Raw genomic sequence first — 51819 nt, 5'->3', positions numbered from 1 at the left:
CGAACACGGAAGTTAAGCTCTTTAGCGCCGATGGTAGTTGGGGGCTTCCCCCTGTGAGAGTAGGACGTCGCTAGGCACTAGAAAGACCAGAGAATCTTTTCTCTGGTCTTTTTTCGTTTTCAACAGAAAAAATTAAAGCTGTCTCTGGAGTAAGACAGCTAATATATTTAAAACTTAAGCGCACTTCTCAAGTTATTGATATATGATTGACTCACTGGTAATTCACTACCATCCATTAATGTAATAATAAAGTTTGATGTCAAATCACGCGCCATTTTTTTTATAAAATAAATATTTACGATATAGGATCTATGAATACGAATAAAGTATGATGGTAATCTTATTTCAAGTTCTTTAAGGGTGATGCTCGTTTTAAATTGTTCGCGCTCTACATAAAACCATGTCTTTTTTTGAAGACTTTCAATATGCGATACTTTATTAATGGCTACAGGATTCCATTCTTCATCTTGTTTTCCTGTTATAAACTCAAATGGTTCTGTCTTTTTAGTAGTGAAAGTAGATGGCAGTATGACTACTAGAGCTGCTGGTTCATCCTGAATGAGTATCGGATAGCCGATACCGTAAAAGGGTGTATCGCATGACAAATTATCTAAAATTGTTTCTGTTTTTTTCTGTGTGCGCAATACTTGATCGGCAATACTTCCAGGTAACACTTGTTGACCCATTTCTAAATGGATACTCGGATGCCCTGGTTGAATAAAGATATAAGAATTATTAACGGCAATTGCAATGGATGAATCAGTAGGAATCCAATCGCTCAACATTGAAATATATTGTTCTGAAATATCTTTTGCACATGATTTTAATTCATTGTTCATTGTGAATATCCCCCTTGTTTGTAAATAACCATCCAAATTTCGTCGCAAAAAAGGATAGCTTTGTCATAAAAATTTGGTCTTTTATCAAAAAATAATGAAAATTCAAATACTCTGTTATATATTAATTTACAACAAATAAACCTGTTATGGAACAGTGGTTTAAAAGTTTTTTAACAGAGTATATTGTACACAAAGGGGAAGGTGGAATTTCAATATGTCAACTCGTCAAGAAAGAATCGGAGCTTTAGAGAAACAATGGGCTGAAAACCCTCGCTGGGCTGGTATTGAACGCACATATTCGGCTGAAGAGGTTATTAAACTACAAGGTACTGTAGTAATTGAACAAACTTTGGCAAAAAAAGGTGCTACTCGACTATGGAATTCATTACATGAGGAGCCGTTTATTAATGCATTGGGGGCATTAACGGGGAATCAGGCGGTACAGCAAGTTAAAGCTGGACTCAAAGCTATCTATCTATCAGGCTGGCAAGTAGCTGCGGATGCAAACCTTTCGGGTCAAATGTATCCAGATCAATCACTATACCCAGCCAATTCTGTACCAGCAGTAGTTAAACGAATTAATCAAGCACTTCAACGTGCAGATCAAATTGATCATGCTGAAGGACGTGTCGACCAATTTGACTGGTTTGCTCCAATTGTAGCAGATGCAGAGGCAGGTTTTGGAGGACCTCTTAATGTATTTGAGCTTGTTAAAGGCATGGTGGAAGCAGGGGCAGCTGGTGTTCACCTTGAAGATCAGTTAGCTTCAGAGAAGAAATGTGGTCATCTAGGCGGTAAAGTTTTACTTCCAACACAAAACGCTGTACGTAATTTAGTAGCTGCGAGATTAGCGGCTGACGTTATGGGTGTTGATACAATTCTTATCGCTCGTACAGATGCTGATGCTGCGGATATGGTTACTTCAGATATCGACCCACGTGATGCAGAGTTTATTACTGGTGAACGTACTCCTGAAGGTTTCTTCCGTACAAAGGCAGGCATCAAACAAGCAATTGCTCGTGGCTTAGCTTACGCACCATACGCTGATTTAATTTGGTGTGAAACTTCTAAACCATCTCTTGATGAAGCTCGTGAATTTGCAGAAGCTATTCATGCGGAATTCCCAGGTAAAATGCTTGCATACAACTGCTCACCTTCATTTAACTGGAAAGCAAATCTTTCAGAAGAGGAAATTGCAGAGTATCAGCGTGAGCTTGGTAAGCTAGGTTATAAATTCCAGTTTGTTACTTTAGCAGGATTCCATGCATTAAACCACTCTATGTTTGAGTTGGCACATGATTATAAAGATAATGGTATGGCTGCATATTCTAAGCTACAGCAAGCTGAGTTTGCTTCCGAATCTAAGGGTTATACAGCGACACGCCATCAACGCGAGGTAGGTACTGGATACTTTGATGAAATTTCCCAAGTTATTTCAGGTGGTACTTCTTCAACAACGGCAATGGCTGGATCGACAGAAACTGAACAGTTCGTATAAAAAATGCGTGTTTTCCTAAATTCATAATCATAGAGTAGTCTCCTCCGCTCCTCCTAAAGCGGAGGAAGACAAAACTAAAATCGCAAAGGTGGGTAAACAACTAATGAAACAAGCAACGACAGGTAAGCTTAAAATTGTTGGAGAACAAAATGAGCATACAAATGAAATTTTAACGCCTGAAGCTCTTGAGTTTGTTCTTGCCCTGCACGAGAAATTTGATGCTCGCCGTAAAGAGTTATTGAATGCTCGTCAGAAACGCCAAAAGCGTCTAGATGCGGGAGAGAAACTAGATTTCTTACCTGGAACAAAGCATATTCGTGAAGGTGATTGGTCAATTGCACCTCTTCCACAAGATTTGCAGGATCGGCGTGTTGAAATTACAGGGCCGGTTGACCGTAAAATGGTTATTAATGCTTTAAACTCTGGAGCAAAGATGTTTATGGCTTGCTTTGAGGATGCTTCTTCTCCAACATGGGAAAATATGATTGGTGGTCAAATTAATATGCGTGATGCTATTAATAAGACGATTGAGTTTACACAAGCATCTAATGGAAAAACGTATAAACTAAATGCTGAAACAGCCGTGTTACTAGTTCGTCCTAGAGGCTTACACCTGCTTGAAAAGCATGTACTTGTTCATGATGAACCGATTTCTGGAAGTTTCTTCGACTTTGGTTTGTATCTATTCCATAATGCAAAAAATGCACTGGCAAAAGGAACGGGGCCGTACTTTTATCTTCCGAAGCTTGAAAGCCATTTAGAGGCTCGTCTATGGAATGATATCTTTGTATTTGCCCAAGATTATATTGGCATTCCACAGGGCACTATAAAAGCTACTGTATTGATCGAAACCATTTTGGCGGCATTTGAAATGGATGAAATTTTATATGAGCTACGTGAACATTCAGCTGGTCTGAATTGTGGACGTTGGGACTATATTTTTAGTTATATTAAACGCCTTCGTAATCAAGCGGATGTTATTTTACCAGACCGAGGTCAAGTTACAATGACCGTCCCATTCATGAAGGCTTATACATCTTTATGTATTCAAACTTGTCATAAGCGGAACGCACCTGCAATGGGCGGGATGGCTGCACAAATTCCTGTTAAAAATGATGATGAAGCGAATGCGGTGGCATTTGCAAAGGTTGCTGAAGATAAGCGACGTGAAGCAACAGAGGGGCATGATGGTACTTGGGTAGCGCACCCAGGTATGGTGGCAACAGCAATGGAGCAATTTGATGCCATTATGACGACCCCCAACCAAATTCATAAAAAGCGTGAGGATGTACAAGTTACTGCAGATGATTTAGTAGCTGTACCTGAGGGCACAATTACCCTTGAGGGACTTCGTGTTAACTGTAGTGTTGGTGTACAATATATTGCTTCATGGCTTAGTGGTAATGGAGCTGCACCAATTAACAATTTAATGGAGGATGCTGCGACAGCAGAAATCTCTCGTACACAAGTGTGGCAGTGGGTTCGACATCCAAAAGGTATTTTAGATGATGGGCGCGGCATTACTTTAGCGTTTGTCCTTGAAATTCTGGAAGAAGAGCTTGTCAAAATTAAAGAGGCTGTTGGGGAACAAGCCTATAACAGTGGTCGCTTTGAAGAAGCCGCTGAACTGTTTAAATCCTTAATTGAGCAAGATGAATTCGCGGAATTCTTGACACTTCCAGGCTATGAAAAATTAGCGTAAATGAAAATCCACTAAAAACATATTCAGCTTTCCTACAAAGTAAAATATGACGGGGTCTGTTCCCCCGTTACTAGTGAGATGAGCACAATTGTATTAAAGGGGTCTAATTATAAAAGTAATTTAGAGGAAAAAGATGTCCTACGAGCTTAGATGGGGAGCTTATAAGACATCTTTTTTAATTAATCCGCGTAACTGTTTTTCCAGGCTACGCGGATTTTTTCTATATTAATTGACTATGGCCAGGACAAAGCCATCATAGCCTTTGACGCCAACCGTTTGTATTGCTGTTGCTTCAATACGGGGCTCCTCTTTTAGCAGATCTATAAATTGCTGTACGCCGCTAACACGTTCGTCCATACTATTTATATCTGTGATAGCACCATTCCGCACTACATTATCCGCAATAATAACAGCACCTGAATTCGCTAGCTTTACTGCCCACTTTAAATATTCAGGATTATTGGGCTTATCTGCATCAATAAAAATGACATCAAAAAAATGTCCCCTTTTTTTCAAGTCTGGCAATGTATCCAACGCTGGACCGACGATAATTTCAATCTTTTCCTCTAAGCCTGCATGTCGTATATTTTTACGAGCGACAGAGGCATAGTCTTCATTAATTTCTAAAGTCACCACTTTCCCTTCTTTTGAAAGAGCTTGAGCTAAGCATATACTGCTATACCCACCAAGTGTGCCAATCTCTAATACATTAACGGCTCCTTTCAATTTAGTTAGTAAATACAAAAATCTCCCTTGAGTTGGGGATACATCAATTTCAGGTATACCTGCAGCTTTATTTGCCAGTAGTGCAGCGGTAAGACAGCTGTTATCTGGTAGAAGTTTATCCGTAAAATAATTGTCTACATTATGCCAAACATTTAACTCTGTCATCGTACAGCCCTCATTTCTATGTCATTTAAAAAGTGCAAGCTTGCATTTAGAGTGTATGATAAAATGAATCATAAAAAAAATATATTATAATTATTCATATATAACTAAATGTTATGGATAGGAGAAAATGATGAATATTCATGGCTTAAAATTGTTTTATCACGTTGCTACTACTGGTAGTTTCACAAAAGCGGCAGAATTATTATGTATAAGCCAGCCTGCTGTTTCGAGCCAAATTAAACGATTTGAGCATGAATTAGGCGTACAACTTTTTAAGCAGCAGGGGCGAGGGGTCGTACTTACCGAGTTTGGCATAGCTCTAACGGAGAAGGCTCAACATTTGATGGCCCTTGAACAGCATATAGAAACATTTGTAGAAGAGTATCGCCTTGCCAAAGCAGGGGATTTACATATAGTATCTACTTATCTACCAGCCAATTTTTTAATTCCTAAATGGGCAGCTACTTTTAAGGCAGCCAATGAACATGTAAATTTAATGATTACAACTACCAATACAAAGGATGCCTTTGAGCAACTAATACACTATAAAGCCGACATTGCCATTTATGGCGGAGGAATTTCTGAGAGACCTAAAGAAATATGGTGGGAGGAATTATATGAGGATGAACTATGGTTTGTGGTGTCACCCCATCATAGGTATGCTCATCAAACTATTACATTAATTGAAATGTTTCAGGAGCCATTTATTATGAGAGAGAAAGGGAGCTCGATGAGAGAGCATCTATTTTCCTTATGTCAAACGTACCAAGTAGAGCCACCAAAAATTGCGTTACAATTTAATGGGATCAATGAAACCATACGTTCTGTTATAGCGGGATATGGAGCCAATTTTATTTCATCCCTGGCAGTTAGGGAATATGTCGAGAGTGGGCAATTGGCAAGGGTCTATATAAAAGATATACATCCCGTTAAACATAAAATTTCCATTTGTACGAGAAAAAAAGAAAAGCAAAATTTGCTGGTGCAAAATTTTATCGAGACGATTAAGCGCTCACTATAAATAGTTTGTCCTTCATGTACATTTGAAAAATATTTGTTATACTAAACATATAACAAATATGGAGCTGATAAACATGTTTATTCAAATAGAGCCGCAATCTGACGTTCCCATCTATGAGCAGGTGACACGTCAAATCATTGAAGGGATAGCAAGAGGAGATATGAAGCAAGGAGAGACCTTGCCATCTGTTCGGAGTTTAGCTGCTGATTTAGGCGTTAATATGCATACTGTAAATAAAAGCTATCATGAATTAGAGGCTAAAGGCATAATAGCTATACGCGCGAAATCGGGAGCCATTATATGTTCAACAGAGGAGAAGGCTTTGACGCCAGAACAATTACGACAAATTGAAAAGAATTTAAAGCCTGTTGTGGCAGAAGGTATGGTGCTCGGCGCAACAGTAGAACAAATTGAGCACATGATGAAAAAGGTGTTCGCAGACTTGCATATTCCAGCAGAGGGAGTGTAGCAATATGCTACTTGGTGTTTTTATATCTATTTACATCATGACATTAGTTTTACAAATAATCGTTCCTTTTATTGTACGTGAGACCATTGTTTTTGGGGTCACTGTGCCAGATCAAAATATTAAGCATACTGCCCTAGCTAATGTGAAAAAACGTTACGCCCAAATAGTCGGAGGCACTGGCGTGGTGTTTTTAATTGTTATGATTATTAGTTACAACTTGCTTACTTCTGAATCCATTCAAGGTATGTTTTTACTCGGTTGTTTATGGAGCATGCTTACAGTGAGTATGGGGCTATACTGGGTATATCACCAAAAGATATCAGCCTTAAAAAGGCAGGAGCAGTGGGGCGTAAATCTTAAACAGGTACGTGCAGTCGATCTCACAGCACGAAGCCGTGATGAGATGCTTCCTTGGTCATTCTTTGCTGTGCCCTTAGTGATATCAGGATTTTTAATTATTTATACAATCCTTCATTACGATCAAATGCCAGCTAATATAGCTGTACATTGGGGACCAAGTGGAGAGGCAGATGCTTGGAAAAGCAAGACGTATTTAACGGCCATTTCATTGCCTCTTGTTATGCTTATGATGCAATTCATGATGTGGGGCATTACTGATTCGATAAAGCGTTCTGCCATCAAAATAGCGGTAAATCGCAAGGAGGAATCACTAGAGGATCAGCTAAAAACTCGAAAATTTATGAGCTGGCAAATTTTATTAGTAAGCTATGCTATAACAGTGTTATTAACGGTGCTACAACTTAGTAATATTTATCCTTCCATGACTGTAGGCTATAAGCTATTACCGCTATTTGTTTTATTTTTAGCTGTTGTAGTCGGTTCTCTTTTAATTTATGTTGTGAAAAAGCGCAAATATAGAGTTCGCTATGAAAAAAATATTGATTCACAGGTCATGGATGTGGATGAAGATCGTTATTGGAAGGGCGGTTTAATTTATATGAATCGTCAGGATCCTTCTGTTTTTGTAGAGAAACGTTTTGGGGTAGGGTGGACGATGAACCTTGCCAATCCAAGAGGATATATTGTCATTGGGTTACCTTTTCTCTTATTGCTGTTGATTTCTATATTTTCGTTATAAAATAATAAGGATCTATGATGAAAAATTCGTTCCAAGTGAGCGAATTTTTTTCATATTGACTGGAGGTAAGCAGATGAAAATTCTTGTTGTCGATGACGATGTGCATATTTTACAGCTAGTAAATATTTATTTAACAAAAGAGGGCTATCAAGTGTTACGTGCGGAAAATGCTCAGCAGGCACTAGCATTACTTAACGGGAATCTACCCGATTTAGCAGTCGTAGATGTGATGATGCCAGGGATGGATGGATTCACACTGACCGAGACTTTAACACAAGATTACGATATTCCTGTTTTATTATTAACAGCAAAGGGTGAGCTTGAAGATAAAGAGCGAGGCTTTTTAGCCGGCTCAGATGATTATGTTGTGAAGCCCTTTGAGCCAAAGGAATTATTATTTCGTATAGCCGCTATCTTGCGTAGATTGGATAAGAAAAATCAAATAACCATCCAAGTGGGCCATCTAGTAATCGATCGTCGTAGCTTCGAGGTTATTATTGGAGAAGAGACACTTATCTTACCTTTAAAGGAATTTGAATTGCTGGCGTTATTGGCATCACGTCCTAACCAGGTATTTACAAGGAGCTATATAATGGAGCAAGTATGGGGCTATGACTATGATGGGGACGAGCAAACATTGAATACGCATGTGAAGCGGGTTCGAGAAAGATTAAATCGTTTTGATACGGCTGTTGAAATCATCACGGTACGAGGCGTTGGCTATAAGCTAGAGGCAACGTCATGAAGACTTTATATAGTAAATTTGTAATGACCACATTGCTAGTGATGATAGGGAGCTTGTGTATTGGTTTTTTAGCGACGAATACATATTATCATCAAGTCGTAAAAGAAAAAAACGATACAAAAAACGTTGTCATCGCACAGGGGATTGCGCAATATATTGAGACTGCTAAGCCCGAGGATTTAAATAATTATTTCATGACACTTGGCGAAATTGGCTATCAAATATATGTAACCACTGGCGAGGAAGGGCACTTTTTTGGTGGCGATTATCGGGATAAGACTTTGTCTGAATCCGTTGTAAAGCATGTTTTAAATGGTGAGGTCTATCATGGTATGCGAGATTTTCCAAAAGAAACGTTTGTAACAGGCTTTTTTGCTAATGAGTTAATTAATACAATTGGTGTGCCATTTACGTATGAAAATAAGTCCTATGCATTGTTCGTAAGACCGGATATTCGCTTATTGTTTTCGGAGGTACATACATTGCTTGGTGGATTAATGCTCGTCATGATAGTGCTCAGTTTACTGGCCATGCTACTATTTGCTAAGGCACTAATTCGTCCCATTACAAAGCTAACAGCGGCAACTCAACAGCTTGCACATGAAAAGTTTGATACCGTTTTGGACATTGACCGTAATGATGAATTAGGCCAATTAGCTACTAGTTTTAATATAATGACAGAAAAATTACAGGAGAATGATCGCGTGCGAAAGGAATTTATAAGTAATGTATCGCATGATTTTCAATCCCCTTTATTAAATATTCAAGGATATGTTGACTTACTAAAAAATCCTTTGCTGAAGGAGAAGGAAAGACGGGAGTACGCAGCCATTATCGAATTGGAAACAAAACGCTTATCAACTTTAACGAAGCAGTTATTGTTATTAACATCGCTTGATCAATCGACACGAATAATCAAACGTGAGCGTTACCGATTAGATGAACAGCTAAAGGAAAGCGTACGAAAATATCGCTGGCAAATGGAAGAGGCTCAGCTCCAAATCACTTACAAAATGGAGCAAGTTATTTTTAATGGAGATGCAGGGCTTCTACAAAATGTGTGGGACAACTTGCTGACAAATGCGATTAAGTACAATGTGGAGGGAGGTCAAATACATCTAGATTTACAGCAAAAACCTGCTTCGCTTGCAATCCTTGTTGAGGATAATGGAATAGGTATGACTGCAGATCAATTAGCAAAAGTTTATGACCGTTTTTATCGAGCAGACACTTCTAGAACGAAGCAAGGGACAGGATTGGGACTAGCAATTGTCAAGCAAATCGTAGAGCTACATGGAGGCACTGTCCATATAGAAAGCGCAGTCAATGCGGGGACAAAGGTATATATAGATCTCCCCATTTTGTCATGAGGAGTTCATGTAAAGTTCATGTTCTCCCGATAGACTGCTACTTAGTTGAAACAAACTAAGGGGGAGTTTTCGTATGGAACAGAAGTGGAGCATACGCCTTATTCGTTTGGCTGCCATTTTTGCTTTAATCGGAACCTATCTAGGTTCACATATGTCCGGTTCAGGTAGCTACGAATATAGACCGATACATGCACATATTTTACTTGTTGGTTGGCTGAGTATGTTTGCATGGGGTATTTTTTATAGAGCTTTTAAAGTCAAATCACAAAAAATAGTGAATATACATGGTTGGACAGCTATTCTTGGTGTTTTTGGCTTAACATTAGGGATGTGGTTTTACAATATCAATCCATTTAATTTTGGCAGCACATTTACTTTAGTGTTCTTTATTGTAGGTGGAACTACGTTATTAATTAGCTTTGCTTTATTCATTGTAGTAACATTTATGATTAAACAACAAGAAGATATGAAAAATTAGCAAAACCTACCGTGTTACATAAGCTCGTGACGCGGTAGGTTTTTCATGTTTATTGGATATCTTGAAGTGATTTTTTCAGCCATTTTGTGGCTTCTTGATAATCTTGGGCAACACCCTGCCCTTTTTTATAGATTAGACCGAGTTGGAATTGTGCCTTCTGATGGCCCTGATTCGCAGCCAATCTATAGAGCTGGGCTGCTTTAGCAAAATCCTTTGGAACGCCTTGCCCATGACTGTGCATTTGTGCTAATTGGAATTGTGCTTTTATATGCCCTTGTGCGGCAGCTTGCTCAATCCATTTGGCAGCTTCAGTGTAATCCTGGGTAACACCCTTACCTTTATCAAATAAATTTCCGAGCTGGTATTGAGCACCCGCATGCCCTTGAATGGCAGCTAAACGATAGCAGCGGCGTGCCTCTTCCAGATCTATAGAAACCCCTAATCCTTGCTCATATAATAGGCCTAATTGATACTCAGCCTGAATATGAGACTGATCAGTTGCAGCTCTCCACCATTGCACGGCTTCTGGATAATTAACAGGAACACCAGCTCCTACAGTTAATAAAAGTCCGAGCTCGTATTGAGCATCCACATAACCCTTTTCAGCTGCAGCCTTTAGATAAGGCAGAGCTTTATCTGGTTGTTGAAGTTGATAAACATATAGACGCCCAAGCTCGAAGCCAGCACTAATATGTCCTTCTTTAGCAGCTAGGAGTAGCCATTTCTCAGCTAATACGATATCCTGTTCTTTTTCATAGAGAAGACCAAGGTAATATTGTGCATGTAAATGTCCTTTATGTGCTGCTAGCTTAAACCACTTCAAAGCCTCAATATGGTCCTTGTCTATTCCTAGGCCAGTATTGTAGAGCATGGCAATTTGAAATTCTGCATTCATATGGTCTTGTAAAGCGGCCATGTGGAACCATTTGGCTGCCTCTGCAAAATTTTGTGGAATGCCACGACCTTTCAAATGCATATAGCCTAGATTATATTGCGCACTTGCATCTCCGGCTAAGGCAGCCATTTCAAAATAAGTGCTGGCCTTCACATAACTCTGCTCTACACCTGTCCCATTATGATAAAGAAATCCTAAATTGTTTTGTGCACTGGTATTCCCTTGATCCGCGGCTAAGGTGTACCATTTGGCTGCCTCATTGAAATCTTGCGATAGGCCCAGCCCTTGATTATAAAGCACACCCAGATTGTACTGAGCATCTGCATTTCCTAAATCAGCCGCTATTTGGTAGTGATGAGCGGCCTCCCCATAATTTTGTGCCGTACCTTGTCCTAGATGAAAGAGGACACCGAGACTATAGTGTGCATTGGGATCGTTTTGAGCTGCGGCTCGTTCATACCACATTTTCGCAAGTGTATAATCCTTTTTAACCCCCTGCCCATGGTTGTAAAGCGCTCCTAAATTATATTGAGCACTTGCGTCACCATTTTGTGCCGCAATTTCGAACCAATCAACTGCATGTTTATAAGCATCTGTTGAATGTTCCGGCTGATATAGGTTGTTATCCGACATCAAAATTTTCTCATCAGCGACATTCGATTTAAAGCTACGATCATAGCGCTTCATAAACCATTCAACAATATCAGTTATATAATCAAGAACAATTTTGGCCGCCTTTGCCTCCACAAGTTCATTACTAGTATGGCTCGTCATTTTATAGACGAGATTCATTAATAGGAAAATTCGACGAGGATGAATTTGGGCTGTAAAACTACGATTATTTAACAGCATGCGGACATTTTTTAATTTGGGTGTAGTATGCATTTCCAATTGATAAACCTCAAATAAAATCTCCTCTAATACTAGCAGTGATTTTTGTAAAGAAACTAGAGGGTTCGAAATGGCGAAAAAACTAGCTTCCTGTAAATTTTTAGCTAATGTTGCGAAGGAAAATTGCCTTAACTTATGACATTGTTCTTCAAGAATTTCATAATGTATGACGATCGTACTCACCCTCTTTCGTGGTATTCTCTTTTTTCATATATCGGAGAAATATCGATATTATTGATATGTTTTCATGGGATTCATCAGTTGAATTGTTGCTGTTACATGATACTATTTGATATAAGGGGAATTCATCAATATGAAGAGCCTGACAGCCTATAGGTGGAGGATAGACATGAAAAATATTGCAGCTATTATTCCAGCATATAATCCGCAACAATCACTCATTACCTATGTACATCAATTACTAGCAACGACCATTACACAAATTATTATTGTCAATGATGGAAGTGATCAGAAATATAAAGGGATTTTTGACGACCTAAAAAAAATAGAAGGCTGCCAAGTCCTTCAGCATCGAGACAATATTGGAAAAGGTGGTGCCCTAAAGACAGCCTTTACATATATACGAGAGCAAAAAAGAATATTTCATGGGGTACTCACAGTAGGGGCACATGGTCAGCATACATTACAAGATGTAAAGCTTGTTTTAACGATGACGAAGGTCTTTTCAGAAGGTATTGTGCTAGGCGTGCGAAACTTCCATTCGGTCGATAGTACCTTTCTTTCCTATTGGGGAAATCGTGCAACAAGTCTCTTTTTTGAACTGCTCTATCACCGGAAATTGATGGATACTCAAACGGGTTTACGCTATATTTCGATGAATGAATTACCATGGCTAATGAAGGTAAAAGGTGAACATTATGATTATGATACAAATATGCTAATCGCTGCACTTAAACGAAAGTGCTCTATTTTCGAGGTAGAGATTGGGCAATTACGAATAAAAAAGAACTCCATTATTCAGTATGATGAAATAACAAATGCAAGCTCCATTATAACGAGAATGCTTATGAATTATTTACGACCAAGAAAACAATGATAATTAAGGTTTAAAATTGAAATAAAGAGCTAGGATAACAATTACTCAATAGAACGTAGCGAGTATAGAAAAAAGGAGCATGTTTATGGAATATTCAGATCAAGTAAAAAATCGGGTGAAACGGATGGAAGGTCAGCTACGTGGTATTTTGAAGATGATGGAGGAGGAAAAAGACTGTAAGGCAGTGATTACGCAGCTATCAGCCGTCCGCTCGGCTGTAGACCGAACGGTTGGTGTGATTGTTAGTACAAATTTATTGGAATGTGTGCAAAATGCGGAAGGGGATGGCGAAAAGATGAATGAGGCCATTCAGGAAGCGGTTAACTTAGTAGTAAAAAGTCGTTAATTGTCAAAAAAACTCACTGGAATGTAGTGAGTTTTATTTTTTTACAATTTAGTAGTTATAATCGACGCTTATATTCAATTTTTAGGTAATTTATATTATAAGGATCATTTTATTTTTTTAGTTGAAAGTCTTAGTTGGGGCACTTGTCTCATAGCCTAGTAGTCACTTTCTTTGTTATGCTAACTAATAATGATAGCGTAAAAGGGAAGGTGATTGTGTTATGAAGAAATGGTTATTATGTGGCGCTACTTTACTTATGTTAAGCCCGACTGCGGCTTATGCACAACAAGAGGAGACTAAATCCGTAATAAATCCTGTTGTAGCAAATTCAACAGTCACAACTTGGGAGCAGTTTACAAAAGAACTAATAAAGAAAATTAATAGTTTTGAAACGGATATTAACATTACATATACTGGTCCGATGGGTGATTTCAAAAAAGAGATTATGGCTGCTTTTGATCAAGCTAAAAAGCAGGCTGTATACGCAAGCGGACATATGGAAAGCACAACAATTTCCGCAGATTCTTTAGGGAACGTATCCTATACAATAAAGTACCTGACAAATCAAACACAAGAAGCAGCTGTACAAAAAAAGATTGGTCAAGTATTGAAAAATATTATAAAGCCCACTATGACTGAATTCGATAAAGTAAAAGCTATTAATGATTATATTGTATCGAATACTAGTTATGGTACTAAAACAAAGGCAAGTCCCCATAGTGCCTATGCTTTGCTATTTGAAGGACAAGCTGTTTGCCAAGGTTATGCCTTAGCTGCACAGGCAATGCTGTCACAGAGTGGAATTGAAACAAAATATGTGGTGGGATTTGTGAATGAAAATGAGGCCCATGCTTGGAACTTGGTAAAGGTAGACGGCAAATGGTACCATTTGGATACAACATGGAATGATCCACTACCCAATCGCATTGGTGCTGCATCCTATGATTACTTTTTAGTGACGGATGAAGTGCTTAAGAAGGATCATTCTTGGATTCAGACAGATTATCCTGCGGCCTCAAGCACTAAATATAGCTTTATGCACAATGTTCATTTTGCGTATCCATTAAATAATGTCGTCTATTTTAGTAATACGGCTGATCACGATAAATTATATAAGCTAGAAATGGCAACTGGTAAAAAAACAAAAGTGTTGGATAAACGAGCGTTGTATATTACTGGAATGGGCCAAAATCTATATTATAGTGATTATAGCAACAGCGGTTATTTAACAAAACTAAATCTGAAAACATTAAAGGCTGAGGTGTTGGTCAAACAGCCAGTAACGAATCTAAAGATTAGTGACAATTATCTAATCTATAACATGAATGCCAAAGAGCATAAACTTCCATTAAGTCAATAAACAATTATTAACAGGCATAAAAGGACTCTGAACGGGTTCTTTGTGCTTGTTTTTGTATATAATGAATAGAAGAAGACGGTTGGAGGTGAGGAGTTTGTGGAAGAAATTAGCCATTATTATGATCATCATTGTTTTCATTGACCCCATTTATACGGCAGGTAAAGCAGTTGTCCGGCAGATAGCGGAATGGACAAATAATGATGAGATAGAAACAATGCTTCTTTCAACAAAGGAAAAAATCGTTGATGTAACCGCTAGACTTTCAGACAATGCCTCAATAGAAACGGCCATACCTATAGAAGACATGCATGATATGGAGGTAGCACCTACTGCTCAAGCAATTCAGAAGCCAGAGACAAAGTTAGTTGTGACAAACGTTAAGGAAATGACTGATGCAATGTATGCGTATTATAGTAGTTTCTCACCGAAATTTGAAATTCAGTATAAAGGGAATACACAACGAATTGAACAAATTGTAGAAGAGGCCTATAACAATGCCATCGAAAGAGACGATTATGTGTATGGCCATATTAGTAAACATTCAATTCGTTTTGAATATGGAAGAAACCAGGCAACAATATTTGGGGAGCAAAGCTATTTAATGACCCCAGAACAGGCTGCTTACGTGGAGATGAATGTCCAAGAAATCATTGCCAAAATTAGTAATACATCTATGTCAGACGTAGAAAAGGTACGAGCCGTTAATGATTATATTGTGGCGAATACGGCCTATACCGACCAAACAAATTCTAGTCCCCATAGCGCCTATACCGTTCTTGCAGAGCGCGGAGGGGTATGTCAGGGCTATGCTTTACTTGCTCACTCCATGTTACAAAAGCTAGGGATTGAAACGAAATATATTGTAGGATATGTAGGTCAAGAAGGACATGCGTGGAATTTAGTGAAGTTAGGTGGACAATGGTATCACCTTGACACAACGTGGAATGATCCAGTCCCAGATCGTAAGGGGGCCATTCGTTACCAATACTTTTTAGTTGACGACCGCACAATGGCAAAAGACCACTCATGGATTGCTGAAGATTATCCTAAAGCAACGAGTACACTCTATAGCTACTATCATGATATAGACTTCCCAGCACAGGTTGACAATCAATTATATTTTAGCAACATCTCTGATGACAATAAGCTGTATGTGCTTGATATGAAGACGGGTAAAACGAAACGAGTAACAAATTCCCGTGTACAATACGTCGTTTATGCAGATGGATGGCTCTATTATAGTAATTATTCCCGAGGCGCTTATTTAACAAAGATTCGTCCAGATGGTAGCGGGGAACAGTCCCTAAACCGAGAAGATACGAAGGATTTATTTGTGAAAGATGGCTATCTTTATTTCACAACGAATGAGTTGAAGAAAATGGCCCTATAAATGGGGACAACAAAAAGGGCATGACTTATCAACAGTCAAAGGCCCTTTTTGTTCGTTCAATTAAATAATCAATTGGTTGCTGCTCACAAAGAGAAATGGAGATCTGCGGATGCGTTACTGCTAATATATTTGTAAATGTTTTTAAAATAAGTGGATTATACTTGATGGCACCACCATTACAGTAAAGAGGAAACAGTCCATTCTGATAGCCTATCTTTGTTAACACGGCTTTTGCTAAAAGAGCCAATTCGTGAGCTGCCTGTTGTGATATTTGAATGGCACAAGCATCTTGTTGTTCAACTGCTTGAGCAACAAATGCCCCCATTTTGGCCAACTGTGCATTTGTATAGGATGGCTGAAATAACCATTCAGCGAGCTCGGTTACATTTTGTATAGCTAAGGAATGATAGACAGCCTCTTTTAAAATAGTGGTCTCACCTCGACCATCTTCCATTTTAAAGATGGCTCTTACCACTTCTTGCCCTAGCCAATAACCACTACCTTCATCTCCAGCTCGGTGTCCCCAGCCTCCAGCACGAACGATTTGCTGTCCATCATAGGCGTAAGCGATTGCTCCTGTTCCAGCAATGAGTAATGCACCTGCCTGTCCAGCAGTCACACCAAGTAGTGTGGCTTCAGCGTCATTTTCAATAATAAGAGTAGCAATAGAAAGCTGTGTGGCTGATAGGGCATTTTGAACAATAGCTGTAACTATTTCTTTGTCTTTTGGAGAATCAATCCCAGCTAAGGCAAAGGTAGCTACAGCAATTTGAGAGCAGGGATACTTTTGCAAAAAAATTTCTACCTTTGCTAAAAGCTCATGTAATATCACTGTAGCTGCTTCCATACCAATGGCTTGATAGTTGGAGCCCTTTGTTGAAGCTGAATATTCCATAACACCAGTTTCCGCGTGAACGACTGCGCATGCCGTTTTTGTCGCACCACCATCAATAACTAGAAGCCATTTCATCATTGGCTCCATTCCTCAAGAAAAATCGTTAATTCTTTCTCCGCTTCAATAATGGAACTTTCCTTTAATTGAATCCATTCATAAAGATTTTTCGTATTCATTTTGGCATGTTCAAGTGCTGCTTTCATTGTGGCGGGAGCTGGGCCACCTGGTAGTGTTCGAACACCAACAAAAGACTCTGGCTGTAAGGTTTTATAAAAATCCTCTTCTGAAATATTTAATTCTTTTCCCGTAATCAATTTAGATTGAGTATTCACGAGTCCCCATGTAAGGCTTGCTAGCGATTCCTCACTATGAGCAAGTAGTACTTTAATGCATTTACTAACAATGCTATGTGCTTGGCGGAAGGAAATATCCTCTGAACGTACTAATGTATCAGCCAGCTCAGTAACATTGGCAAAGCTGTTCTCTGCACGGTTTCTTAGTTTTTTCTTGTTCACATCCATTGTGACAACAAGTGAGCCAAATAATTTATAAATCCCAACTAAGCGGTCGATGGCACGCCATAAATAGGGTTGCATATCATCCTCAGTATCGACGATATCTCCAAATGGTGTATTATGTACCATCTGTAACACGGTGCTTGCATCTCCAACAACAGCCGATAGTAATGAACGCGTATGTTCAATTGAAACAGGGTTACGCTTTTGGGGCATAATAGAGCTTATTTGAACATATGGACTTGCGAGTGTGAAGGCATTGAACTCCTGTGTAGCCCATAATAAAAAATCTTGAGAGGTCCGGCCAAGATTGAGTGCAGCAAGCTGTACAATACTTGCTGCTTCAGCAATATAGTCAGCTCCAGCCACTGCATCCCACGCATTTTCGATAATATCATCGAATGCCAACAAATGACGCATCCGTTCTCGATTTATATTAAATCCTGTTGTAGTTAAGGCTGCAGCCCCCATACTGCTACGATTAACAGTTTTATAGACATGCTGCATGCGCTCAAAATCTCGTTCAAGCTGGTCAATGACAGCCTTTAAATAATGGGCAAAGGTTGTAGGCTGAGCCTGTTGCGTATGCGTGTAGCCAATCATAATAGTATCTACATGCTCCTCAGCAGCTGCGATTAAATCATCTCGCAATGTTAGTAGCTCTCGCATTAATAACAGTAATTTTTGCCTTAGTGTCATACGATAAATGGCGATGCCCATATCATTACGACTGCGTCCAATATGAAGATTTCCAGCAACGTCGCCAGCAAGCTCTATTAATTTATTTTCAATGCGGAAAAATAAATCTTCGTATTGGGGGCTATAATCTTCTAAACGATAATAATTTAAATCTATTTTCTTTAGTGCTGCCCCAATTTGTTTCGCTTCCTCTTTTTTTACAAGTCCTTGTTCTTCTAACATTTTTAAATGAGCTATATTAATTTGTAGCATAATAGTTAGAAAATTTTTCTTTGCCTCTTCATAGGCTGGCTGTAACACAATTTTCCGATAGATGTTAGAAGGGAAAATCATCCCATCTTCCTGCTGCGTTTTGTTGCGAAAATCTTCAAACATTATCATGGCCTCCTAATAGATTAGCAGTTAAATAGCTGTACCAGCACTGCCTTTTGATAGTTTTTCAGAAATAATAAGGACAACTAAAATTAAGCAAATTTGTAAGACACCGTAGGCACACGCAGTCCCAAATTTAAATGCATACAATTTTTGGAATATGGCAACAGACAATGGAATAGTAGATGTACTGTATATAAGTATGGATGCAACAAATTCACCAAAGCTTTGTACTAGGGCTAATAGTGTTCCCGCTAATATTCCGGTGAATGTTAAAGGTATGACGATGCGTCTAAATGTATACCACCAATTGGCGCCTAATCCACGTGATGCCTCTTCAATTGACGGATCTAGTTGTACGAGAGAGGCAGAGGTTGACCGGAAAACAAGTGGCAAATGTCGGATGAAATAGGCTAATGGTAAAATCCAAAATGTCCCGATTAATACTTGATTAAAGGCAAAGATGTTTTCCGTGCTAAAGGCGGCGATTAAATTGACTGCTACCACTGTCCCAGGTAGAGCCCAAGGTACCATTATTAAAATGTCGAGTAATGTTTTTCCTTTAAAATTTAAGCGGACCATCGCATATGCTGCGGCAACACCAAAGATAATATTGCCAAATGTTGCGACGATACCCATCTGTATAGAATTCCAAATAGGTCGCCATGTACGCTCATCAGTAAAGAGAGCCATATAATGATCCAGTGTATAGTCTGTAGGGAGTATTTGAGTCTTCCATGCCCCATCAACAGAAAAGGATATTAATATCAGCACTAATATCGGTAAGATCAAAATCAACGTGCCGATACAGGAGGCAATAGTTGCCGCTATTTTTATTTTCTTGGAGGATACCTCCGAGCGATGGACACTTATCCCTTTACTGAGATTTTGATAATTTCGGCGATTTTGATACCAACGCATCATCATTAAAAATGTAATAGAGACAAAGGACAGTATCATCGACTGAGTTGCGGCCATCTCAAGATTGCCATTAGTACGAGATAAGTAGATTTGCATGGTCATAGTTCGTTCTACACCAAACATTAAGGGTGCCGTATAGGAGGCCATAGAGATCATAAACACTAATAAGGAGGAAGCAACAATGGAAGGGGTCAGCATGGGTAAAATAACCTTTGTCCACACGCGAATACGCCCTGCACCTAAACTAGTTGCCGCTTCTTCAAGAGCTGGATCTAGCCCCTTGATGGCAGCAGATGCGGTTAAATAAAAATAAGTATACATGGTGAAAGTATGAACAACGATGACTCCCCAAATCCCTTTCAATGAAAAGGGTACATGATCTAAACCGAATAAATGCTGAAAGACTCGAGGGAAAATACCACTATCTCCGTACAAAAAAGAAAAGGATAGCACACCGACTAGGGGGGGAAGTGCCATAGGGACCAATACTAAAATGGAAAGTATTCGTCTCCCAGGAAAGTTATAGCGTTCGAGTAAAAAAGCCATAGTTACTCCAACGATAGCGCAGCAAAGGACGCTAATACTAGAAATATAAATACTGGTCCACAAAGCTTCTAAATTTGCTGGGCTTGCTAGATTGAAAAATTTTTTATAGTGAAGGAATGGTTCATCACCAGCAAAGCTTTGAGTAAATGTTTGATAGAAGGGATAGACGACATAGGCGAACAACACTAAAAATAATGGCGATATTAATATATAGATGAACCAATTGGAATGAAAGATTCGTGTCCATATACTTTCTTGAGAAGCATTGACAGTTTGCTTTTCCATATTGGCTTCCTCCTATTCCCCTAAAAAATACAGCGAGTCATGCGTTATATGAATGGTAATATCCTCGCCAATCTTTTTTATTTGGTCATAAGAATTAATAAGCATTACTTTAAGTGAAAAGGCGTTACAATCTACAATGTAATTGACGCTAATGCCTGTGAATTCAACAAAGGTTATTTTTCCTGTTAATGTATTATCCCCAGTCCCCAAATGAATAGATTCTGGACGTATTGAAATAAATACTTTGTCTCCAATCATATGCGTTAATGCTGGAGAGCTCTGTTGCTTTCGCCCAGTAAAAATATGTCCATTTGCTGTTTTCACTTGTATTTCTTCGCCTTCAATTGCTTCTAATATGCCCTCAATTAAATTGGTTTCGCCAATAAAGTTAGCTACAAAGCGATCTACAGGTCGGTGATATATTTCCTGAGGAGTCCCAATTTGCTTGATATAGCCGTTTTCCATGACCATGATTCGGTCAGACATCGCCATAGCCTCCATTTGATCATGGGTAACATAAATCGTCGTGACACCAAGCTCAGATTGAATCCGTTTGATTTCAATACGTGTTTCCTCACGTAACTTTGCATCTAGATTGGATAATGGTTCGTCAAGTAATAAAATATCTGGCTCAATTACTAGAGCTCGAGCCAAAGCCACACGTTGCTGTTGCCCACCAGAAAGCTCATTTATTTTTCTATCCCCATAATTTGACAGATGTACTTGTCTTCTAATTCGATCTACCTTGCGCTGAATCTCAGTTTTAGAAAATTTACGAACCTGTAAACCAAATGCGATGTTTTCATCTACTGTCATATGAGGGAAAAGGGCATAGTTTTGAAATACCATACCGATATTGCGTTTATTTGGCTGAAGCCGAGTGACATCTTGTTCATCAAATAGAATCTTACCTTTAGTTGGGTAATAAAAACCGGCAATCATTCTCAAAGTAGTTGTCTTGCCGCAGCCGCTTGGCCCAAGAAAAGTGAAGAATTCACCAGCCTTTATTTCGAGATCTACATCTTTCACACCATACAACTGACCAAACTGCTTCGAGACATTTTCGATTGTGACTCTTTTCAACAAAAAACTCCTCTCCAACAAAGGATTCATAGCTATATAGGGGATGAGATAGTAAGGTAAAAATCCACTAAAAAAGCTGGATTTTCACCCGGATACTTATTTACCGCGGCCTTTAATATTGTTATCCCAGTATTCCATCCATTCAGCCTCTTTGTCAGACATTTGCTGCCAGTCTATATCGAATGTTTTTAAATCTAATTCTTGATACCACTCTGGCATGGATGCCTTATCGATATCAGATCGTGTAGGAATTTGATAATAATCTTTGGCTAACTGTGTCACCATCTCTTTTTCGAATAAAAATTCGACAAATAGTTTGGCATTCTCTAGATTTTTCGCATTGTTGACAACTGCAACACCATCTACCAAAATAGGTGCTCCACTTTTTGGATAAATATAATCAAAGGGATAATCAGTTGTATATTTCTTTAATAAAATATCTTGTAGATTCCATAAGGAGACACTGCCTTCTTGTCGTGTTAGCTTTAAGTACAAAGCATTAGGATCTTGCGTATATTCCTTCGTATTAGCGTCTAATTGTAATAGCCATTCATAGCCTTTATCAGGAGAGTTCGCATCTTGTCGTACAATCATAGAGGAATATATGGTGCGCATTGTTCCTGAAGCCAGCACACCCCGAATTAAAATTTGATTCTTCCATTTAGGGTCAAGAAGGTCATCCCAATCCTGTGGCCCATTTTCTTTTGTTAATAAATCACTATTGATCATAATGACTTCTGGTAGCAGCATCTCTCCAAACCAGCGGCCATCTACATCTTTATGTGTAGCATCAATAGAGTCAATAAAGCTAGGCTGCCAGGCATGTAATAAGTCTTCATTTGCCCCAACAATGAGCGCTGATTGTGTGCCGCCCCACCAAAAGTCTGCCTGAGGATTAGCCCTTTCGCCACGTAAACGTTCTAAAATTTGCTGAGCGCCCATTGTTAAAAACTCTACTTCAATGTCTGGATACTTTTTATTAAACTGATCGATTACATTTTGCACCATTTCTTCATCACGTCCTGTGTAAATAACAAGCTTACCAGATGGCGTTGTTGCCGCTACTTCCGTTTTGTCGCCATCTGTCGTTTTATCGTTATTGGCAGCATCATTTGTAGTTTTTCGGTCATTGTTTCCACTACATGCGGCTAAAACAAACAGTATGAACACAAGGAAAAAACTAAGAATACGTGTTTTTTTCATCAACTTCCCCTTTCTTAAAGTAAGGTACTTACATATTGCAGTATAATACGAAGGGGTAACATTCATGTTAGAATTATTAAAAAATTACATTTTCCTTCATCATAGCGAAGTGCTAATCCATTAGCAACGGCATTTCAATGAAGTTCAAAAAAACTCCTTAAAAAGGAATATTCCATTTTCAAGGAGTTTTCTATCTGTTTAAGTTTGTGCATCCAATAGGCTATCATTTTGTCGGCGTTGCGCAATAATTGTCGGCAATAACATACCGACTATCACTAAAACAATGCCCATAATTTGCAATGCAGTTAAAGGTTCATGTAGGACAATAACGGAAACGGTAACTGCAACAGGTAATTCAATAGCGCTTAAGATGGAAGCAAGTGCACCACCAATTTTGGGAATAGCAATGGAAAATAAGTATATAGGTAAAATGATACCGAATAGACCGAGGGCTAATCCATACTTCCATAAGCCTTCCATAAACAATTTTCCGTTCCAAATCACTTCTGGACTTAAGAAAATACTGATCATTATAAGGGCTACAAAGGAAACGATAAATACCCTTGAAGTGGTTGTAACCCCTTCCACTGGTCGAGAGTTAAATTGAATGAAGCAGGCAAAGGTAACGGCAGCAGCAAAGCCGAATAACCATCCTTGGAGAGGGATTCCACTTAAATCTACATTTAAAACACCTGCAGCTAAAATTGTTCCTACAAATAAGATAATAATCGAAATAACTTCAGGTCGACTTGGTAATCTTTTATGTAGAGCACAATCAATTAACAAACCAATCCATGTAAATTGGAACAGCATCACTACTGCAAGAGAAGCGGGTAAATACTTGAGAGATTCTCCGTACACTATTCCAGTCGTTCCGGTAAAAATACCAGCACATAATAATATAAGGATGCCTTTTTTGGATGGCTTAGGTAATTTTCTATCTGTCAACATAAAAATAACTAAAACGAGTATAAAGCCAATAATATATTGGCTCGATACAGCCTCTGCAGATGTAAAGCCATGCTGCATCGCTACTTTGACAATAGTCGACAAAATTCCGTAGCTACTAGAGGCAATGACGATCAAAAGAGGGTAAATTAAATTTGTTTTCATGAATACAATCTTCACTTCCTAAAATTGTTTCACCATATGATGAAATGGTTCATCGATTATGGACCAAGGCTCAGTAATAACAAAGCCTAAACGTTCATAAAGACGACGAGCATCTTCTTTTTGAGTTTCTACATTTAAGGATAACTTTGTATAGCCATGCTGCTTTGTCAGTTCTTCGGCATATTGTAAAAGTAATGTACCAATTCCTTTACCGCGTGCTTCTGGTGTTACACAAACTGTATCGATATAAGCCTCATCTTCGTGGGCCTCATGATCGATGATGATTGATGGAGCATTTTTAGCCTCTAACCATTTTACAAGGTTAGCATCCATAGCAATGGCATGTGCGCCATAATAATAAACGAGAATTCCTACTATTTGCTCATCCTCCGTAGCGACATAGGTATTTAAATAAGAATGTCGATTGTCGTCACGCTGAAAAAGGGTTGTCAGTTCTTGACGAACAGCCTCGGACGATTGCTCGCCAGTTAAACGATTGGCAATCTCACCAATCGCATCAATAATTAAAGGCACAACGGCATGTGCATCTTGTGGTTGAGCTTGTCGAATTGTAATACTCATCTTGAAAATCCCTACCTTTCTATAGGCAAGTATAACAAAGTTAGTGGATGACACAAATTTTCAGGCATGCTCTCAAAAGTTAAACCTTTATAGAATGACAATTTTCGTGTTAATCTATAATGACTAGACTTTCAGGAGGACAATCATGACGAAGCAAGATAAGGATTTTATTTTAGTCTATGGAGATGCATTTATTGACTATATTGCTGATGATGTAACAAACACATCATTTACAAAATATATGGGTGGTGCAACAGTAAATGTTGCAGCAGGTATTAGCCGAATTGGCGCACCATCTGCCCTAATTACAATTACAGGGGATGATGAGGGTTCTCAGTTTGTGCGTGATGGGCTTGTAGAGGAAGGTGTCAAGCTTGACTATGCCATATTCGACCCAGCTAAACGAGTAAGTGGTGTTTATGTGCATCTGACAGAAGCCTGTGAACGAATTTTTAAAGATTATGTGGATGAAACACCTGATTTACAAGTGGAGCCACTACAGTTAAATGAAGCAGCATTTAAACATGCCTCTGCTTTAACGGTATGTTCAGGGACCATGTTCCATCCGACAGCTCTAGCTACAACTCAAGCTGCCGTAGAAATGGCGAAGGACAAAGGTGCGATCATTGCGATGGATGCAAATATTCGTCCATTACGCTGGAGTAGTGAAGAAATTTGTCGAGAAACGATTACGTCCTTTTTTGAGGATGTAGATATTTTAAAGGTAACAGATGATGAGTTATTCTTCCTGACGGAAACGACTAGTTTAGAAGAAGGAATTGAACAACTAAGTAGCTATTTAGTGCCTATTATTTTAGTAACAGTAGGAGAAAATGGCACTTATGCTGTGTTGAATGGAGAGGTCATCCATGTACCAACTGAAAAGGTAATACCTGTAGATACTACTGGTGCAGGGGATGCATTTATGGCAGGGGTATTACGCGATGTTCATTACAATGGCTTGCCTACAACAAAAGAAGAGCTTGTTCGCTGTACAAGCTTTGGCAATAAATTAGGAGCATTTGCAGCAACAAAAGCAGGAGCTTTAACGGCTTTACCATATTACGAGGATATTAAGCATTTACTGAAATAATCCTATGGAGTGTGACCAATATGGAAAAAAACTATGATGTTTTAGTTAAGGATCAAATATTCTTTGGCGGCGCAAAAGATGCGGAGGCGGCTTTTGAGCAAGAAGCTGTAGATGTTGTAATAGATGTTCGTGTGCAGGGACTTACTTCAGAAGAGCAAGAGGCTGTTTCTTATTCGTATAAGCATATGCCAATTGCAGATGAAGATATTGCGGTAGCATCATCTATTCAGCATGTAGCTAAGGAAATTGCTTCGTCCTATGAGTTGGGACAGAAGGTATATGTTCACTGTGGGAGTGGCGGTGGTCGTGCTGGTGTAGCAGCTACTGCGGTGTTAATAGAGCTAGGGCTGGCTCATTCTCTAGAGGAAGCGGAGGCAGCGGTAAAAAAGGCCCGTCCACAAGTAACGATTCGACCTAAAATGGAAGGTGCTCTACAACAACTTTATAAATAAAGAAAAAGATGTGCTGATAAAGGTACATCTTTTTTTGTTTTTATAAATGAAGCAGGGCGTATAGAAGATGAAACGGGGGACTATCTAAAACATGACATCTTATCCTATGGAAATGGCACAGAATATTTGGAAGAAAAAACAAAATTTTGTTCTATACATGTTAGAACAAAATTGTTATAGTTAATGTATAACAACTAATGGGGTGATCTGTATGATGGAGGAATTAGCAAAAGTTCCATGGGCAGTGATAGCACCGCTCATCGTCGTTCAATTAATATTAATGATCGTAGCACTTATTGATTTGCGTAAAACACATGCAACGAATGGGCCTAAAATTTTATGGGTATTTATTATTTTATTTACAAATATAATAGGGTCAATTGCGTACTTTATAGTTGGGAGAAAGCAGTCATGACAACATTACTTCAAGTAACTGGTTTGACCAAACGATTTGCAGAGCACAATGTTGTAGATAATGTTCAATTTATTCTAGAGGAAAAGACTTCAACGGCGTTAATAGGGCCAAATGGCGCGGGTAAGACAACAACATTGTCCATGTTAACAGGGCTCTTAACGCCGACTGCCGGAAGTGTAGAAATGCTAAATGGGGATTTACGTGAAAATATAGGGTTTTTACCCCAATATCCACAGTTCCATCCTTGGCTAAGCGCGTTAGAATTTACTGAGATGGCTGCGCGGCTAAATGGAGTATCAGCAAAAAATGCTAAATTAGAAGCGCAAAAAACATTAGAGTTTGTAGGGTTAGGAAATGTTCAACATAAAAAAATAGCTACTTTTTCTGGTGGGATGAGGCAACGCCTTGGTATTTCCCAGGCAATTGTGCATAAGCCAAAATTACTGTTATTAGACGAACCTGTTTCAGCACTAGACCCTGTTGGCCGTAGAGAGGTTCTTGATTTATTAAAAGGTTTACAACAAGAGACAACCATTTTATATTCAACTCATATTTTAAACGATGCGGAAGAAATGACGGATCAGCTATTATTCTTACAAAATGGAAAACTAGTAGAGCAAGGAACATTACGAGAGGTACGCCAACGTTTTGATGAGCAAAATTATATAGTTGAGTTTTCCAGTGAGGAAGAGGCAAAGCTTTTTGCAAGCTCGACAGATCATGTAGTAGGCTGTTATGTATATATCGAGATATTGAATGAGGAGCCAACGATGAAGGAGCTGCTTCATCGTTTAAGTAATTGTCCTTATACAATAAGAAAAGTAGAACGACAAACAGCATCGTTGGAAGAAATTTTCATGAAGGTGGCGAAAAAAGCATGAGAGGATTCAATGTACTTCTACAAAAGGAATTTAGAGAGGCGTGGCGAAGTTGGAAATTTTTGTGGATACCTCTTGTGTTTGCCCTGCTCGGAATGAATGATCCCCTGATAAATTATTATATAATGGATATTTTAAATGCTGTTGGAAATGTGCCAGAAGGCTTTGAAATGTTGATGCCTGAATTAATGCCCGTTGACCTATTACAGGCTTCTATAGGGCAGTTTCAAACGATAGGGTTATTGGTGATAATGGCTTCTTTTGTGGGTATTATAAGTAAAGAACGTGCGAGTGGTACGGCTACCTTATTATATGTAAGACCTATATCTTTTGGAGCCTACTTTATGAGTAAATTTATTGTAATGAGTGCAGTTTGTTTTGTGAGTATTTTAGCAGGCTTTGCAGCAAGCGTGTATTACACTAGTATTCTATACGGAACTTTAGAAATTGGACCACTGCTTGCCAGCTTTTGTACGTATTATGTTTGGCTAATATTTGTAATTGCTGTGACATTAATGATGAGTGCTAGTTTTAAAACAATTATAGCTACTACATGTGCCTTTACAGTTATCTTTATTGGGCAAATAGTCGATATGGTAGTAGGACTATTCTGGACTATATCCCCTTGGAAGCTAGCAAGCTATGGACCTTTACTAGTTCGTGGAACAATGGAGATGTCTGATTACTGGTGGAGTTTAATTATGACAATAGGACTTATAATTCTTTGTATTTGCATTGGAATTACAATGATGAAAAGAAATGCGGCTATGACGAAAATTTAAAAATATAGGACGGAAAATCTGATACGTTTAGACTTTTCCGTCCTTTTGTGTTAGAGTATTCCACCATTGATAAGCAGGATAAGCCCAACAAAGAGCATGATCCACGAAAGGGCTGGTTGTTTTTAAATAAAGTTTAATCAAATGATACTAATAACGTTGATAAAGATCATAGAAAAGAGCGTATTTTGAAAAATGATTGATCAAATTTACTTTAAAAAGACTATTAGTCATTGTGGTAAATTCAAGTGCTTACAAGGAATACTTAGCTAATTGTTCTCCCCAAGATGATAATTCAGTCTCAATAAATCCTGCTCTTTTATAGGCAAATTTTGCTGTAAGATTTTTAGGATCATATCCAATCATGATAAAAGGAATGTTTGCATGATTACTATTCCTTATCTCTTCTATAACCAGATATATAGCTTGTTTGCCTATACCTTTACCTTGAAATTCTTCGTCAATCATTAGTCTATAAATCCAATAATTATTGTCATCAGGGTCTATTCCAAACATAGTAAATCCTATCATTTTATTATTAAGATAAATACCTTTTGCAAAGAAATTATCTAGAAACTGAACTTCTGCGATAGAATAAAGGTTGGATGCAATAAATGCTTGTTGTTCCTCTTTAACAGATAATCTAATTGCTTCTTCCCAATTACTTTTGTCAATAGGCTTTAAACAAATTTCCTTCAATTTGGTACTCTCCCTTTGAAGGGGAAACACGTAGTTTATGGGCTATTGAAACGCTATCCCCTTGTTTTTATGCCCAATCAAGTATAAATAATTTCTCATCGACAACGCCTCCTTAAAAGTACAAAACTGCCAATTCATCCGATCGAAAAATCTCTCTTACTCATAATTCAGATACGCTATATGGGGGAAGCCTCACACCCCTTACCAGCCTCCACTCTAACTTAATAAATTTTTGATTATTACATTACTCCGATTATGAGCTGAAGATCTAAGCGTAAAATTGATGGAATGATTTACGATGCTAACAACTGTTATGTGAGCAAAAAGACGCTCTCTAAGCAGCTATAGGCATTATAAAAAATTCCCTTTATTGGAAAATTAAGTGCGTGAAAAGAACCAAGCACAACGACAGTAGGGACAACAGATTGTCCCTACTGTCTTTAGATCTTTGAACCTATTTTTTCTTCTTTTCTGTTGGTTTTATAATTGCGACTCGTCAGCAAGAAGAAGTAGTAACCGAAGAAAAGAAAGCCTATTTTGCACAAGAGTGTGAGCAAATCGTAGCCAAGTTACGCGAACTTTAATTCAAATGAGGAATGGTAAAAACCATACCTCTAGTTTGCTATACTTATTTTTTGCCTTTTAATTATTTTTTTCGGATTTCTTTTTCTCCAAATAAAATAAAAAGAAGAAACCTACAAAGCTAATTAGTAACAATATTAATGATGTAGTTGACTTATAATTAATTATTATTGCTATTAATATGACTAAACACATTACTAAATAATAATAAGGTAGTTTAAAAATTTTCATTTTAATATCAACCTCCTTTTACCTTACCATATCAATTTCATGTTCTTTACTACTAAAATTTAAAAATTTATTTAAAAAAACAGGTATCTAACAAAAAATCTCTCTGTACTGTTAATTTTTATGTAACTGATTGACACACGAAATATATGATTAGAAGAGCTAAAGACTAAGAGACTGTCTTTAAGGCAGTCTCTTAGTCTTTAAACGTTTTTGCAGTGATGCTTTATAATAGACTTTAATCGAAAAGATCATCTATTACAGGTTTACATGCACCAACTGTAGCAGTAACACCAAAAATTTCTTTTAATAAATCATTTACTTCTGAAGCAAGTTTCTCTTTGTCTACAACATCCTTAATAGCTTTAGATAACGAATTTTTAACAGAGTTTAGTAAAGCTCGGTGATATTTATAATTTGTATAAGTCATGTCTACAGTTCTAGTTATTCCACCTAATGCATTAAAAATAGTCTTTAGTTTTGTAACTTTCGAGAAAGGCAAGGCTGCCAATCCAGCCGTTCCAATGCAAGTTGCAACTTCACCCACCGAAGCTCTGGCAAGCACAAGTGATGTTTCTGACGAACTAGTATTGTCTATTAATAAAGACATTTCTTTTTGAATAGAAGGAAATATGAAATTATCATATTCATCAACTAAAATTTCAACACCAGATTCTGCAGATAACCATTCAGCAGATTTTTTAGCTCCTTATATTTCTATATCGTAAGGGAGCTTTTCAAGAGCCAAAAAGAAATTATAAACTTCATTATGTATACTCATTTCATTTGAAAATAGTGTGGTTTCATTTGTTAAATTACTATTACTAGTATCTTGTGCATTTGCAGTACTTGGATTTACAGCTAAAACAGACGTTCCTAATAAAAATGTAGAACAACAAGCTATCAACATAGGATTCTTAAAATACTTAATCACATTCAAAACAAATACCTCCTAATACTTGGGTTTGTTACCACATAAATGGATAACTCATATAAATAATAACAATAAAAAGTAAATTTTCTATATTCTTCAATCCCTTTGATAATAGTAATCGCTTTTTCTCGATTTTCTTCGTCATTCAAATTTACATACTTGAATACATCATCAAAGTCAAAGACAGTTTCTATGAGTGCACTTAATTCTTTTCCTTTGCTCCACTACAAGAAAAGTAACATGTTGATTTAAGCTTGCCTCCCACTCCCATGTATTATTAAGAAGCGCTTGAATTTCCTTATTTCCTTTAATTTGAATCCTAATGTTTAAATTTAATTCATTCTCACTGTAAATCCTATGTCCATCATTTGTCTTACTTGCTGGGAAAAATAGTCCAATTCCTCATAATAACGTAACTTTCAAGGGAGAATGTAAAAATAAATGACAGCAAAAATTACATTCTTGGAATATCCATTACTTAGGAATATAATGGTGGTGTAACTCGAAATTTGTCAAATAACTCGGAAAATACATAAAGTTACTAGAGAAAGAGGGTACGTAAAGGTGGAGACTGAAAATTCCGATCGTTTCCTGACAGCATTTAATCGAATAGACCATAGATTACGAGATATTGTAGGCATTAAGGATTTTACGCCCTTTTATCGGCTCGTTGATCAAGCGAAGAAAAAAGAGGTATTGGTGAAAAAATACGAAGATGATTTACGGTCATACGCCGATCTGCGAAATGCAATTGTCCATCATCGTACTTCTATTAACTATGTAATTGCTGAACCACATACCGATGTAGTCGAAAGAATTGAATACATAGATGCTACGCTCGCTAAGCCTATGCTTGTCGGTCAAATGTTCCGAAAGAGAGTACTTGTTTTTCAAGAGAATGATTCCCTCAAGCATGTGTTAAAGGTTATTCACCAGCGAAAATATACGCAGTTCCCCGTCTATTTTAATAAACAATTTAGAGGGCTAATTACAACTGTAGGAATCACCAATTGGCTTGCCTCTAAAATGGGTGGCGACCATTTACCTAAAGGAATTCCTACGTTGCATGATATTTTAATGCATGAGAAAAATAGGGTGAATTACAAGTTTGTGAGCAGATACATAACGATATATGAAGCAGAAGAAATTTTTAAACAGGGAGTGGAAAGAGGTAGGCGTTTTGAGGCATTACTAATAACAGAACATGGCAAACCACACCAAAAATTAATAGGAATCATTACACCGTTAGATATTGTAAAAATTGATTAAAAAAAAACGAGACAAGCATTTACGGGCTTGAATGTCTCGCTTTATCTTTTAGGCTAATGTATAAGGACCCATTTGTTTGAACCTGTGCAAAAAAGACATCTTCAACGGAATGCACATTTTGTTTTTTAAGCTTCTTCATTACCCAGTCCTCTGTTAATTCGAGCTCAACAATATTTTCTTTGATAAGTTGCCCATCTGACACAACCTCTGTAGGCAAATAAGTAGGTGGGGAAACATCAGCTTTAACATCCTGCTTTGTGGCAACTTGCTCGGAGGTTTTTTGCAGGACACTTAGTTTTCCGTTTGTTTCAAGTAACGCATATTGAATATCCTGTACAGAAAAGATGGCTTGCTCACGCAGCATCATTGTCAGCTCGTCCATATGCAAACGATTTTTTCTTAAGGCAGATTCTAAAATAAGACCATTTTGTACGACAATCGTAGGTTTGTCATCAATAAGTACGCGAGCTTTTTTTGATTTAATCGTAATAATCGTCATTAAGTAGGTTAAGGCACTCCACCAGACAAGGGATATTACGCCATCTAAAAAGGGTGTTTCCTCCTGTGAGGCGATTTCTGAAGCAATTGATCCAAATGTAATACCAGTAATATAATGGAAAAATGTTAGTTGGCCCAATTGTTTCTTTCCAAGAATACGCGCCAAAATAAGTAAGATGAAGAATGAAAGTGTTGTTCGAAGAATCATTTCCCAAAAGTTAGCATGAATAAAGCTTTCCATGCATACATCAACTCCTTTTACAGCTGTCGAAACATAGCTTGTGCAAAATGGTTAATAGTATGCGACAATCGTCAATAACAAAAACTAAATAGAGTGAGGTGGCAGCATGAATAATCAAATAAACGTGGCAAATCCAATCTACCCCATTATGATTTTAATAGGTGTTGCTCATCTTATCAATGATACGATGCAAGCTGTTATTCCAGCTATGTTTCCAATCTTCAAAAGTGAGCTAGGATTGACCTTCACACAAATTGGTCTCATATCATTTGTCTTAAATATAGTTGCGTCTGCATTACAGCCTATTGTTGGGTTTGTCAGTGATAAAAAGCCAATGCCCTATGCATTACCAATAGGTATGATAAGTTCTTTTATTGCTATAACAATTATTGCTTTTACTACTCAATATTGGATTATTCTTATTGCGGTATTATTTTTAGGCTTCGGTTCAGCAATATTTCACCCTGAGGGTTCTAGAGTATCCTTTATGGCAGCAGGCTCTAAAAGAGGGCTTGCTCAATCGATTTATCAAGTTGGGGGGAATTCAGGACAAGCGCTTGCCCCATTAATTAGTGCCTATATTTTTGATATTTTCGGCCAGCGTGGTGCAGCAATTGTTTTAGTAGCGGCAACTTTTGGTATTATACTTTTAACTAAGATTGCAAAATGGTATAAAAAGCAATTAGAGCAGGAGCGCACAGCGAAGAAAAAACGTGTGTTGATTTCGACATTGCCACCATTAACAAAGAAGCAGGTAGGCGTAGCTTTAACCTTACTATTTACCATCATTTTTGCACGATCATTTTATACAACCAATATAACTAGCTTTTATGTATTTTATTTAATGGATCATTATGATGTGAATCTCCGTCTAGGACAAATCCTTATTTTCCTATTCATGGCGTTTGGGGTAGTGGGAACATTTTTCGGAGGCTCTCTGTCAGACCGAATTGGAAGAAAAAATGTTATTATTCTTTCCGTTGTAGTACCAATGCCATTTTGCCTAGCATTGCCTTATGTACCGCTATGGGCGGCTATGATATTTTTAGTGATCATTGGTACATTGATTATGATTAGCTTCTCTGTAACCGTGGTATACGCGCAAGAGCTAGTTCCTTCTAAAATTGGTACAATGGCCGGCTTAACAACTGGCTTTGCTTTTGGTATGGGGGCCATTGGAGCAATGGTTATTGGTGTTTTAATTGACCATAAAGGTATTGATTTTACAATGATGGTCGTTTCTTTATTGCCGTTATTATTGCTAATTGCCTTTTTCCTACCGAAGGATAAACCGGCAACTTCGGCGGCTTAGAAAAAACGCATCAGGACTGTAGGCAAACTCGGAATGGGTTTGCCTACATTTTTTTTACAATGAAATAAAGTTTTCAATTACGGTCGGAGTGCAGTTGCTATCAGTCCAGAGAGTTAAAATGAAGTGACAAAAGCCATCGAGAGGTACTTCCCGATGACTTTTATCTACAGCCTGAACGCTCCTTTAAAAAAGAGAGCGCGTTTTTTATTGTCTTAATGGGGATAAAAATTCTGCAGGAAGCTTTTCTTGATCGATCACATAGCCCTCTGAAATATGAACCTCATGCATCTTATCGTTGTAAGTAAATTTAAAGACACCGTTGTCAAAATCCGTGCCGATTTCCTTGAAGAAGATACCTTCGATGGATACATATTTCGGACATGTAAATGCTACTTTAAAGTTCTCCTGTTCTTTAATTAAGTAAGCACGAACACCTTTTTCGTATGTCTCGTTAGCATCATCATCAGTAGGACGTTGAACAGCTACAATATGAAAATCTACAAAAGGAACTTCTTTTAACAGTACGTTAAGGAACGAACCTTTAGTAATCTCCTCCCAGCGACTTTGTGCGCTTTGTCCTACAATAATTTGTGAAATGCCATAGTTTTTCGCCACTTCTGCAATGACTTTCTGAATGGGGCGTTTTTCATTATCTTGCAAAATGAATTTCTCGACCTCAAGTTCGTCTGATAACTTTTTCCATTGCTCAATATAACTAGATTTTTCAGCGTCAAATGCATCAAGGGGTTGCGAATCAACTGAAAGAATATAGAGTGGGCAATCTAGCATTGTTGCCATTTTGTGCCCTCTACGTATCAAACGTTCACCATTTAAGCCATAGTAAACACAAACTAATATACTTTCGTCTAAACGCCCTTTTACATGCCTCATAAAAATGTACACCTCTTATCTGTTGGTATTTTGTTAATTTCACTGTTGATTTCGAAAAATTATCCTAAAACAGCTAAAATCGATGCTGTTACAGTGCATTATGCTCATTTATATTGTATACTTAAAAATGTATAAAAGTTAACGAAATATATTGGAAAACCCTTGAAGCAATAAGCTTATATCAATGATTTAAAGTTATTTAATTTATGCATTGCGTGCATCTAAGCTTAATTGATTTCATATGCCACACTATTATGCAGTGTGTTAAATAGATAGTCAAGTGTCTTTATAATGCTGATATAATTGAGTTGTAACTGTATAAATTATCTGATTTTCCACAAGTTATTTAGGCTTGCATCGGGTTAGAGGTGACTAAATAACTAAACATACCATTTTCAATGAATGACAAGACACTTTAACACCCCATCACTTTCCATTTGCAAAATTTCAAGAATATATCTGATATGTTACTTAGCTTAAACAAATTGCTATAGTTTTAGCACTTACCATTCCAATCACCACAAAAATTTGCTTGATGATTTTGATAGTAGGAGGTTTTCATTTGGTTACAGTTCTTATCGCGATACTTTTGCCATTTGTCTGTGCTGCACTTATCCCATTGCTGTATAGGCGACTAAGGCGTGTAACACATCTTGGCTGGTTTGTTTTTTCTGTTCCATTCATCTTGTTTCTTTTACTTGCGCGCTATATTCCTCAAATTGCCGGAGGTAAAACATTTATCCATACATATGAGTGGATTCCCTCTTTTAATATAAATATTACAACTTACCTAGATGGGCTCAGTATGATTTTTGGCTTACTGATTACAGGTGTAGGTAGTTTAGTCATTTTATATTCTATTTTTTATTTGTCAACGAAAGAATCTCTTCACCATTTTTACTGCTATTTATTACTATTCATGGGCGCTATGCTTGGCGTTGTCTTTTCAGATAACCTAATGGTATTATACACATTTTGGGAATTAACGAGTGTGTCATCATTCCTATTAATTGCATTTTGGCATCATAGAAAGGCATCACGTGCAGGTGCTAAAAAAGCAATGATGATTACAGTCTTTGGCGGTCTCTCTATGTTAGCTGGTTTCCTGATGCTATATGTAGCTGCTGATACATTTAGTATTCGTGAAATTGTAGCTCATGTAGAGGTTATCCGTGATCATGCCCTATTTACTCCAGCATTAATCTTAATTTTACTAGGGGCTTTTACAAAATCTGCACAATTTCCATTTCATATTTGGCTACCGGACGCCATGGAAGCACCAACACCTGTTAGTGCATACTTACACTCAGCCACAATGGTAAAGGCAGGGATTTATTTAGTTGCCCGCTTTTCACCAGTTTTTGGCGGAGAAGCGATTTGGTTCTGGCTCGTAAGTGTTATTGGTCTTGTTACACTTTTCTGGGGATCATTTAATGCAGTTCGCCAAACGGATTTAAAGGCGCTTTTAGCCTTTTCAACGATAAGTCAGCTAGGCTTAATTATGAGTCTATTTGGTCTAGGGTCTGTGGGTCATTACTATGGCTACACTAAAGACTCTATTATATATACACAAGCAAGTTTTGCTGCTCTTTTTCATCTCATCAACCACTCCACATTTAAAGGAGCCTTATTCATGATGGTTGGGATTGTCGACCATGAAGTGGGAACTCGGGATATTCGCCGTTTAGGTGGCTTAATGTCCTTAATGCCTATTACATTTACAATCGCAGTCATTGGTAGCTTTTCTATGGCAGGATTACCACCATTTAATGGTTTCTTGAGTAAAGAAATGTTTTTTGCAGCGGTCTTGGCTATTCGGGATGTAGAGGCCTTTTCCATTGCTGATGTAGGGTTATTTTTCCCATTAGTAGCATGGGTAGCCAGTATCTTTACCTTTGTCTACAGTTTAATTTTAATTAGTCGAACATTTTTGGGTAAACTACAGCCTGAGAAAATAGATAGAAAACCACATGAAGCTCCATTGGGCATGCTAATATCACCCATTATTTTATGTCTGTTAGTAGTCGGTATCTTTTTCTTCCCGAACGTGTTAGGTCATTATATTTTAGAGCCAGCCATGGCAAGTATTTATCCTACATTCCCAACAGCCAATGAATTAACACCACATATTTCTGCTTGGCATGGAATTAATGCGGAATTGTTCATGACGTTAGGAGTCATTGTACTCGGGATCATCTTATTCAAAACATTGAAAAGCTGGAAGCCGATGTATCGCATTTTTTCACAAAAATATACGTTTAATAATTACTATAATCGAATGATAGAAATAAGTGAAAGTGGTTCAGAGAAGCTTACTCGCAAATATATGACAGGTAATTTAACCCATTATTTTGTCTATATATATGTATTTTTCGTGGCACTAATCGCTGGTTATTTTATTTATTCAGACGCAATGACCTTTAATTTTGATATGGACTCCACGATTGAGTCATACGAATTAATTCTTGTATTTGTTATGGTATTCGCTGCAGTTTGGATGATTTTTGCAAAGGGTCGCGTTACAGCCATGCTATTAAATGGCGTATTAGGCTATTCAATTGCCTTCTTCTTTGTCATTTTCCGCGCACCAGATTTAGCGTTAACACAATTAGTTGTAGAGTCAGTAACAACTGCATTATTCCTTTTATGCTTTAAGTATTTACCAGACTTAATGCCTGAGGCACCTCGCAAAAGGGTGCAATGGTCTAAAGCGATGATCTCTATTTTTGTCGGTGCAACAGTCACAATGGTTGGTCTAGCTGTAGTGCACTACGAGCAATTTGAGCCAGTATCCACTTATTTTAATGATGCCTATGAGCTAGCGGGTGGTTCCAACATAGTTAATACAATTCTAGGGGATTTTCGTGCCTTTGATACAATGCTTGAGGTTGTAGTGCTTCTGATTGCTGGCTTAGGGGTTTATACACTAACAAAGCTTAAGCCTCGGAAGGAGGAAGCAGATCATGAAAATTAATGATGTGATATTACGGACAGTCACTAAGGCAGTCGTCTTCATTATTTTAACACTTGGCGTGTATTTGTTCTTTGCGGGACACCACGCTCCAGGTGGTGGCTTTATTGGTGGCCTCGTGTTAGCTTCTGGCATTGTATTATTGTATCTTGCTTACGATATAGAGACTGTGCATAAGGGAATGCCGTTTGACTTTAAAAAGGTTGCGGCTCTTGGTGTATTGCTGGCAACAGGTACGGCAATTGGTTCTTTGTTTTTCGATGTACCATTTTTAACACAGGCTTATACGTATATAAATGTCCCGATTTTCGGGAAAATGGGTTTTTCAACCGTAACCATTTTTGAAGCAGGAGTAGCTTTGACGGTGGTGGGTGTTGTCGTGACAATTATTTTAAGCATAAGTGAGGATGAGTAGCCGATGGAATCTTTAATACTTGTTTTAGTAGGTATATTAGTAGCTGTTGCGACGTACTTAATCCTCTCTAAACAGTTATTACGTGTTATTTTAGGCACTGCTGTTTTATCACATGCTGCCCACTTACTAATTCTAACAATGGGAGGTCTTAAAAAAGGGGATGTACCATTATTAGGCGAATCAGAGGGTCCTTATACAGATGCATTGCCGCAAGCCCTAATTCTAACAGCTATTGTTATTAGTTTTGCTGTGACTGCGTTTGTTCTCGTTTTAGGCTATCGAGCGTACAAAACAAATGGTTCAGGGAATTTTGATGAATTGAGGGGTACGCCGGATGAGTAATATGATTGTTTTACCATTAATAGTACCGGTAATTACAGCTATTTTACTGGTGTTTTTAAAAGAGCATGTCTTTTTACAACGGATTATTAGTTTACTGACATTAAGCTTTATCGTTATTATTAGCGTGATTTTATTAGTAGAAATTCAAGAACAAGGGATATTGCGCATTGACTTTAGTGGTTGGGCACCTCCTTTTGGTATCTCATTTGTGGCAGATTCCTTCGCAACACTACTCGTGTTAATAGCAAATATTGTAGCAGTTATTTGTATGCTCTATGCAATATTCACAATGGAGTTAAGGTATGAAAAAATGTATTTTTATCCATTTACCTTACTAATGGTAGCTGGTGTTAATGGTTCATTTTTGACAGGAGATATCTTTAACTTATTTGTATGTTTTGAGGTGATGTTGCTGGCTTCATATGCACTTATTAGTATAGGTGGGGAAAAGGTTCAACTCCGTGAAGCATTAAAATATGTGCTGATTAATATTGTAGCGTCTTGGATTTTCTTGGTGGCATTGGCTTTTCTTTATGGAACAGTCGGTACATTAAATATGGCCCATATTTCTATGCGTGTGATGGAAGCCGGTGCTAATCCACTTATTACAACAGTGGCACTCATTTTCTTAATTGTCTTTAGCTTAAAGGCGGGACTGCTATTATTCTTCTGGCTGCCTGGCTCTTATAGTGTACCTCCCACTGCCATTGCCGCTTTATTCGCAGCACTATTAACAAAGGTTGGGATTTATGCACTCGTAAGAACCTTTACATTGCTTTTCCCAAATAATACCGAAGTCACGCATATGGCACTTGGCATTATGGCGGGTATTACAATTATAGCTGGCTGTATCGGTGCTCTTTCAGGGCGTGATGTTAGAACAATCGCTTCTTATAATGTATTGATTGGTGTTGGGTTTATAGTAGCTGGTCTAGCGATTGGTACTGAGTCTGCCTTACAGGGCGTTGTCTATTATTTAATGCATGATATGGTGGCAAAGGCTATGTTATTTTTAGCTGTCGGCATGATGATTTATGTAACTGGAGAAACAGTCATAGATAAAATGAGTGGGCTTATTCGCAACTATCCGTTCTTTGGATGGCTATTCTTTGTAGCCATGTGTTCATTAGCGGGTATCCCGCCATTGAGTGGCTTTTTAGGGAAGGTTTTAATTGGACAAGGTGCGATAGAGGGCGGCAATTTTGTTCTATTAGGTCTAGGGTTTTTCTCTAGTTTAATTGTTTTGTATTCATTACTGCGGATATTTCTCTCCTCCTTTTTTGGAGAGACCATTATTAGTTTAGAGGATGAAAAGCCTTTACCCAAACGTGTAATACTGCCGTTAACTTTATTGGCTGCTTGTACAATTAGTTTAGGAATAGGAGCGGAGAAATTAGCTCCCTTTGTCACCGATGCAGCAGAAACGTTATATACACCATCTATCTATATAGACGCTGTTCTAGATGGTGAACAATGGCAAGGTGAGGTGAATAAATAATGGCGATGCAGTTTATTTTGAATTTATTTATCGCAGCACTTTGGTTACTTTTGCAAGATGAAGTGACACCACAATTTTCAACGTTTTTAATGGGGTTTATCGTAGGAATGGGCATATTATATGCGATGCACCGGTTTTATGGGACCCAATTTTACTTGCGACGAGTCTTTTCGATTATCAAGCTATTATGGCTATTTAATTGGGAGCTATTTTTATCAAGCTATAGCGTATTAAAGCAAATTACTACACCAAAGCTAAACATTACGCCAGGTATTTTTACGTATAAAACCGCACTCAAGGGTGATTGGGAAATTACGGCGCTAGCATTATTGCTAACATTAACACCTGGCTCTGTCGTCATGGAAGTTTCTGAAGAGGGCGATGTCTTTTATATTCATGCGATGGACATTGAGCAGTCTAAGGATGCTGTTATTCGCTCTATTGGGAAGTTTGAACAAGCAATAATGGAGGTGACGCGTTAATGATAGAGAATATTTTACTTCTGGCTCTCGCCTTCTTTAGTATTTCCATCGCGCTGTCGTTGTATCGGGTTATCCGAGGCCCATCTATGCCTGACCGAGCCATTGCTCTCGATACAATTGGTGTAAATCTTTTATCCGCTATTGCGATTGTTTCGATTATATTAAAAACAAAGGCTTACTTAGAAGCCATTCTTATATTAGGTATTTTAGCGTTTATTGGGACCATTGCTTTTACAAAATATATTGAAAGAGGTGTGATTGTTGAACGTAAATCAAATGATTGAATGGGCGGCAGTCATCCTCATTCTAATCGGGTCGATTGTGAGTGTTATTAGCGCATTTGGCATGATTCGTTTACCAGATGTTTATACGCGATCACATGCTGCTACGAAAAGCTCCACGTTATCCGTGTTAACTTGCTTATTAGGTGCATTTATATACTTTTGGGTGCACGATGGTTATGTTAGTGTCCGATTAATTTTAGGTATTCTATTCGTCTTTGTTACAGCTCCAGTTGCTGGACATTTAATCTGTCGAGCGGCTTATCGTTCTCATGTTCCATTAGCGGAAGGCTCTGGCGAGGACCAATTAAAAGATAAATTATTTACAGAAGACAAATAAGCAAGAGACCTCCAAATGGGGGTCTTTTTTATTTCCGCGGAAATTTTGTTAAAGAATGAAGGGATAATTATTAAGCTTTCGGAAAATAGTAAAGAAAGTGAACTTGAAAACAATAAATTGACTTATCTGAAAATTTAGCATATAATAATTCGTTAAAAATTTTCTAGTTTATCTTGATTATTATTTCAAAAGAGTATATCTTAATTAGCAGATAGTTTTTTTATTCTCAAACATGAATAAATATCCAATCAACTATTTTCGAGAAATGTATTCTCATACACAATACATTATAAATAAAAGGAGATGCTTAAAGATGAAGAATAAGTTTTTCATGATAATTCTTGTCCTAGCTATTGGCGTACTAGCAGCTTGTGGCGCTAAAGAGGATAATGCAAATAATAATGCTGATGGTAGTACAGACAAACAAGTATTAAAAGTTGGTACTTCAGCAGACTATGCGCCATTTGAATATGTTGACGCTGCAAAAGGTGAAGAAATTATTGGATTTGATATTGATTTAATTAAATTGGTTGGGGAAAAAATAGGTGTGGACATGCAAGTGCAAGATATGGACTTCAACAGTCTTGTACCAGCGTTACAAGCAGGAAAAATTGATGTAGTCATTTCTGGTATGACACCAAACCCTGAGCGTGAAAAGGTAGTAGATTTTTCTGATCAATACAATGAAACAGAGCAAGTAATCATTGTTAAAAAGGATAGCGGTATTAAAAAGGAAGCTGATTTAGCTGGTAAAAAAGTCGGTGTGCAAACAGCCTCTATTCAAGAAAACTTAGGTAATGAAATTGCTAAAAAAGTGGATGTTTCAGTTGAAGGACGTACACGAATTCCTGAAATTATTCAAGATATGATGTCTAAGCGCTTAGACGCAGGCATTTTAGAGGGTGGCGTTGCGAAGGGTTATTTAAAAACAAATGATCAATTAGCAGCCTTCCCTGTAGAAGAACAGCCCGAGGATTTCAAAGCGATTGCTGTGCCAAAAGGCAGTGATTTAAAAGAAAAAATTAACAAGGCATTAAAAGAACTAGCTGAAGAAGGAAAAATCCAAGAGCTAGAAGAAAAATGGTTAGAAAAAGTTGAATAATACTTGCATGCGATAGCTCTTATTTGGGCTATCGCTTATGCTTTTCAGTTCAATCTAATATGCTTCGGCATGATTACGTCTAGATTTTGTCGAGTGTGCTAGAAAAGAACCACTCTCATATCTGTGACAACCGCCAGAAGCTTCTGTATTTGTTGTTTCGCTTTCAGTGCAAAAAAGAATTGCTGAATCAAGATGAAAAAGAAAGGAGGGAGCGCTGTGAATTTGGATTTTACAGCTATCGTTCCCTCTATTCCTTATATTTTAAAAGGGATAGGTGTTACACTTCAAATTGCAATTGGTGCATCCATCATTGGGTTTATCGTCGGTATATTACTAGCTTTATGTAAAATTGGAAAGGTAAAAGTTTTACGCTGGTTTGCTGACTTTTATACGTCAATTTTCCGTGGTACACCACTAGTATTACAATTATTAATTATTTATTATGCAGTACCACAATTATTAGATATTCAAATCGAGCCTATTCCAACGGCCATTATTGCATTTGGTTTAAATTCAGGTGCATATATTTCGGAAATTATTCGTGCAGGTATTAATGCAGTGGATAAAGGGCAAATGGAGGCGGCACAAGCTCTTGGCATTCCTTATGCAAAGATGATGAAGGATATAATTATCCCGCAGGCAGTAAAAAATATTTTGCCCTCTCTAGTTAATGAATTTATTACACTAAATAAAGAAACTGCAGTTGTCACAGTAATTAGTGCCCTTGATATAATGCGTCGTGCTTATATCGTAGGTGGTTCGACATATCGATATCTTGAGCCTTTACTATTTGCCGGTATTATCTATTACCTCATGACACTTGTTTTAACGTTCCTTGGTAAACGAATCGAGAAGGGAATGAGAAAAAGTGATTAAAATTGAAGATCTACACAAATCATATGGTCAGAATGAAGTACTAAAAGGTATTTCAACCGAAGTTAAAGAAAAAGAAGTAATTGCTATTATCGGACCTTCAGGATCTGGCAAATCAACATTCCTTCGTTGCCTAAACTTATTAGAACTCCCTACGAGTGGAAAGGTAACGATTGCTGGGGATGTTCTTACAGATAAAGGGACGAATATTATGAAAATACGGGAAGAAGTTGGGATGGTATTTCAGCATTTTCATCTTTTCCCACATAAAACAGTGTTAGAAAATTTAACGTACGCTCCAATTAATGTAAAGGGAATGGATAAAGCGGTTGCGATAAAAAATGCAGAAGAGTTACTTAAGAAAGTAGGGCTCTTTGAAAAGCGCCAAGAGTATCCAAACCGTCTCTCTGGTGGACAAAAACAACGTGTTGCCATTGCCCGAGCGCTTGCGATGGATCCAAAGGTTATATTATTTGATGAACCAACGTCAGCACTCGATCCAGAAATGGTTAAAGAAGTATTGGCTGTTATGAAAAACCTAGCGGACAGCGGCATGACAATGTTAATTGTGACACATGAAATGGGCTTTGCACGTGAAGTTGCTGATCGTATACTCTTCTTAGATGGTGGCAAGCTCATTGAGGATGCTCCTCCCGAGCAGTTTTTTACAGCGCCTTCAACACAGCGAGCAAAGGATTTCTTAGAAAAAGTTTTATAAATAATTAAACGCAGTAAGTTCTCTTTGAGAGGGGAACTTACTGCGTTTTTTATTAAGAACGCAAAATATAAGGTTATGCCCCTATTGTGATGTAATTAGTTGAGAGAAAGAAGATGCATCAAATTGGTTTTGTAATGATTCGAATGTAAATAATTCTTCAATATGATAAGTCCCCGCTGGATATTTGTTATCTAGAAGTTCTCTAGCAATGGCAGCTGCAACCTTTGCTGTCACAAGTGATTCATCACGACCTTTAAAGTCTAGTGTCACATTCGCTTCTTTATGTTGTATCTTACCAATAGCTTCAATTTGTATGGAGCATACATCTGTACCCATTTTTATTTTTTGAACGAGGGAGGCAAGCATGGATTGTACTCCTTTAAATTTCAATAAATAGGCAATACGACTTTTTTGTAAGAAGGCGACAAACCAATTAAGTGATTCTACATCAAAGCCTAATCTCGTCACAATGGGAACACTAGGAAAATGATGAGCTAATGTGTGCTGATCTGAAAAGTTGAATTGGTACACACTACGTTTTCCAATATCCCTAAATTGCACAGATCTCTTACTAGTGAAATTAGTAATAATCTGATTTTCGTAATGGGAATACGGAATATTTAATTGTTGCAAAATCCAAAGAATAGCTGCAGTGCCATGCGTATCTCCGGCTCCAAGTAAAATAGAAATATGAAGCTTCTCCATAGTGGTTAATGGCTTGGTCGCATGCATGGCCATTATATTAGTTAGTCCTGGAGCCATACCGACACTGAATATGGCAGTTGAACGATACTCTATAGCTATCGAATGAAGATTTTTTAGTTGTTTGAGGAAGGTATGGCTAGCAGTAATATCAATATACTTAATTCCTTCTTTCAAGCAGAGCTCTGCAAATGTAGTATCTTGTTGCTCCAAACACATAATGACCAAGGCTACATTGGCTAATTGCTGTGGATGTACAGTTTTAGATACATCCATTTGTAAAGGTGCCCCGAGACCATTATGCTGTGCACAAAACTGTCTGGCTTTTTCTAAATTCCTTCCGGCGATACATACTCTATTTGGGTAACTAGAGAGTAGTATTTTTGCAATTTTACGACCAACTTCACCATATCCGCCAACGATTAATATATTATCTCTTGTCATTTGTTAACCTCTTCTTTAATGGCTAATAAGGCGTCGACCATATGTGATTTAAAATATGGAATTACCGTTGAAAATCCGACTTCATGTAATAGGTCCGTTAGCAATTCAAGTGTAATTGGATAGGTAGAGGAGCCAAAGGATTGCTCAAAGCGTAACCAGTGTTCCTCAGATAAATCATTTTGCAGCATAGAGCTTCGCCAATACTTGAGTTGGTGTTGGAATGATACAGCTGACATGTCTGCATTAATGGATGATATGAATAAAATTCCGCTATCCTGTAAGCTATCCGACAATTTTTGTAGTAGAGCTTTTTTTTGTTCATGTTCCTCAATAAAATGTGAAACTAAGTGACAGGAAGCCACTTCAAACTGATGGTCAAACACTAACGCAAGTAAATCTTCTTCATACCAGTCAATATGAAGAGGGGATTCCAATTTCTCAATATGTTTACGGGCAGCCTGTAGCATAATTTTAGAAGTATCAATGGCTGTAAAGTGAGAGAAGGGGAAAGCTTGGCCTAGGGAAAAGAGTTCCTGACCGCCACCAGCTCCAACTATTAGCATGTTATCAGTGGGATAACTTTGAAGAATATCGGTCATCATGTCATAGATAAGGTCATAACCACTAATTTTTTGTCGAATAGTATTTTGGTACTTAGAGACATTAGGATTGTGCCAGTCATGTTGTGGATTTTTCATTTTTACCTCCTTGTTGTACAATTTAATTAAGAATTATTCTCAATTATAAATGCTTATGGAAAATGTGCTATCCCATAATTCTGGGGGGAGGAACTTTGTGCAAGATATTCATTATTGGAAAAGAAGGTCAGAAGTCCACTTAAAAGATAATCAGAATTCAGTTCAATACCGACAAAAGATGATAGAAGAATTGCGTGATTTTATTAGTTTTGACGCATATTGTTGTACGATGACAGATACTCAAACCCTTTTTTCTATAGGAGCTGTTACAGAGCAATCAATAGAGGATATCCATCAGCAAATAATGTCTTTGGAATACGACTCACAAGATATAAATAGCTATGTATATCTTGTGGAAAGTGGCAAATACATCGGTAAACTTAGCGATGTGAGTAGTCAGAGTAAACGTTATCGAGAGGTGTTAGAGCCCCATGGATTTAGTGATGAAATTCGAGCTGCATTGATGTTTCAGGGGCAATGCTATGGGTTTTTAACACTGTTTAAAAGGATAGACAATGGACAACCCCATTTCCAAGATGCTGATGTAAATCAAGTGAAAATCCTCATGCCTGTTATGGCTGAGGCATTAATGGGGTTCTACCATACGATTATAGATGAGCGACTCTTTATCGAAGAGGAACAGAGTGGAATCATTATTTTGGATGAAGAACATCATATTATTTCCACCAATACAAAGGCGGCTCAATTGTTAACACTTTTAAGAAACAATGAAGGCTTGCTTGATTGGCAAATACCCAAACCAATTCAGGCATTTTGTGCAAAGCTACAGGCTAACAAATTGAACAGCCAATATTCGTTATTAGTGCCAATTAATAATAAGGGTTATGTAACAGTCCAAGCATCAGTTCTCATGACTGCAGATTCACAGCAGCAAATAGCTATACTATTAAATGAAGCATCTCCTAAAGAAATGTTAACCTATTTACTGATAGCCTATCATCTTACACCTAGAGAAAAGGAAGTAGTAGTTGAAGTAATAAAGGGGATACCGACAAAAATTATTGCACAAAACCTCGGAATTTCTAGTTATACCGTTCAAGATCATTTAAAGCTAATTTTTCAAAAGGTAGATGTTGCCGATCGGAATGAATTAGTATGGAAGCTCTTTACTCGTTTTAATTGAATAAATAAGCCTTACGTAAATCTGTTTATGTTCATAAAAGGGAGCATGAGCAGATTTTTTTGCTTTCTTGACAAAATTATAGGTCGAAAGGTTAAGAAAAATTAACCTAAAAAATGGAATTATTTCGTAGAAGAAAATAGGGGAGTTGTACTATAATAAAAACCAGTAGGAGAGTCCTGAGAAAAATACAATACTCGACACCAGTTTTAGGTAGTAAGAAATAGAAAATAGAATACATTTGCTTTTATTATTCTGAAAATTCGGTTAAAAGGAGGAAGCAATGATGACGTGGACTTTTTATTTAAACGTTACAAATGACACAGACCGAGATTTAGAGTTAGTAGAATCGCAGTTACACTGGGGTTATTGGAATACAGATGGTGAAGAGGATAAAAAACCTCAAACGATTAAGGCAGGTGAAACGGTTCAAGCTGTTGGAGCCAAATCAGCCTTTGGGCCAAATGGCTATGAATTTTCTTGCTCCTGGAAAGATAAAAATAATACAACACAATCACCATATGGGGTAATAAGCCTTTATGTAAATGTTCCCTATAATGACCCAAATGAAGCTAGATGTCTAGCAAATGGATATTTTGAAGTAACAGAGTGGAAAGACATTCCACACGATGGTCATAACTTTGTTCGAAATATACGAATCTCTAATAAAATGGATAAATTGAAACAAAAAGAAATAAGAAATAATTTATTTACGGACTGGTCCAAAATCAAAACATTAAACGAAATTGAAGATGTTCGAGAAATTGATTTAAACCAATCCATTCCCAGTGGTGTTCATTTTGAAAAAATGCCATTATTTCGAACGCCTCTCTTCAACATTTCTAAAAAATTATGGGACGGGGTCAATGATTTAGAAATTGATAGCCTTTATTTAAAGCAGCGAGAGGCACAACAGTATTTTTCTGTAGAGGTAACTTGCTTAAGAGGAGATGCTTCTAAAATTGAAACTGTTACTAAAAAAGGAAAAATTACAGTCATAGATGAGTATGGATTGTCTACTGCTAGTAAGGTGGTGGAGGAAAAGGTTTGTACGATTGAAACTGCCCTTAAATTTACTGAGAAGGCATCTGTATCAGATGAAAAAGTCGTGAAAGCGAGCGTAGCACAGGAACTACAGGCAGAATTAAAGGCGAAATTCAATATTTTAAATGCTGTGACAAAAGAGCAACATCAAACAGAGAAAAATTCAAAGACTAGGGTTTTTGAAGCTCCCTCTGATAAGGATATGGACGTTGTGCCATGGATTTTTAGTAAAATGATTCTTCTTTACCGAACAGACAATAATAATATCACAACACTCATTGGTGCATCTGAATGGGATTATGCAGTCTTACACCGTACGCATGTATACGATGTGATGAATAACGCGAAGAAAAAAGTACCGACAGGAGGAGCGTACTAAAATGGCGACTTGGACATTTTCATTAATGATTACAAATGCAACAGACCGTGAGCTTGAAGTGTTTCAGTCACAATTGGAATGGGGAATCTGGAACACCCAAGATGAGGAGGACAAGGAGCCGGTTAGTATCCCACCAAATACAACATTACAAGCATTGGGCATAAAAGCATCCACTGGTCCAAATGGCTATGAATGCTCTTGTTCGTGGCGTGATAAGGTACAGCCAGGCGAAAAATCCTATGGCACCATCTCGCTTTTCCTGGACGTACCTCAAAAAAGTAAGAATCGATCTGAATGCTTAGCTGACCATCAATTGCACGTAGATAGTTGGGAAGACTTGTCTGAAAAAGGACATAACTTTGTAAGATCTATCATTGTGACTAATAAGAATGTTTAGAAGAAAGTGGAACAAACATCATGAAAATAGAGCTTAAAACTATAGCAAAGGAGGATGAAGCACTTCTCTATGAAATCTATGCCTCTACAAGAAATGAAGAAATAGATTCATGGGGATGGTCGGCTGAACAAAAGACACTTTTTTTAGATATGCAATGGCGTGCACAGCAAGCTTCCTACAATCAGCAATTTCCAAGAGCGAGTCATTGGAAAATTGTCGTAGATGCTGAGGGCGTTGGCAGGTTTCTCACGGAAGAGCAACCTGAATACCATCATCTTATAGATATAGCTTTATTGCCAAATTACCAAGGGAGAGGCATTGGGACACTTCTTATTGTTCAACTTCAGAAAAAGGCGAAGGAACAACGCAAAGCAGTTGTATTACAAGTTCTTAAAACTAATTCTGCAAGAGATCTTTATGAAAAACTAGGATTTCAAGTTATTCAAGAAGATGAGATTTATATGAAAATGCTATGGAAATAAAAGAAAAGGAGAGTGTTGGCATGTCAGAGGCGTATCTAGGTGAAATTCGTATGTTTAGTGGTAAGTTTGCTCCAATAGGTTGGGCTCTTTGTAATGGACAACTGTTATTGATTAATCAGTATCAGGCTCTTTATTCATTAATAGGAAATAAATATGGTGGGGATGGAATAACAAATTTTGCTTTACCAGACTTACGTGGAAGAATCCCCATTCATTTAAGCTCGCAATATCCTATCGCGAGTAATGGCGGAACGGAAAAAGTAACACTAACAGAAACGAATTTACCAGCCCATACTCATATAGTTTCAGCAAATAAAGAAAAAGCGGATACAACAGAAAGCTCGCCAGCTAATAATGTATGGGGAAAAGCTGATTTAAAGAATTATCAAACAAATATAGCTAGTGATATTGTGCGAATGAATACAGATTTAGTGGCGTCTGTGGGTGGAAATCAACCTCATGAGAATATGATGCCATCAATGGCCATTAATTTTATTATTGCCACGCAGGGTCTTTACCCTGATTTTTCTTAAAAGGGGGAGAGTATATTGGCAGAACCGTTCTTAGGAGAAGTACGGCTATTTAGTTTCGACAAAATACCTCAAAATTGGTTACCGTGTGATGGCCGACTATTACAAATAAGACAGCATACAGCACTTTATTCATTAATAGGAAACCTCTATGGGGGAGATGGTAAGACTACTTTTGCGCTACCTGATTTGCAAGGAAGAGTACCACTTCATAAAAGTGATCAAATTACCTATGGGTCCATAGGCGGTGAGGCAACACATACATTGACAATAAATGAAATGCCTAATCACACGCATGAAGTTTATGCTGATGAAGGCGTAACAAATAAACCATCCCCAATGAATAACGTATGGGGAAAATTTGATGGAAATCCTATGTTTTCTAGTAATGTAAATACTCAAATGAGTTCAACGGCGATGACAGTTACAGGACAAAGTCAGGCGCATAATAATATGCAACCATATCTAGTAGTATCGTTTTGTATTGCAATAAATGGAATTTATCCACCTAGAAGCTAAGGAGGGACAAAAATATGGCAGATGCCTATTCAGGAGAGATTCGAATATTTGCTGGGAATTATGCACCAAGAGATTGGGCTTTTTGTGATGGCAGTACATTACTTATTCAGCAGCATGCCGTGTTATATTCGATTATTGGTAATAGATTCGGTGGGGATGGCAAAACAGATTTTAAGTTACCAGATTTAAGAGGTAAAGCGCCCATGCACTACGGATCTGGCACAGGACTTACAACAAGAGAATTTGCCAAAGAAGTAGGGGTAGAAAGTGTGACATTAAATAACGAGCAGATTCCTGCCCATAAGCATGTATTACAAGGAAGCTCGAAAACAACTGGTGGAGATAGTAGTCCAGAAGGTGCTATTTGGAGTGCTATAGGAGGATTAAATCCGAAGAAATTATATAAAGAGTTTACAGCAAATACAAAAGTAAATATTCATCAGCAAGCAATTGGTTCAACTGGAGGGAATTTGCCACATAATAACATGCAGCCTTATGTAGCACTAAACTTTATTATTTGTTTGTATGGTGAATACCCAGTGAATGGGGAGTGATGTAAATGAAAAAACGTCAACAAGTATATGTTGTCCTTATGTTGATTGCAATGTTGCTCATAATTGTACAACCGTTTTTAGAATTACAAGTAGCGAGGGCAGCAGTTACAACTATCTTTCCAAGTAAGATTGTAACGGGAACTGTCTTTCAAGGAATGCCGAATAGCGTTGGTATTTTAGAAGAAATAGCCGGCGTAGGTGGTTATGATTCAGGTGATCAGACAAACACTGCTTATGTAAAATTTTACTTGCCGTCAAACTATGATTATTCTAATGCGAAATTAAGTCTTACACCTATTCCTGGTTCGGATAGTGGTGGAGATATATCCAATTTGACAATTAATATTGGTAGCTCGGACGATTGGACATTTACTGAAGGGAATACATATTCTCTAGCTGATTTACCAAGTAATGTAGGGATTGAGAAGAATTTTTCAAAACCAACTTATAGTTTTAATAATTTCGATTACCCTATTTTATTACCTATCGGTGATTTACTTACCGAACAGAATATTAATGATATAAGTAATAGTAATATTATTACTCTAATTCTTTCCTCACCTAATATGAAAGATGACTATGCTGTTTTTAACAACATTTCATTAGTCGATTTTAACACCTCACCTCAAGTGAAACATACAGTCAGTTTTGAAACAGATGGAGGAAGTGCGGTACCAAGTCAAACGGTTGTTAATGGCAGTATGTCAACGATGCCGGAGATAGAGCCGACGAAAGCGGGCTATACATTTGGAGGCTGGTATAAAGACGTTGGTTATACACAGACCTATGATTTTAATAGTGTTATCAACTGAGGCTACGACAATTTACGCCAAGTGGAATGCACAGACGTATACCGTGAGTTTTGAAGTGGACGGAGGAAGTGCCATATCCCATCAATCCGTTGCGCACGGAGGAAAGGCAACGATGCCGCATGTAGAGCCAACGAAAGCAGGCTATACATTTGGCGGCTGGTATACAGATGCTGGCCATACACAAGTCTATGATTTTACTAGTGTTATCACTGAGGCTACGACAATTTACGCCAAGTGGAATGCACAGACGTATACCGTGAGTTTTGAAGTGGACGGAGGAAGTGCAGTATCGGATCAATCCGTAGCGCACGGTGGAAAGGCAACGATGCCACAGATAGAGCCAACGAAAGCAGGCTATACATTTGGCGGCTGGTATACAGATGCTAGTTATACACAGACCTATGATTTTAATAGTAACATCACAGGTAACATGAAAATTTATGCTAAATGGAATGCGCAGATGTATACCGTGAGTTTTAATACGGATGGGGGAAGTGCAGTATCCGACCAATCCGTAGCCTATGGTGAAAAAGCGAGTGCGCCAACCCCAGCACCGACA

General features: G+C 37.8%; 55 protein-coding genes and 1 rRNA gene. 39 read left to right on the top strand and 17 right to left on the bottom strand.

Annotated features, from left to right (window positions below; all coding sequences use genetic code 11):
* Nucleotides 1-76 (top strand): 5S ribosomal RNA (rrf, locus tag AC1Q6O_RS20580); the annotation flags it as partial.
* Between the two features lie 91 nt (nt 77-167).
* Here the strand turns inward: rrf and AC1Q6O_RS20575 are convergent.
* Nucleotides 168-839, bottom strand: coding sequence for a LytTR family DNA-binding domain-containing protein (locus AC1Q6O_RS20575; RefSeq protein ID WP_089986845.1), 672 nt, complete (start codon nt 837-839; stop codon nt 168-170).
* Nucleotides 840-1053: 214 nt separating this feature from the next.
* Between AC1Q6O_RS20575 and aceA the strand changes: the two genes are divergently transcribed.
* Together aceA and aceB are read left to right on the top strand one after the other, a co-directional pair.
* Complete coding sequence (gene aceA, locus AC1Q6O_RS20570; protein WP_107922604.1) at nt 1054-2337, top strand: isocitrate lyase; 1284 nt, start codon at nt 1054-1056, stop codon at nt 2335-2337.
* A gap of 103 nt (nt 2338-2440) precedes the next feature.
* The gene (aceB, locus tag AC1Q6O_RS20565; RefSeq protein ID WP_089986847.1) at nt 2441-4039 is read left to right on the top strand and encodes a malate synthase A; all 1599 of its coding nucleotides are present in this window, start codon (nt 2441-2443) and stop codon (nt 4037-4039) included.
* Between the two features lie 225 nt (nt 4040-4264).
* On the opposite strand, the gene AC1Q6O_RS20560 is transcribed toward aceB, so the two are convergent.
* On the bottom strand, nt 4265-4930 hold the full coding sequence (locus AC1Q6O_RS20560; protein ID WP_089986848.1) for an O-methyltransferase: 666 nt from the start codon (nt 4928-4930) through the stop codon (nt 4265-4267).
* Between the two features lie 130 nt (nt 4931-5060).
* On the opposite strand from AC1Q6O_RS20560, the gene AC1Q6O_RS20555 reads away from it, so the two are divergent.
* The 6 genes from AC1Q6O_RS20555 to AC1Q6O_RS20530 all read left to right on the top strand — a co-directional run bounded on the left by AC1Q6O_RS20555 (nt 5061) and on the right by AC1Q6O_RS20530 (nt 10112).
* A complete protein-coding gene (locus AC1Q6O_RS20555) occupies nt 5061-5951 on the top strand; it encodes a LysR family transcriptional regulator (protein ID WP_089986849.1) in 891 nt (296 codons plus the stop codon).
* Between the two features lie 73 nt (nt 5952-6024).
* The gene (locus AC1Q6O_RS20550; RefSeq protein WP_089986850.1) at nt 6025-6420 is read left to right on the top strand and encodes a GntR family transcriptional regulator; all 396 of its coding nucleotides are present in this window, start codon (nt 6025-6027) and stop codon (nt 6418-6420) included.
* Between the two features lie 4 nt (nt 6421-6424).
* Nucleotides 6425-7519, top strand: a complete 1095-nt coding sequence (locus AC1Q6O_RS20545) for a DUF1648 domain-containing protein (RefSeq protein WP_492402084.1) — start codon at nt 6425-6427, stop codon at nt 7517-7519.
* Between the two features lie 73 nt (nt 7520-7592).
* Entirely contained in the window at nt 7593-8264 is a 672-nt protein-coding gene (locus AC1Q6O_RS20540) for a response regulator transcription factor (RefSeq protein WP_036148215.1), read from the top strand.
* Nucleotides 8261-9634: a HAMP domain-containing sensor histidine kinase gene (locus AC1Q6O_RS20535; protein WP_089986852.1), complete on the top strand. Its 1374-nt coding sequence runs from the start codon at nt 8261-8263 to the stop codon at nt 9632-9634. Before AC1Q6O_RS20540 ends, AC1Q6O_RS20535 begins: the two co-directional genes overlap by 4 nt.
* A 73-nt stretch (nt 9635-9707) precedes the next feature.
* A complete protein-coding gene (locus AC1Q6O_RS20530; protein ID WP_089986853.1) occupies nt 9708-10112 on the top strand; it encodes a hypothetical protein in 405 nt (134 codons plus the stop codon).
* A 49-nt stretch (nt 10113-10161) separates the two neighbouring features.
* Here AC1Q6O_RS20530 and AC1Q6O_RS20525 read toward each other — a convergent pair whose 3' ends face one another.
* On the bottom strand, nt 10162-12081 hold the full coding sequence (locus AC1Q6O_RS20525) for an SEL1-like repeat protein (protein ID WP_239355405.1): 1920 nt from the start codon (nt 12079-12081) through the stop codon (nt 10162-10164).
* Between the two features lie 166 nt (nt 12082-12247).
* On the opposite strand from AC1Q6O_RS20525, the gene AC1Q6O_RS20520 reads away from it, so the two are divergent.
* The 4 genes from AC1Q6O_RS20520 (at nt 12248) to AC1Q6O_RS20505 (ending at nt 16051) form a co-directional block, all read left to right on the top strand.
* Entirely contained in the window at nt 12248-12955 is a 708-nt protein-coding gene (locus AC1Q6O_RS20520) for a glycosyltransferase (RefSeq protein ID WP_089986854.1), read from the top strand.
* Between the two features lie 85 nt (nt 12956-13040).
* Nucleotides 13041-13301 carry a metal-sensitive transcriptional regulator gene (locus tag AC1Q6O_RS20515; protein WP_004233098.1) on the top strand — a complete coding sequence of 87 codons (261 nt, stop codon included), beginning with the start codon at nt 13041-13043 and terminating at the stop codon, nt 13299-13301.
* 220 nt (nt 13302-13521) lie between these two features.
* Complete coding sequence (locus tag AC1Q6O_RS20510) at nt 13522-14661, top strand: transglutaminase domain-containing protein (protein ID WP_089986855.1); 1140 nt, start codon at nt 13522-13524, stop codon at nt 14659-14661.
* 94 nt (nt 14662-14755) lie between these two features.
* Nucleotides 14756-16051, top strand: coding sequence for a transglutaminase domain-containing protein (locus AC1Q6O_RS20505; RefSeq protein ID WP_239355403.1), 1296 nt, complete (start codon nt 14756-14758; stop codon nt 16049-16051).
* A 28-nt stretch (nt 16052-16079) separates the two neighbouring features.
* On the opposite strand, the gene AC1Q6O_RS20500 is transcribed toward AC1Q6O_RS20505, so the two are convergent.
* From AC1Q6O_RS20500 to AC1Q6O_RS20470, 7 genes are all read right to left on the bottom strand, one after another.
* Complete coding sequence (locus AC1Q6O_RS20500) at nt 16080-17024, bottom strand: N-acetylglucosamine kinase (RefSeq protein WP_089986857.1); 945 nt, start codon at nt 17022-17024, stop codon at nt 16080-16082.
* A complete protein-coding gene (argH, locus tag AC1Q6O_RS20495) occupies nt 17021-18535 on the bottom strand; it encodes an argininosuccinate lyase (RefSeq protein WP_089986858.1) in 1515 nt (504 codons plus the stop codon). Before argH ends, AC1Q6O_RS20500 begins: the two co-directional genes overlap by 4 nt.
* 27 nt (nt 18536-18562) lie before the next feature.
* On the bottom strand, nt 18563-20284 hold the full coding sequence (locus AC1Q6O_RS20490; protein ID WP_089986859.1) for an ABC transporter permease: 1722 nt from the start codon (nt 20282-20284) through the stop codon (nt 18563-18565).
* Between the two features lie 12 nt (nt 20285-20296).
* The gene (locus AC1Q6O_RS20485; protein WP_089986860.1) at nt 20297-21367 is read right to left on the bottom strand and encodes an ABC transporter ATP-binding protein; all 1071 of its coding nucleotides are present in this window, start codon (nt 21365-21367) and stop codon (nt 20297-20299) included.
* Between the two features lie 96 nt (nt 21368-21463).
* A complete protein-coding gene (locus tag AC1Q6O_RS20480; RefSeq protein WP_239355402.1) occupies nt 21464-22570 on the bottom strand; it encodes an extracellular solute-binding protein in 1107 nt (368 codons plus the stop codon).
* A gap of 198 nt (nt 22571-22768) precedes the next feature.
* Complete coding sequence (locus AC1Q6O_RS20475) at nt 22769-23683, bottom strand: EamA family transporter (RefSeq protein WP_089986862.1); 915 nt, start codon at nt 23681-23683, stop codon at nt 22769-22771.
* An 18-nt stretch (nt 23684-23701) separates the two neighbouring features.
* A complete protein-coding gene (locus AC1Q6O_RS20470) occupies nt 23702-24265 on the bottom strand; it encodes a GNAT family N-acetyltransferase (RefSeq protein ID WP_089986863.1) in 564 nt (187 codons plus the stop codon).
* 145 nt (nt 24266-24410) lie between these two features.
* Between AC1Q6O_RS20470 and AC1Q6O_RS20465 the strand changes: the two genes are divergently transcribed.
* The 5 genes from AC1Q6O_RS20465 (at nt 24411) to AC1Q6O_RS20445 (ending at nt 27885) form a co-directional block, all read left to right on the top strand.
* A complete protein-coding gene (locus tag AC1Q6O_RS20465) occupies nt 24411-25358 on the top strand; it encodes a carbohydrate kinase family protein (protein WP_089986864.1) in 948 nt (315 codons plus the stop codon).
* 20 nt (nt 25359-25378) lie between these two features.
* Entirely contained in the window at nt 25379-25810 is a 432-nt protein-coding gene (locus AC1Q6O_RS20460; RefSeq protein ID WP_492402080.1) for a protein-tyrosine phosphatase family protein, read from the top strand.
* A 211-nt stretch (nt 25811-26021) separates the two neighbouring features.
* Nucleotides 26022-26225, top strand: a complete 204-nt coding sequence (locus tag AC1Q6O_RS20455) for a PLDc N-terminal domain-containing protein (protein ID WP_081937092.1) — start codon at nt 26022-26024, stop codon at nt 26223-26225.
* Nucleotides 26222-27106 (top strand): ABC transporter ATP-binding protein, encoded by an 885-nt coding sequence (locus AC1Q6O_RS20450; RefSeq protein WP_239355400.1) that lies wholly within the window; start codon nt 26222-26224, stop codon nt 27104-27106. The genes AC1Q6O_RS20455 and AC1Q6O_RS20450 overlap by 4 nt, the downstream gene beginning before the upstream one ends.
* Nucleotides 27103-27885, top strand: coding sequence for an ABC transporter permease (locus AC1Q6O_RS20445; RefSeq protein WP_089986867.1), 783 nt, complete (start codon nt 27103-27105; stop codon nt 27883-27885). The genes AC1Q6O_RS20450 and AC1Q6O_RS20445 overlap by 4 nt, the downstream gene beginning before the upstream one ends.
* A gap of 249 nt (nt 27886-28134) precedes the next feature.
* Here AC1Q6O_RS20445 and AC1Q6O_RS20440 read toward each other — a convergent pair whose 3' ends face one another.
* From AC1Q6O_RS20440 to AC1Q6O_RS20430, 3 genes are all read right to left on the bottom strand, one after another.
* Nucleotides 28135-28581: a GNAT family N-acetyltransferase gene (locus AC1Q6O_RS20440; RefSeq protein ID WP_036122142.1), complete on the bottom strand. Its 447-nt coding sequence runs from the start codon at nt 28579-28581 to the stop codon at nt 28135-28137.
* Nucleotides 28582-29629: 1048 nt separating this feature from the next.
* Nucleotides 29630-30001 carry a hypothetical protein gene (locus tag AC1Q6O_RS20435; RefSeq protein ID WP_139150618.1) on the bottom strand — a complete coding sequence of 124 codons (372 nt, stop codon included), beginning with the start codon at nt 29999-30001 and terminating at the stop codon, nt 29630-29632.
* Between the two features lie 99 nt (nt 30002-30100).
* Nucleotides 30101-30331 (bottom strand): hypothetical protein, encoded by a 231-nt coding sequence (locus tag AC1Q6O_RS20430; protein ID WP_089986871.1) that lies wholly within the window; start codon nt 30329-30331, stop codon nt 30101-30103.
* Between the two features lie 558 nt (nt 30332-30889).
* On the opposite strand from AC1Q6O_RS20430, the gene AC1Q6O_RS20425 reads away from it, so the two are divergent.
* The gene (locus tag AC1Q6O_RS20425) at nt 30890-31594 is read left to right on the top strand and encodes a CBS domain-containing protein (RefSeq protein WP_089986872.1); all 705 of its coding nucleotides are present in this window, start codon (nt 30890-30892) and stop codon (nt 31592-31594) included.
* 19 nt (nt 31595-31613) lie between these two features.
* On the opposite strand, the gene AC1Q6O_RS20420 is transcribed toward AC1Q6O_RS20425, so the two are convergent.
* A complete protein-coding gene (locus AC1Q6O_RS20420) occupies nt 31614-32333 on the bottom strand; it encodes a DUF421 domain-containing protein (protein WP_089986873.1) in 720 nt (239 codons plus the stop codon).
* A gap of 106 nt (nt 32334-32439) precedes the next feature.
* Here AC1Q6O_RS20420 and AC1Q6O_RS20415 point away from each other — a divergent pair, with 106 nt between their 5' ends.
* Entirely contained in the window at nt 32440-33645 is a 1206-nt protein-coding gene (locus tag AC1Q6O_RS20415) for an MFS transporter (protein WP_089986874.1), read from the top strand.
* A gap of 204 nt (nt 33646-33849) precedes the next feature.
* On the opposite strand, the gene AC1Q6O_RS20410 is transcribed toward AC1Q6O_RS20415, so the two are convergent.
* On the bottom strand, nt 33850-34536 hold the full coding sequence (locus tag AC1Q6O_RS20410; RefSeq protein WP_089986875.1) for an adenine nucleotide alpha hydrolase family protein: 687 nt from the start codon (nt 34534-34536) through the stop codon (nt 33850-33852).
* A gap of 562 nt (nt 34537-35098) precedes the next feature.
* Here AC1Q6O_RS20410 and AC1Q6O_RS20405 point away from each other — a divergent pair.
* From AC1Q6O_RS20405 to AC1Q6O_RS20360, 10 genes are all read left to right on the top strand, one after another.
* A complete protein-coding gene (locus tag AC1Q6O_RS20405) occupies nt 35099-37510 on the top strand; it encodes a Na+/H+ antiporter subunit A (protein ID WP_170844169.1) in 2412 nt (803 codons plus the stop codon).
* Complete coding sequence (locus AC1Q6O_RS20400; RefSeq protein WP_036122157.1) at nt 37500-37922, top strand: Na(+)/H(+) antiporter subunit B; 423 nt, start codon at nt 37500-37502, stop codon at nt 37920-37922. The genes AC1Q6O_RS20405 and AC1Q6O_RS20400 overlap by 11 nt, the downstream gene beginning before the upstream one ends.
* Nucleotides 37923-37925: 3 nt before the next feature.
* Nucleotides 37926-38264: a Na(+)/H(+) antiporter subunit C gene (locus tag AC1Q6O_RS20395; protein WP_004233143.1), complete on the top strand. Its 339-nt coding sequence runs from the start codon at nt 37926-37928 to the stop codon at nt 38262-38264.
* On the top strand, nt 38257-39762 hold the full coding sequence (locus tag AC1Q6O_RS20390; protein ID WP_089986877.1) for a Na+/H+ antiporter subunit D: 1506 nt from the start codon (nt 38257-38259) through the stop codon (nt 39760-39762). Before AC1Q6O_RS20395 ends, AC1Q6O_RS20390 begins: the two co-directional genes overlap by 8 nt.
* Nucleotides 39762-40244 (top strand): Na+/H+ antiporter subunit E, encoded by a 483-nt coding sequence (locus tag AC1Q6O_RS20385; RefSeq protein ID WP_012292439.1) that lies wholly within the window; start codon nt 39762-39764, stop codon nt 40242-40244. The genes AC1Q6O_RS20390 and AC1Q6O_RS20385 overlap by 1 nt, the downstream gene beginning before the upstream one ends.
* Nucleotides 40244-40528 (top strand): Na(+)/H(+) antiporter subunit F1, encoded by a 285-nt coding sequence (locus tag AC1Q6O_RS20380; protein ID WP_025116881.1) that lies wholly within the window; start codon nt 40244-40246, stop codon nt 40526-40528. Before AC1Q6O_RS20385 ends, AC1Q6O_RS20380 begins: the two co-directional genes overlap by 1 nt.
* Complete coding sequence (locus tag AC1Q6O_RS20375) at nt 40506-40865, top strand: Na+/H+ antiporter subunit G (protein ID WP_089986878.1); 360 nt, start codon at nt 40506-40508, stop codon at nt 40863-40865. The genes AC1Q6O_RS20380 and AC1Q6O_RS20375 overlap by 23 nt, the downstream gene beginning before the upstream one ends.
* Nucleotides 40866-41178: 313 nt before the next feature.
* Nucleotides 41179-41967 carry a transporter substrate-binding domain-containing protein gene (locus tag AC1Q6O_RS20370; RefSeq protein ID WP_089986879.1) on the top strand — a complete coding sequence of 263 codons (789 nt, stop codon included), beginning with the start codon at nt 41179-41181 and terminating at the stop codon, nt 41965-41967.
* A 216-nt stretch (nt 41968-42183) separates the two neighbouring features.
* Complete coding sequence (locus AC1Q6O_RS20365) at nt 42184-42843, top strand: amino acid ABC transporter permease (protein ID WP_031418079.1); 660 nt, start codon at nt 42184-42186, stop codon at nt 42841-42843.
* Entirely contained in the window at nt 42836-43558 is a 723-nt protein-coding gene (locus tag AC1Q6O_RS20360) for an amino acid ABC transporter ATP-binding protein (protein ID WP_089986880.1), read from the top strand. Before AC1Q6O_RS20365 ends, AC1Q6O_RS20360 begins: the two co-directional genes overlap by 8 nt.
* A gap of 81 nt (nt 43559-43639) precedes the next feature.
* Here AC1Q6O_RS20360 and AC1Q6O_RS20355 read toward each other — a convergent pair whose 3' ends face one another.
* Complete coding sequence (locus AC1Q6O_RS20355) at nt 43640-44704, bottom strand: saccharopine dehydrogenase family protein (RefSeq protein WP_492402074.1); 1065 nt, start codon at nt 44702-44704, stop codon at nt 43640-43642.
* A complete protein-coding gene (locus AC1Q6O_RS20350; protein ID WP_492402073.1) occupies nt 44701-45402 on the bottom strand; it encodes a class I SAM-dependent methyltransferase in 702 nt (233 codons plus the stop codon). The genes AC1Q6O_RS20355 and AC1Q6O_RS20350 overlap by 4 nt, the downstream gene beginning before the upstream one ends.
* Nucleotides 45403-45499: 97 nt before the next feature.
* Between AC1Q6O_RS20350 and AC1Q6O_RS20345 the strand changes: the two genes are divergently transcribed.
* From AC1Q6O_RS20345 to AC1Q6O_RS20305, 9 genes are all read left to right on the top strand, one after another.
* Nucleotides 45500-46546: a helix-turn-helix transcriptional regulator gene (locus AC1Q6O_RS20345; RefSeq protein ID WP_492402072.1), complete on the top strand. Its 1047-nt coding sequence runs from the start codon at nt 45500-45502 to the stop codon at nt 46544-46546.
* Between the two features lie 280 nt (nt 46547-46826).
* A complete protein-coding gene (locus AC1Q6O_RS20340) occupies nt 46827-47966 on the top strand; it encodes a hypothetical protein (RefSeq protein ID WP_239355396.1) in 1140 nt (379 codons plus the stop codon).
* Nucleotide 47967: 1 nt separating this feature from the next.
* Complete coding sequence (locus AC1Q6O_RS20335) at nt 47968-48363, top strand: hypothetical protein (protein ID WP_089986885.1); 396 nt, start codon at nt 47968-47970, stop codon at nt 48361-48363.
* A 20-nt stretch (nt 48364-48383) separates the two neighbouring features.
* The gene (locus AC1Q6O_RS20330) at nt 48384-48845 is read left to right on the top strand and encodes a GNAT family N-acetyltransferase (RefSeq protein WP_089986886.1); all 462 of its coding nucleotides are present in this window, start codon (nt 48384-48386) and stop codon (nt 48843-48845) included.
* 20 nt (nt 48846-48865) lie between these two features.
* Complete coding sequence (locus AC1Q6O_RS20325; RefSeq protein WP_089986887.1) at nt 48866-49378, top strand: phage tail protein; 513 nt, start codon at nt 48866-48868, stop codon at nt 49376-49378.
* A gap of 15 nt (nt 49379-49393) precedes the next feature.
* Nucleotides 49394-49894 (top strand): phage tail protein, encoded by a 501-nt coding sequence (locus tag AC1Q6O_RS20320; RefSeq protein ID WP_089986888.1) that lies wholly within the window; start codon nt 49394-49396, stop codon nt 49892-49894.
* Between the two features lie 14 nt (nt 49895-49908).
* Nucleotides 49909-50448 (top strand): phage tail protein, encoded by a 540-nt coding sequence (locus AC1Q6O_RS20315; RefSeq protein WP_089986889.1) that lies wholly within the window; start codon nt 49909-49911, stop codon nt 50446-50448.
* 50 nt (nt 50449-50498) lie between these two features.
* A complete protein-coding gene (locus tag AC1Q6O_RS20310; protein ID WP_492402070.1) occupies nt 50499-51260 on the top strand; it encodes an InlB B-repeat-containing protein in 762 nt (253 codons plus the stop codon).
* The coding region (locus AC1Q6O_RS20305) for an InlB B-repeat-containing protein (RefSeq protein WP_492402068.1) at nt 51235-51819 on the top strand (585 nt) is incomplete at its 3' end. The genes AC1Q6O_RS20310 and AC1Q6O_RS20305, both read left to right, overlap by 26 nt.

This window comes from Lysinibacillus sp. GW823-FHT06C08, from assembly GCF_058795135.1.
The sequence above is the reverse complement of the archived record's forward strand: the minus strand, read 5'-3'. Positions and strand labels throughout refer to the sequence as shown.

Excerpts from the sequence above, each read along its gene's own strand:
- AC1Q6O_RS20350 (WP_492402073.1), bottom strand. The coding sequence starts at position 45,402 with ATGAAAAATCCACAACATGACTGGCACAATCCTAATGTCTCTAAGTAC.
- AC1Q6O_RS20515 (WP_004233098.1), top strand. The coding sequence starts at position 13,041 with ATGGAATATTCAGATCAAGTAAAAAATCGGGTGAAACGGATGGAAGGT.
- AC1Q6O_RS20535 (WP_089986852.1), top strand. The coding sequence starts at position 8,261 with ATGAAGACTTTATATAGTAAATTTGTAATGACCACATTGCTAGTGATG.
- AC1Q6O_RS20435 (WP_139150618.1), bottom strand. The coding sequence starts at position 30,001 with ATGTCTTTATTAATAGACAATACTAGTTCGTCAGAAACATCACTTGTG.
- AC1Q6O_RS20445 (WP_089986867.1), top strand. The coding sequence starts at position 27,103 with ATGAGAGGATTCAATGTACTTCTACAAAAGGAATTTAGAGAGGCGTGG.
- AC1Q6O_RS20385 (WP_012292439.1), top strand. The coding sequence starts at position 39,762 with ATGGCGATGCAGTTTATTTTGAATTTATTTATCGCAGCACTTTGGTTA.
- AC1Q6O_RS20530 (WP_089986853.1), top strand. The coding sequence starts at position 9,708 with ATGGAACAGAAGTGGAGCATACGCCTTATTCGTTTGGCTGCCATTTTT.
- argH (WP_089986858.1), bottom strand. The coding sequence starts at position 18,535 with ATGTTTGAAGATTTTCGCAACAAAACGCAGCAGGAAGATGGGATGATT.
- AC1Q6O_RS20510 (WP_089986855.1), top strand. The coding sequence starts at position 13,522 with ATGAAGAAATGGTTATTATGTGGCGCTACTTTACTTATGTTAAGCCCG.
- AC1Q6O_RS20410 (WP_089986875.1), bottom strand. The coding sequence starts at position 34,536 with ATGAGGCATGTAAAAGGGCGTTTAGACGAAAGTATATTAGTTTGTGTT.
- AC1Q6O_RS20465 (WP_089986864.1), top strand. The coding sequence starts at position 24,411 with ATGACGAAGCAAGATAAGGATTTTATTTTAGTCTATGGAGATGCATTT.
- AC1Q6O_RS20420 (WP_089986873.1), bottom strand. The coding sequence starts at position 32,333 with ATGGAAAGCTTTATTCATGCTAACTTTTGGGAAATGATTCTTCGAACA.
- AC1Q6O_RS20460 (WP_492402080.1), top strand. The coding sequence starts at position 25,379 with ATGGAAAAAAACTATGATGTTTTAGTTAAGGATCAAATATTCTTTGGC.
- AC1Q6O_RS20540 (WP_036148215.1), top strand. The coding sequence starts at position 7,593 with ATGAAAATTCTTGTTGTCGATGACGATGTGCATATTTTACAGCTAGTA.
- AC1Q6O_RS20490 (WP_089986859.1), bottom strand. The coding sequence starts at position 20,284 with ATGGAAAAGCAAACTGTCAATGCTTCTCAAGAAAGTATATGGACACGA.
- AC1Q6O_RS20500 (WP_089986857.1), bottom strand. The coding sequence starts at position 17,024 with ATGATGAAATGGCTTCTAGTTATTGATGGTGGTGCGACAAAAACGGCA.
- AC1Q6O_RS20575 (WP_089986845.1), bottom strand. The coding sequence starts at position 839 with ATGAACAATGAATTAAAATCATGTGCAAAAGATATTTCAGAACAATAT.
- AC1Q6O_RS20380 (WP_025116881.1), top strand. The coding sequence starts at position 40,244 with ATGATAGAGAATATTTTACTTCTGGCTCTCGCCTTCTTTAGTATTTCC.
- AC1Q6O_RS20555 (WP_089986849.1), top strand. The coding sequence starts at position 5,061 with ATGAATATTCATGGCTTAAAATTGTTTTATCACGTTGCTACTACTGGT.
- AC1Q6O_RS20480 (WP_239355402.1), bottom strand. The coding sequence starts at position 22,570 with ATGAAAAAAACACGTATTCTTAGTTTTTTCCTTGTGTTCATACTGTTT.
- AC1Q6O_RS20335 (WP_089986885.1), top strand. The coding sequence starts at position 47,968 with ATGGCGACTTGGACATTTTCATTAATGATTACAAATGCAACAGACCGT.
- AC1Q6O_RS20550 (WP_089986850.1), top strand. The coding sequence starts at position 6,025 with ATGTTTATTCAAATAGAGCCGCAATCTGACGTTCCCATCTATGAGCAG.
- AC1Q6O_RS20520 (WP_089986854.1), top strand. The coding sequence starts at position 12,248 with ATGAAAAATATTGCAGCTATTATTCCAGCATATAATCCGCAACAATCA.
- AC1Q6O_RS20470 (WP_089986863.1), bottom strand. The coding sequence starts at position 24,265 with ATGAGTATTACAATTCGACAAGCTCAACCACAAGATGCACATGCCGTT.
- aceA (WP_107922604.1), top strand. The coding sequence starts at position 1,054 with ATGTCAACTCGTCAAGAAAGAATCGGAGCTTTAGAGAAACAATGGGCT.
- AC1Q6O_RS20315 (WP_089986889.1), top strand. The coding sequence starts at position 49,909 with ATGGCAGATGCCTATTCAGGAGAGATTCGAATATTTGCTGGGAATTAT.
- AC1Q6O_RS20310 (WP_492402070.1), top strand. The coding sequence starts at position 50,499 with ATGTTGCTCATAATTGTACAACCGTTTTTAGAATTACAAGTAGCGAGG.
- AC1Q6O_RS20455 (WP_081937092.1), top strand. The coding sequence starts at position 26,022 with ATGATGGAGGAATTAGCAAAAGTTCCATGGGCAGTGATAGCACCGCTC.
- AC1Q6O_RS20355 (WP_492402074.1), bottom strand. The coding sequence starts at position 44,704 with ATGACAAGAGATAATATATTAATCGTTGGCGGATATGGTGAAGTTGGT.
- AC1Q6O_RS20400 (WP_036122157.1), top strand. The coding sequence starts at position 37,500 with ATGAAAATTAATGATGTGATATTACGGACAGTCACTAAGGCAGTCGTC.
- AC1Q6O_RS20330 (WP_089986886.1), top strand. The coding sequence starts at position 48,384 with ATGAAAATAGAGCTTAAAACTATAGCAAAGGAGGATGAAGCACTTCTC.
- AC1Q6O_RS20415 (WP_089986874.1), top strand. The coding sequence starts at position 32,440 with ATGAATAATCAAATAAACGTGGCAAATCCAATCTACCCCATTATGATT.
- AC1Q6O_RS20395 (WP_004233143.1), top strand. The coding sequence starts at position 37,926 with ATGGAATCTTTAATACTTGTTTTAGTAGGTATATTAGTAGCTGTTGCG.
- AC1Q6O_RS20560 (WP_089986848.1), bottom strand. The coding sequence starts at position 4,930 with ATGACAGAGTTAAATGTTTGGCATAATGTAGACAATTATTTTACGGAT.
- AC1Q6O_RS20325 (WP_089986887.1), top strand. The coding sequence starts at position 48,866 with ATGTCAGAGGCGTATCTAGGTGAAATTCGTATGTTTAGTGGTAAGTTT.
- AC1Q6O_RS20545 (WP_492402084.1), top strand. The coding sequence starts at position 6,425 with ATGCTACTTGGTGTTTTTATATCTATTTACATCATGACATTAGTTTTA.
- AC1Q6O_RS20450 (WP_239355400.1), top strand. The coding sequence starts at position 26,222 with ATGACAACATTACTTCAAGTAACTGGTTTGACCAAACGATTTGCAGAG.
- aceB (WP_089986847.1), top strand. The coding sequence starts at position 2,441 with ATGAAACAAGCAACGACAGGTAAGCTTAAAATTGTTGGAGAACAAAAT.
- AC1Q6O_RS20370 (WP_089986879.1), top strand. The coding sequence starts at position 41,179 with ATGAAGAATAAGTTTTTCATGATAATTCTTGTCCTAGCTATTGGCGTA.
- AC1Q6O_RS20475 (WP_089986862.1), bottom strand. The coding sequence starts at position 23,683 with ATGAAAACAAATTTAATTTACCCTCTTTTGATCGTCATTGCCTCTAGT.
- AC1Q6O_RS20390 (WP_089986877.1), top strand. The coding sequence starts at position 38,257 with ATGAGTAATATGATTGTTTTACCATTAATAGTACCGGTAATTACAGCT.
- AC1Q6O_RS20340 (WP_239355396.1), top strand. The coding sequence starts at position 46,827 with ATGATGACGTGGACTTTTTATTTAAACGTTACAAATGACACAGACCGA.